Genomic DNA, 55,535 nt, shown 5'->3' on the forward strand with positions numbered 1-55,535 from the left:
CGCGGCCAGCGCGAGCGGCACGAGGACGACGAGCGACAGCGCGAGGGGGACGGCGTTGTCCCACGTGCGGGCGTTGAGCGAGCCGGTGATCCACACGTAGGCCGCGGCCGCGTCGTGGATCTCGGCGTTCGTGAGCAGCCAGTCGGTGAGCGCGGCCATGGCCGACCAGAGGGCGATGCCGATGAGCACCAGCCGGTAGCCGTCGATCCCGGCCCGCCACGTGAGGACGAACAGCAGCCCGCCGGTGAGCAGGGCGCCGGCCAGTGCGGCCACCGGAACCCCCAGCCCGCCGAGTGCGCCCCCGCTGAGCACGATGGCGGCGACCGCCCCGACCGACGCGCCCTGGGTGATGCCGAGGACGTCCGGGGAGGCCAGCGGATTGCGGGCGAAGGTCTGGAACAGCGCGCCGGCGATGCCGAGCGCGAGCCCGACGAGCAGTCCGACGACGATCCGCGGTGCCCGGAGCTCGAGGACGATGAACTCCTGCGCCTGCTCGCCGAGTCCGGCCAGGGTGCGCAGCACGTCGCCGATGGCGATCGGGAAGTCGCCCCGGCCCAGGCTCACCGCCGACAGCAGCACCAGGAGGGCGAGGGCCGCGAGCGGCACGACCAGCTGCCGCCACCGGACGATGCCGGAGACGGGTCCGAGCCGGACCGTCGTCCGCGCGGTCACAGGCCCGCGGTCCGGCGGCGGCGGACGAGCACGATGAAGAACGGGGCGCCGACCAGCGCCAGCACGATGCCGACCTGCAGCTCGCCCGGGCGGGCGACGATCCGGCCGAGGACGTCGGCGAGGAGGAGCAGGGCGGCCCCGAGCAGGCCCGAGCACGGGATCAGCCACCGGTGGTCGGGGCCGGTGATCGCGCGGACCGCGTGCGGGACGACGAGCCCGACGAAGGCGATCGGTCCCGCGGCGGCGGTCGCGGCCCCGCACAGCAGGGTGATCGCGCCGAGCCCCACGACGCGGGCCGGCCAGATCCGCTGACCCAGCCCGCGGGCGACGTCCTCACCGAGACCGAGCAGGTTCAGCGCGGGCGCGTTGGCGACCGCGAGCACGAGCCCGACGGCGATGAAGGGCCCCACCTGCCAGGAGACCTCGGCGCCACGGCCGGCGAGCGCCCCGACGACCCAGAACCGGAAGCTGTCGAGGGTCTGCTGGTCGCTCACCAGCACGGCGCGCACCAAGGCGTACAGCAGTGCGGAGAGGGCGGCCCCGGCGAGCGCGAGGGTGACGGGTGTCGCACCGCCGCGACCGGCCGAGCTGATCGCGTAGACGAGCACCGTGCCGGCCAGGGCGCCGGCGAAGGCGAACCAGACGTAGCCGGACGGCGTCCCGATCCCGAACCAGGCGATCGCCAGGACGACGGCGAGCGAGGCGCCGGCGGTGACCCCGAGCAGCCCGGGGTCACCGAGCGGGTTGCGGGTGTGCCCCTGCATGAGGGCGCCGGCGACGCCCAGGGCCAGTCCGACCAGCAGGCCGAGAGCCGTCCGCGGAACGCGCAGCTGGCGGACGATCACCGCTTCCTCGGTGCCCAGGTCGCCGTCTAACAGGGCGCGCCAGACCTCGCCGAGCCCGATCGAGCGGGTGCCCACGGCGATGCTGGCGAGCGCCGCGGCGAGGACGAGGGCGAGCAGGACCGCCAGCCAGACCAGCCGCCGGCTGCGCCTGTTCCGGGCGGGGACCCGGACCGCGGGTGCCTCGAGCGCGGCGGTCACGGGCAGCTCCGGAGGCAGCAGGCGGGAGATAAGGAAGGCTTACCTTACCTATCCCCGTCCGTGCTGGGACCTGCGCCGTCCGGTCAGGCGGGGAGGACCGCCTCGATCGCGGACCGCACCTCGGGGGCGTCGGGCAGCGTCATGGGCCGGAACCGGCCGACGACCTCGCCGGAGCCGTCGAGCAGGAACTTCTCGAAGTTCCACTGCACGTCGCCGGCCTCGCCCGCCGCATCCGGCGCCGCGGTGAGCCGCTGGTAGAGCGGGTGTGCGTCGCCGCCGTTCACCTCGACCTTGTCCGTCATCGGGAACGTGACGCCGTAGGTCGCGGAGCAGAACTCGGCGATATCCTCGGCACTGCCCGGCTCCTGGCCCTTGAACTGGTTGCACGGGACGCCGATCACGGTGAACCCCCGGTCGGCGTACTCCTTCTGCAGCGCCTCGAGCGCGCCGTACTGCGGGGTGAGCCCGCACTTGCTGGCGACGTTGACGACGAGGGCGGCGCGGCCACCGGTCAGTGCGCCGAGCGTGGTCGGCTCGCCGTCCAGCGTGGTCAGGGGCAGGTCCAGGAGATCGCTCATGCCTCGGGAGCGCTCGGCCGCGGGCGGTTCATTCCCTGTGGCCGGCCGTCGCCGTTTCCCTGTTCAGGCGGGAACCCGTGCTGGACCATGGCCGCGCTGCGGTCGGCAGCACGAGGGGGAGGAGCGGCAATGACGCACGCGGACGAGGAGACCGATCTGGCCGAGGCGGTCCGGAGAACGGCCGAGGCGCTCGACGTCGGAGTCGAGGAGGTCGACTGGATCACCCCCGAGCTCCTGCGCGAGCAGACCCAGGAGGCGGGGCCGGACCTGGCCGTGCCGGAGGAGGACGGCGGGGCGGACGTGCAGGGCGTCGTCCCGAACCGGATCACCTACATCAGCCACGTCGCGACCGGCTTCAACGGCACCGCGACGAGCTACACCTTCTACGCCAACTGCACGTGGACCGACCGCTACCTGCTGTGGAGCGACGCCATCGACCGCTTCGAGCGGGACGGCTGGTGCCGCACCCCCAACGGGTCCTACGCCAAGCGCTGGAAGATGTGGTGGCGCGCCTAGCCCTCACTCCAGGCCGCTGACGTCGTCCGGGACGTCGACGGCGTTCTGCCGCAGCGCCTCGATCGGCACGATCTCCAGCGCCCGGGCGTTCGTGGCCGCCAGGACGACGCCCGCCGCCGCGCCCGCCTGGTAGGCCTGCAGCCAGCGGACCGCGACGACGCACCAGCGGTCACCGGGCTTCAGGCCAGGGAAGCCGTACTCGGGCCGCGGGGTGGACAGGTCGTTGCCCAGGTCGCGCTGCAGCGTGAGGAAGTCGGCCGAGACGACGGCGCAGACGGTGTGCGAGCCGGCGTCCTCGGGTCCGCTGCTGCAGTGCCCGTCCCGGTAGAAGCCGGTCACCGGGTCCGAGCCGCAGGGCTCCAGCGGGCCGCCCAGCACGTTCCGCTCGTCCGGTGGATCGGGCTGCACGGGAGGCTCCTGCGCTGGTGGTCGGCGTGCCGTGGTCGGCGTCGGCACAGGATGGCATGGTGCGGACGTGATCGACGTTCCCGAGGAACTCTGGCGGCCGACCCCCGAGAGCATCCGCGCCACCCGGTTGGCCGAGTTCGCCACCTGGGTCGAGCAACGGCGCGACCTCTCCTTCGGCGACCCCACCAACTACGACCTGCTGTGGCGGTGGTCGGTCGACCATCTGGACCAGTTCTGGGGCGATCTCGCCACCTGGACCGGGGTGCTGCCCGACGTCCCCGACGACCGGGTGCTGACCGACCGGAGCATGCCCGGTGCCGTCTGGTTCCCCGGCACGACGATCAACTATGCCGAACAGGTGCTGCGCAACTCAGGCGACGAGCACCCGGCTCTCATCGCGGTGGCCGAGGACGCGGAACCGATCGAGATCTCCTGGGCGACGCTGGCCGGCCAGGTCGGCGCGTTCGCCGCGACGCTGCGCAGCCTGAGCGTCCAGCGCGGCGACCGGGTGGCCGGCTACCTGCCCAACGTGCCCGAGGCGGTGATCGCCTTCCTCGGTGCGGCGTCACTCGGTGCCGTCTGGTCCTCCTGTGCGCCCGACTTCGGCACCCGCGCCGTGCTCGACCGGTTCGCCCAGATCGAGCCCACCGTGCTGATCGCCGTCGACGGCTACCGGTTCAACGGCAAGGAGTACGACCGCCGGGACGTCGTCACCGAGCTGCGGGCCTCGCTCCCGACCGTGCGGACGACGATCGCCGTTCCACGCCTCTTTCCCGAGGAGGTGCCCGACGGCGCCCTCGCGTGGTCGGAGGCCGTCGCCGACGAGCAGACGCCGTCGTTCGAGGCGCTGCCGTTCGACCACCCGCTGTGGATCGTCTACTCCTCGGGCACGACCGGGCTGCCCAAGGGCATCGTGCACGGCCATGGCGGCGTCGTCCTGGAGCAGCGCAAGCAGATCGCCCTGCACATCGACGTCGGCGTCGGCGACCGGCTGTTCTGGTACGCCTCCACCGCCTGGATCATGTGGAACATCGCCACGTCGGGGCTGCTCACCGGCGCGACGCTGATCGTCTACGACGGCGCACCCGCCTACCCCTCGATCGACGCGCAGTTCGCGCTGGCCGCGCGCACCGGCATGACCTACCTGGGCACGAGTGCCGGCTATCTGAGTGCCTGCGAGAAGGCCGGCATCCGGCCGGGTGACACCCACGACCTCGCGGCGCTGCGCAGCATCGGCTCGACCGGCTCGCCGCTGCCCTCCGCGGCCTACTACTGGGTCTACGACGCCGTGAAGCCCGACGTGCTGCTCGGGTCGCTGTCGGGCGGCACCGACATCGCGACCGGCTTCATCGGCAGCTCGCCGCTGCTCCCGGTGACGGCGGGAGAGCTGCAGCGGCCGATGCTGGCCGTCGCGGCGGCGTCCTGGAACGAGGCCGGCGAGCCGGTCGTGGGCGAGCTGGGCGAACTGGTGGTCACCGAGCCGATGCCCTCGATGCCGCTGTACTTCTGGAACGACGCTCCTCCTGGCCCGCGCGGCAGCCGCTACCGGGAGGCGTACTTCGAGCCGTGGCGCGGGGTCTGGCGGCACGGCGACTGGCTGGAGATCACCGACCGCGGCACCTGCATCATCACCGGTCGGTCGGACTCCACGCTCAACCGCGGCGGGGTGCGCATGGGGACGGCCGACATCTACGCGGCCGTCGAGGCGATCCCCGCCGTCCTCGACTGCGTGGTCCTCGGGGTGGAGCAGCCCGACGGCGGCTACTGGATGCCGCTGTTCGTTCAGCTGGCGCCGGGCGAGGAGCTCACCGACGAGCTGATCGGCACGATCCGGACGGCGATCCGCGAGCAGGCCAGCCCGCGGCACGTGCCCGACGAGATCATCGCCGTCCCCGGCGTCCCCCACACCCGCACGGGCAAGCGCCTGGAGGTGCCGCTCAAGCGGCTGTTCCAGGGGGTCGACCCCGCCAAGGCGGTCAACGCCGGGGCCGTGGACGACGCCTCGCTGGTCGACCACTACATCGCCCTGGCCAAGGAGCGCGCTAGCTCCTGAACGGTCCGCGCAGCGCCGCCCACTGCAGCAGCATGATCGTCTTGGCGTCGGCGATCCGGCCGTCGTCGATCATGTCCAGGGCCTCATCGATGTCGAGCTCGACGATCTCGATGTCCTCGCCCTCGTCGGCGACTCCGCCGCGGTCGCCGGTGCGGTCGGCCGGGCTGTAGGGGGCGGCGAAGAAGTGCAGCCGCTCGGTCACCGAGCCCGGGCTCATCCACACGTCGAACACGTGCTCCACCGCACCGACGGTGACGCCGAGCTCCTCCTCCACCTCGCGGCGGACGGCGTCCTCCGGTGACTCGTCGTCCAGCAGGCCGGCGGCGGCCTCCAGCAGCATCCCGTCCGGATGGCCGTTGACGTAGGCGGGGAAGCGGAACTGGCGGCTGAGCAGGACCGTGCGCCGGGCGACGTCGTACAGCAGCAGCGTGGCGCCGTTGCCCCGGTCGTAGGTCTCGCGCTGCTCGGTGGTCCAGGTGCCGTCGGGACGGCGCCGCTCGAGCGTCGTCCGCCGGAGCACGTGCCAGCCACTCGCCAGGAGCTCGACATCGCGGACGACGACGTCGGGATTGCCGGTCAGGTCGCGGCCGACCTGGTCCAGCCCGGTGCGGCCGCGGGAGTCGGGCACGTCGATGCCAGGGACGCTCACGCATCGACCCTAGGTCGTGGCCTTGCTCACCTGGGCGGATGACCCTGGTGTGCGGAGGGCATGTCCAGCCACCAAGGTGTACGTGATCACGCTGCCGTCCGACCCTGATGCCACGCCGAGGAGAGAGCCGACGATGACGTCGAGCGACAACGAGATCTGGCAGCCCGAGCCTCCGGTGCTCCTCCCCCCGTGGCACACCCAGGAGCGGGAGGAGCTGCAGCAGCAGGCGCGCCGGTTCGCGATGGACGAGGTGCTGCCGGTCGCCAACGAGCTCGACCCGCAGAAGGGCGAGATCCCGGCGTCCCTGCTCAACCGGCTGGCCGAGCTCGGTTACTTCGGCATCACCGTCCCGGCCGAGCACGGCGGCCTCGGCCTCGGCGTCTTCGAGTACTGCATGGTCAGCGAGGAGCTGGCCCGCGCCTGGATGTCGACGGCCAGCATCCTGGCCCGTTCCCAGGGCCTCGGGACGGCGGTGCCCGAGGAGGCCAAGCGGAACGACCTGCTCGCCCGCAGCGCGCGCGGCGACTGGATCGGCGCGATCGCGCTGTCCGAGCCCGATGCCGGCTCCGACCTGGCCGGGGTCTCGACCCGCGCGGTGCTCGACGGCGACGAGTGGGTGGTCACCGGGCGCAAACGCTGGTGCGGCAACGCGAAGGCCGCCGACTTCATCCAGGTGCTGGTGCGCGAGCGGGACCCGGAGGAGGGCGAGTCCCGCTCGAAGGGCCTGGTCAACCTGCTGCTGGAGAAGAAGCGGGGCGAGTTCCCCGAGGGGTTGTCCGGCTATCCGATCGACAAGGTGGGGTATCACGGCTTCCTCACCTGGGACCTGACCTTCGACGGCGTCCGGATCCCCGCGGGCAACGTCATCGACGAGGCCGCGGCCAGCGACGAGGAGGGCGACGACGCCAAGCGGGCCGGCTTCGCCGAGGCGCAGAAGTTCCTCAACACCGCGCGGGTGCACACCGCTGCGCGCGCGGTCGGCCTCGCCCGGGCCGCCCTGGAGGACTCGATCGTCTACCTGCAGGAGCGCGAGCAGTTCGGCCACCCGATCGGCGACTTCCAGGCACTGCGGTTCAACGTCGCCGAGATGGCCGCGCAGATCGAGCAGTCCCGCGCCTTCTACCGGCAGGTGGCACACCTCCTCGACCTCGGCGTCCCCTGCGAGAAGGAGGCGTCGATGGTGAAGCTCGAGGCCACCGAGATGTCGGTGCGGGTGACCAACCAGGCCATGCAGCTGCACGGCGGGAACGGCTACACCACCGAGCGGCAGGTCGAGCGGCACTGGCGCGACGCCCGGCTGACCACGATCTTCGAGGGCACCAGCGAGATCCAGAAGCGGATCATCAGCGACCGCCTGCTGCCCCGGAGCCCGCTGACCTGACGGTTGTGCGCTGATCGTGGTGATGGCCGGCTCATCACCACGATCAGCGCACAGTGGTCCGAAGCCTCAGCCCAGGCGGATCGGCATGAGCATGCTGACGTCGCCGGCCCGGCCCGGGACCCGGATCGCCAGCGGTGCGATGGGGCCGTCGAGCTCGAGGACCAGCTGACCGGGGCCGCCGGCGTCGAGGGCCTCCAGCAGGAACTCCCGGTTCACCCCCATCTCGAGGACCCCCGCGGTCTCGGACGCGAAGCTCACCCCGCCGTCGCGCCCGAGGCTGAGAACGGACACCTCCTGCTCGCTCCCGGCCTCCTCCCCGCGGACGACGCGGGTGGCTGCGGCGGCCAGCTCCGCCCGGAGCGCGGCGGCATCGACGTCCACGCGGTGCGTGGCGCTGCCGCGCAGCAGCCGGCGGTAGTCCGGGAAGTCGTGGTCGAGCCGTCGGCCGCGCACGGTGTGGCCGCCGGTCTCGACGGTGAGGTCGTCGCCGGTGACGGTGATCGCGACCGGGCCGGCGTCGTCGCCGAGCACTGCGAGCAGCTCGTCCACGAGCGTCACCGGGACGATCGCGCTCACCGGCGGCCCACTGACCCCGGCACCGGCGAGCGTGGACACGGCCAGCCGGTAACGGTCACTGGCGGCCAGCCGGACGGCGTCGCCGTCCACGTCGAGGAGGACTCCCGTCAGCATGGGCAGTTCGGCGTCGGTGCTCACGGCGTAGCGGACGGCGCGCAGGGCGGTGCCCAGTTCCTCGGCGGTCGTGGTGATGCGGCTCGGGCTGGGGACGGCGGTCATCGGGCTCTCCTGGTCGAGTAGGGATCGGGTCGCGGAGAGCTCACGGCGGGCGTCGTCCAGGCCTTCCTCCAGGCGCGTCAGGTGCGCCTGGAGGATCCCGTCGACCACCGGGCGGTCCCGGCGGTGCTCGAGCACCCGGCAGATGTCGGCCAGCGGCATGCCGACGCGACGCAGCCGGGCGACGAGCCGCGCGGTGACGACCTGGTCGTCGGCGTACCAGCGGTAGTTGCTGTGCGGGTCCACCCGGGCCGGCACGAGCACGCCGGCGCCGTCGTAGAACCGCAGGGCGCTCACCGTCAGCCCGCACTCGCGGGCCATCTGACCGATCCCGCGCACGTGTTCCTCCACGTGCTCGACCGTCGGGCCTCGACCTGGTCGAGAGTCAACCCGGACGCGCCGACACTCCGCTCAGGCGACGCGCAGGACCCGCGCCTCCCACGGGCGCAGGGTGTCCCCGGCGTCCGGCAGGTTGCCCAGCACGAGCTCGGCACCCAGCGCCTGCGGCAGCAGCCCGGCCAGGGGATACGGCGTCCGGCTGACGTTGCAGACGACCAGCAGCACCTTGCCGTCGAGGGTGCGGGTGAAGGCGTACACGTGGTCGTGCTCGTGCAGCAGCATCGTGAAGTCGCCGAGGGCGACGACGTCGTTCTCGTGCCGCAGGGCGATCAGCCGCCGGTAGTGGGCGAGCACGGATCCCGGGTCGTCGCGCTGCGCGGCCGCGTTCCACTCGCCGTGGTCGGGGTTCACGGGCAGCCAGGGCGTCCCGAGGGTGAACCCGGCGTGCTCGGTGTCGTCCCACTGCACCGGTGTGCGGGCGTTGTCCCGGCTCATCCGGCGCAGCGCGGCGAGGACGGCCGTCGGGTCATGGCCCGCGACCATCTCCGAGGAGAAGTGGTTGACCGACTCGACGTCGGAGAAGTCGTCGACGGAGGTGAACGGATAATTCGCCATCCCGATCTCCTGGCCCTGGTAGACGTACGGCGTCCCGCGGTGCAAGTGCAGCAGCGTGGCCAGGCAGGTCGCGGAATCGCGGCGGAAGGCGGGGGAGTCGTCCCCGAACCGGGACACCGCGCGCGGCTGGTCGTGGTTGTCCCAGTAGAGGGAGTTCCAGCCGACGTCGGCGAGGCCCGCCTGCCACCGGCCGAGCGACGCCTTGAGGTCGCGCATCCGGAGCGGCCGGAGGTCCCACTTGGAGCTGCCCTGGTCGAGGCCGACGTGCTCGAACTGGAAGACCATGTCCACCTCGGCACGGGCCGGGTCGGTGAACAGCCGCGCCTGCTCCACGGTGACGCCCGGCATCTCCCCGACGGTCAGCAGGGCAGCGTCGCGCCCGGCGAACACCTCACGGTGCATCTCCTGCAGGAACTCGTGGATCCGGGGGCCGCACAGGTAGGACGCCGACCCGTCGCCGAGGGCGCTCCCGTGGATCGGCGGCCCGTCGTGCAGGTGGCCGTCCGGCGCGACGTCCTTGGAGATCATGTTGATGACGTCCATGCGGAAGCCGTCGACCCCGCGGTCGAGCCACCACCGCATCATGGCGTAGATCGCCTGCCGGACCTCGGTGTTCTCCCAGTTGAGATCGGGCTGCTTCCGGTCGAAAAGGTGCAGGTAGTACTCACCGCTCGCCTCGTCGTACTCCCAGGTGGGACCGGAGAAGAACGACTGCCAGTTGGTCGGCTCCGCGCTCGGGTCGCCGCCGGCGAACCCGCCGCGGGGTGGCCGCCACCAGTACCAGTCGCGCCTGGGGGACGCCGCGGACGACCGGGACTCCACGAACCACGGGTGCTCGTCGCTGGTGTGGTTGACGACGAGGTCCATCACCAGCCGCATCCCGCGCCGGTGCAGCTCGGCGATCAACTCGTCCAGCTGGGCCAGCGTGCCGAACAGCGGGTCGATGTCCTGGTAGTCGCTGATGTCGTAGCCGTTGTCGGCCTGCGGCGACGGGTACACCGGCGAGAGCCACAGGACGTCGACGCCCAGGTCGGCCAGGTGGTCCAGCCGCAGCAGGACGCCGCCCAGATCGCCGATGCCGTCGCCGTCGGAGTCCATGAAGGACCGGGGATAGACCTGGTAGACGACTGCGCGGGCCCACCAGGGCGCGTGCTGCGGGTCCATCAGGCGGGGAAGGTGTGGTGCACGGCCTCGACGTTGTTGCCGTCGGGATCGCGGACGAAGACCCCGTAGTAGCCCGGGTGGTACTCCGGCCAGATCCGCGGTTCGTGCAGGATCTCGGTGCCCGCTGCCTGCGCGGCCGCGAAGACGTCGTCGACGGCCCGCCGGGACGGGGCTGTCAGCGCGAGGTGCACCGGCCGATTGCCCGGGCCCTCCATCGGACCGAACCACAGCTTCGGGAACCCGTCCGGGCCGGCCAGCGCGACGACCGTGCCCTCGGGGTGGTCGAAGCGCCTGGCCTGGCGGATCCCGCACGCGGCGAACACCCGGACGTAGAACTCGGCCGCGGCGTCGACGTCCGCGCACTGCAGTGCCAGGTGGTCGAGCATGGACTGGACGCTAGTGCGGGGGACCGACACCGGCACCAGGCCGGTGCGCCCCCCGCGAAATCGGATGCGTCCTGTCCTACCCGTCACCCACCATGGGACGACGACTCCCGGAGGACACCCATGACCAGCCTGCCCAGGGCGCTGTCGCCCCTGCGGCACACCCAGTACCGCCTGCTCGTGGCGTCGATGGCGCTCTCGCTGCTGGGGGCCGGGCTCTGGGCGGTCGCGGTCGTCTGGCAGGTTGTGGCGCTGGACGGCGGGCCCGCGGCGCTGTCGCTGGTCGCCGCACTGGCCGCCGGCGGCATGCTCGCGACCACCCTGCTGGGTGGAGCGCTGGCCGACCGCATCCCGCAGCGGCGCATCCTGCTGGCGACCGAGTTGCTGCAGGGCACGACGATGGCCCTGATCGCCGCGCTGTCCCTCGCGGGCGCCCTCCAGTTGTGGCACCTGGCGGGGGCGGCCCTGGTCAGCGGGCTGGCGATGGGGCTCTACTACCCGGCGTACTCGGCGCTCGTGCCGGCACTCGTCCCCGAAGGTGAGCTGCTCGCGGTCAACGGCCTCGAGGGCATGGTCCGGCCGCTGCTGCAGAACGCGGCCGGACCGGCCGCGGCCGGGTTCCTGGTGGCCGCGCTGTCTCCCGGCGCGGCCCTCGCCGCCACGGCAGCGGCCTCGTTGCTGGCGGCGGCGTGCCTGTGGGGCCTGTCGACGACCCCCGTCCGCCGCGACCTGCCCGCGGACGGCGAGGAGACGACCGGCCTGCTCGCCGACGTCCGCGAAGGCTTCGTCTACATGGTGCGCACGCCGTGGCTGTTCGCGACGCTGCTGTTCGCGTCGCTGATGCTGCTGGTCTTCATCGGACCCCTCGAGGTCCTGGTCCCGTTCGCCATCAAGGACGCCGGGGGCGGGCCCACCCAGCACGGGTACGTGCTGGCCGCGTTCGGCGTCGGCGGTGCGGTCGGCTCGCTGGTGGTCGCCTCGTTCCGGCTGCCCCGGCGCTACCTCACGGTCATGAACCTGCTGTGGGGGCTGGGGTGCATCCCGCTGGTGGTGTTCGGCTTCCGGTCCGACCTCTGGGTGATGATCGCGGCCGGCGCCGTCATGGGCGCGACCTTCCAGGCGGGCATGGTCATCTGGGGAACGCTGCTCCAGCGCCGCGTCCCACCGGCCCTGCTCGGCCGGGTGTCCAGCCTCGACTTCTTCGTGTCGCTGAGCTTCATGCCCCTGTCGATGGCGCTCGCCGGCACGGTCAGCGAGGTCATCGGCCTGACCGCGACCTTCCTCGTCGCCGGTCTGGCACCGACCCTCATGGCCGTCGTGGCGATCGTGGCCGCTCACCTCCCGGCCGACGAGCTCGCCCACCCCCTCGACGTCCCGGCCGAGCCCACGCCGGAGGACGAGCAGCAGCTCGACCGCGTCTGAGGCGGCCCGGCGGGGTCCGGCCGCCGCTGCTTGGATGGACGGACGACGCCGGGATCGCCCCGGCGCGGGAGGGAGAACCGTGGCCGAGCTGAGCCGACCGGACGTCGAGCCCCCCACGGGGCCCGCGCCGGACGACCTCGTGATCGAGGACATCACCGTCGGCGACGGACCCGAGGCCACCCCCGGCAGCCTGGTCAGCGCGCACTACGTCGGCGTCACGCACGAGGGCGGCGAGCAGTTCGACGCGTCCTGGGACCGCGGCGACCCGCTGGAGTTCCGGCTGGGTGTCGGCATGGTCATCCAGGGCTGGGACGAGGGCATCACCGGCATGAAGGTCGGCGGCCGCCGCCGGCTCACGATCCCGTCGCACAAGGCCTACGGCGATCGCGGCGCGGGCGGCGTCATCAAGCCCGGGGCCACCCTGGTCTTCGTCGTCGACCTCGTCGGCGTGCGATGAGGTAGGGCGTCGTCCCTCAGCTAGCCGTTTCGGGCGGCACAGTGGCCGACTGAAGGCCAACGCCTGGGGGACGGCGCGCATGGCTCGCGCCGTCCCGGGGCACCGGGTCGTCCGTGACGGAACCGGCGGGGAAGACCGAAGAGTCGTCGGGCGGGGAGTCGACCGGCACGGTCGTCCTTGCCGGGATCGTGAACCTGACGATCGCCGTCGCGAAGCTCATCGGCGGCCTGATCAGCCATTCCTCCGCGATGCTGTCGGAGGCGGCCCACTCGCTGGCCGACACGGTCACCGAGGTGCTGCTGTTCATCGCGCTCAAGCGGGGCGACCGCGCGCCGGACGCCCGGCACCCGTTCGGCTACGGCCGCGAGACCTACTTCTGGGCGTTCCTCGCCGCCCTGGCGACGTTCGGCGTCGGGGCCGGCTTCTCGATCGTGCAGGGTGTGCAGACGATCCTGGGCGGCGAGGAGCAGGGCGACCCGCTGATCTCCTACATCGTCCTGGCGGTCTCCTTCGTACTCGAGGCCAGCTCGCTCAGGAAGGCGGTCCGGCAGGTCCGCGGCGCGGCGCGCAGATGGCGGGTGACCCCGGGCCAGTACCTGGCCGGGACGACGGACACCACGGTCAAGGCGGTCACCTTCGAGGACAGCGCGGCCCTCGTCGGGCTGGTCCTCGCGGCGCTGGGCCTGTTCCTGGAGCAGATGACGGGCGACCCGCTGTGGGACGGCCTCTCGGCCATGGTCATCGGCATCCTGCTCATCGTCGTGGCGACGGTGCTCGCCCGCGCGAACGTCTCGCTGCTGATCGGACAGTCGGTCTCGCCCCGGATCGAGGCCGAGCTCAAGAAGGAGATCGCCGCCCTCGACCACGTCGTCGACGTGCCGTTCCTGCTCACGTCGGTCATCGGCCCGGCCCAGTTGCTGGTCGCCGCGAAGGTGGACTTCGACGACGACGCGAGCGCCGGCGACATCGAGCGGATCTCCGACGAGGCGGAGCGCCGGCTGGTTGCCCGGCACGAGGGGGTCCGCTACGTCTTCCTCGACCCGACGGCCGGCGACGGGCAGGCGCGGGCCCAGGCCCACCGACCGAGAGGGAAGTGAGCGGCGGAATGCTTGAAGGCTCACCGAAGTTGGCTGGAGTCATGCAGGTAGAGGTCTGGTCCGACGTCGTGTGTCCCTGGTGCTACATCGGCAAGCGCCGCCTGGAGAGCGCCCTCGAGAAGTTCCCCCACCGCGACCAGGTCGAGGTCGTCTGGCGTTCTTTCCAGCTCGACCCGAGCGCTCCCGAAGGGACGACGCACCCGACGCTGCCGGCCCTCGCTGCCAAGTACGGCCGCGGCGTCGACGAGATGCGCCCGATGATGGAGCAGGTCGAGCAGGTCGCCGCCGAGGAGGGCCTGGAGTACCACCTGACCGGCGGCATCAGCGGCAACACGCTGCTCGCCCACCAGCTGCTGCACCTCGCCGCCGAGCACGGCCTGCGCAACCAGCTCAAGGAGCGGCTGCTGCACGCCTACTTCGAGGAGGGGCGCTCGGTCTTCGACGTCGACTCGCTGGTGCCCTTCGCCGCCGAGGTCGGGCTGGACGAGGCCGAGGTCCGCGAGGCGCTGGCCGACCGCCGCTACCTGGCCGCGGTCCGCGAGGACGGCGCCACCGCGCAGGCCCTCGGCGCGACCGGTGTCCCGTTCTTCGTCGTCGACCGCAAGTACGGCGCCGCGGGTGCCCAGCCGGCCGAGCTGCTGCTCCAGATCCTGGAGCGCGCCTGGGCCGAGGCCAACCCGCACCTGATCGAGCTTGCGAGGTCAGGCAGCAGCCCCAGCACCGTGCCCGCCGCCGAGGGCTGCACCGACGACAGCTGCGCCGTCTAGCCCAGGAGCCGTGGCACCGCCCGCAGCGCCTTCTCGGCGGCCGCGTCCAGATCGCGGACGACGTCGGTCGCCGACCGCTCGGTCGTGACCAGGCCGACCGACTCGCCCGCATACAGCGGCGCCTGGTCGAGGTCGTCGGTGCGCCTGGCCTCGACCACGCGGCGGCTGGCCTCCAGATCGCGGGCCAGTTCGTCCTCGCGGCCGTGCCAGGTCCGGCTGAACTCGTTGGTCAGTGCCCGGCCCGGCCACCGGTCCGGCCACGCCAGCCGCTGGGCGACGTCGAAGGCGCGGGTCAGCACCGTGTCGTCGCCGGCGGCCGCCTGCACCCGGGCCCGCGCCGCGGGGGAGTTCAGCGCCTCGGTGCAGGCGAGCAGCGGCGTCCCGATCCACACCCCGGCGGCACCGGCCGCGAGGACCGCGGCCATCCCGGCGCCCGTGGCGATGCCCCCGGCGGCGACCACTGGCCGGTCGGTCAGCGTGAGCACCTCCTGCAGCAGCGGCAGCGTGGCCCGCCGGCCGGTGTGCCCGCCGGCCTCCGTGCCCTGCGCCACCACGACGTCGACTCCCGCGTCGACGGCCCGGCCGACGTCGGCGGCCGTGTTCACCTGGGCGGCGACCGCGATCCCCGCGTCGTGCAGGGGGCCGACCCAGGGCCCGGGGTCGCCGAACGACACCGAGACGAGGCCGGGCTGCGCGGCGATGGTCGCCTCGAGCAGGTCGGGCCGGTCGTCGAGCACCCACGCCATGAGCCCGACGCCGAAGGGCACCTCGGCATCGGCGGGGATCGCGCACTGCTCGGTCAGGAACTCGGCGGTGGTCGCACCACTGACGCCGATCATCCCGAGACCGCCGCCCAGCGACACCGCCCGCGCCAGCGCGCCGCCGGACACGCCTGCCATCGGCGCGCCGATGATCGGCGTCGTCAGGTCGAACCAGCGGGTCAGCGGGGTCTTGATCACGGGTTCATCCTGCCCCAGTCGCCGGGGAACCGGGCCGTACGGACCGGTCCGTCACGCGGGCGGCGACTCCTGGAATGCGCCCCCGGTGACGTCGCCGTCGCCGGCGTGCTCGGCCTCCGTCTGCCCGGCGGTGAGCTCGTCCTCGCCGGTGACCGCGGGGTCGTCCTCGCCCGAGGCGAGGTCGGCGCCCTCGCCGTAGGCCCCGGGGTCGGCCTGGGTGGTGCGCGGGTCGTTGAGGGGGTCGGGCACATCGGGATCGGTGACGGTCATGCCCAGGTGCATGACCGGGTGGTGCCGTCGGAAACCCTGGTGCACGCGTAACCGATATGTTACGCATTGCCGGTGAACTCGCTCGCTGCTCTGGCCGACCCCACCCGACGGGGGCTGGTCGAGCTGCTTGCGGCAGGAGAGCAGGCCGCCGGGGAGCTCGCCGACCGTTTCCCGGTCAGCCGCCCGGCGATCAGCCGGCATCTGCGGGTGCTCCGCGAAGCGGGCCTGGTCCGAGCCCGCACCGACGGCAAGCGCCGCCTCTACGCGCTCGACCCGCGACCGCTGCGGGAGCTCGACGACTGGCTGGAGCCCTACCGCGACCTGTGGGCCCAGCGGCTGGACGCACTGGACACCGAGATCGCCCGCGGCCGGCGGGCACGAGCGAGCGGAGAACCGACATGACCGAAGACCTCGAGACCCGGCGCGGCGTCGTCACGACCGAGGACGACGGCCGGCAGCGGCTGGAGTTCCGGCGGTCCTGGCCCGACCCGATCGAGGACATCTGGGCGGCGCTCACCGAGCCCGAGCGCCTGGCCCGCTGGATCGGCGTCTACGAGGGCGAGCGAGGGGCGGGCGGTACCGGCACCTTCGCGATGACGCAGGAGGAGGGCGAGCACGCAGGCAGCCCCACCAGGATCGTCGAGTGCGATCCGCCGCGCCGCCTCGTGGTCGAGTGGGTCCAGGAGGACTCGGAGAACTGGCGGGTGGATCTCGACCTCTGGGCCGAGGAAGGCCGCACGGTGCTCCGCTTCGTCCAGCTTTTCCCGGCCGGCGCGGACGTCACCGACATGGCGCTGGGCTGGCACTGGTACCTGGACAAGCTCGGCGCCGAGGTCGACGACGGCGTGCCGCCCGCGGACTGGGACGCCTTCGTCGCGCAGGCCGGTCCCGCGTACGGGCGGTCGCCGTCCTGACCGTCAGTCGCCGGACCGCGCCCGGTGGCCGAGGACGCCCATGGCCGCGGCCAGGCAGACGCTGACGGCGACCAGCGGGGTCTCGACCGCGTCCCAGCCACCGGGGCGCAGGTGCGCCCGTCCGGACCGCTCGGACAGGTAGCCGGCCACGTTCAGCACGCCGAGCAGGCCCAGGGTCCGCCGAGCCAGGTCGTCCGGGCGCCGCGCGAGCCGCCGGACGGCCCAGAGCTCCGTGGCGAGCATGGAGACCGGCGCGCTGTAGGCCGTGCCGGAGAAGACGGCATCCTTCGCGATCGTCTCCGCCGAGCCCCGCATGAAACCGACGTCGTAGAAGCGCCTGCGGCGCACGGCCACCGCCAGGCCGGTCAGTTGCGCGGCCAGCTGAGCAGAGGCGACCGAGACGAGCACCCGCCGGGGCGTCATGACGTGCAGGGTAGGGCCGCCCGCCGCTCCCGCAGGGCTTCTCGCGCGTCCTCTCAGGCGGACTGCTCTACCTGCACGGGGTCGGGCCCGGTCCACGGGCCGAGCTTCTCGAGCAGTCGCTCGCGGGAGGCCAGCCGCGGACCGGCCTGCACCGGGTAGACGTCGTAGGAGGCAGACAGCTCCCGCGCCGCATGGACGGCGAAGTTGGGGTCGTCCTGCGCCTCGCGGGCGATCGCCACCAGGTCTGCGGACCCGTGGGCGACGATCGCCTCGGCCTGCCGCGCATCGACGATCAGGCCGACCGCGACCGTGGCGATCCCGGCGTCCTTCCGGACCCGTGCGGCGAAGGGCACCTGGTAGCCGTACCCGATCGGGTGCTCCCAGCCGCCACCCAGGCCACCGCCGGACGTGTGGACGGCGTCGACGCCGCGGGCCTTCAGCTCCCGGGCGAACGCGACCGTGTCCTCGACGGTGACGCCGTCCCGCGAGCCGTCGACGGAGGAGACCCGCACGAACAGCGGCCGGTCGGCCGGCCAGGCGGCGCGGACGGCGTCGACGACCTCGAGCGGGAAGCGCATCCGCCCCTCCAGCGAGCCGCCGTAGGAGTCCTCGCGCCGGTTGGACAGCGGAGAGAGGAACTGGTGCAGCAGGTACCCGTGGGCGGCGTGCAGCTCGACGACGTCGAAGCCGGCGGTCAGGGCACGCCGGGTCGCGGCGACGAACGCCTCGCGCACCTCGGCGAGCTCGGTCCCCGTCAGCGCGTGCGGCTCCGGCCATCCGGGACCGGCCGGGACGGCGCTCGCCGAGACGGTCGGCCAGGGCGCCTCGCCGGGGCGGGCGTCCGCCTGCGTCACTGGGCCGCTGCCGTCCCAGGGACGCAGGCTGCTCGCCTTCGCGCCCGCGTGGGCCAGCTGGATGCCGGCCGCGGCGCCCTCTGCGTGGAGGAGGTCGACCACCCGGGTCAGCCCGGGAACGTGCTCGTCGGACCACAGGCCGACGTCACCGTGGCTGATCCGCGCCTCGGGGGTCACCCCGGTCGCCTCGACGATCACCAGGCCGAAGCCGCCGAGGGCGAAGCGGCCCAGGTGGGCGAGGTGGTAGTCGCCGACGAGGCCGTCGGTCACCGAGTACTGGCACATCGGCGCGACGACGAGACGGTTCGGCAGGGTCAGGCCGCGGAGGGTCAGGGGTGTGAAGAGGGCGGGGGTGCTCACAGCAGGTGCAGAACGTCCGGCCCGCCGCGCCTCTTCCGGACCGTCGCCAGGGTCTTCCGACCTGAGGACCAGACGTCCTATACGTAATATCTCTCACGATTACAGACGTCTAGAACGTCGGTAACCTGACCGGACCCGGATTCGTTGCAACGATGCAACGGTCCGGGTCTCTCGCACCACCGCCGGTGCAGGTTCAGCCCCGGCCACCCAGAAGATGGAGACGCCGTGACTTCCGTGGCCACCACCGGTCTCGACAACGCCCCCACCACCCACGCCCGGCTCCTCGCCTGGGTGCAAGAGATGGCCGAGCTGACGACGCCGGACCAGGTGGTCTGGGTGGACGGCAGCGACGCGGAGTGGGAGCGGCTCACCGGGAAGCTGGTCGACGCCGGCACGTTCCGCCGGCTGGACGCGAAGCCCAACTCCTTTTGGTGCGCCTCCGACCCCCGCGACGTCGCCCGCGTCGAGGACCGCACCTACATCTGTTCGGTGGACGAGGCCGACGCCGGTCCCACGAACAACTGGATGGAACCGGCCGAGATGAAGTCGGTCATGACCGAGCTGTACCGGGGGTGCATGCGCGGCCGGACGATGTACGTCATCCCGTTCTGCATGGGTCCGGTCGAGGCCGAGAGCCCGATGTTCGGCGTCGAGCTCACCGACTCCGAGTACGTCGTCGTCTCGATGCGCGTCATGGCCCGCATCGGCACGCACGTCCTCGAGGCGATGGGGGAGGACCGGCCGTTCGTGCCGGCCATGCACTCCCTCGGTGCCCCGCTCGACGAGGGCCAGCAGGACGTGCCGTGGCCCTGTAGCGACACCAAGTACATCGTCCAGTTCCCCGAGGAGCGGATGATCTGGTCCTACGGCTCGGGCTACGGCGGCAACGCCCTGCTGGGCAAGAAGTGCTACTCGCTGCGGATCGCCTCGGTCATGGCCCGCGACGAGGGCTGGCTGGCCGAGCACATGCTGATCCTCAAGCTCACCAGCCCGCAGCAGAAGACCTACTACGTGGCCGCAGCCTTCCCATCGGCCTGCGGCAAGACCAACCTCGCGATGCTCGAGCCGACGATCCCGGGCTGGAAGGTCGAGACCCTCGGCGACGACATCGCCTGGATGCGCTTCGGTGAGGACGGCCGGCTCTACGCCCTCAACCCCGAGTACGGCCTGTTCGGCGTCGCCCCGGGCACGGGCTGGGACACCAACCCGAACGCCATGCGCACGATCGAGCAGGGCAACTCGGTCTTCACCAACGTCGCCCTGACCGACGACGGCGACATCTGGTGGGAGGGGATGACCGACGACGCCCCCGCCCACCTGACCGACTGGAAGGGCCGGGACTGGACGCCGGAGAGCGACGAGCCGTCCAGCCACCCGAACAGCCGTTTCTGCACCCCGATCACCCAGTGCCCCATCCTGGCGCCGGAGTACGACGACCCCAAGGGCGTGCCGATCTCGGCCATCCTCTTCGGCGGCCGCCGCAAGACCACGATCCCGCTGGTCAGCGAGGCGCGGGACTGGAACCACGGCGTGTTCATGGGCGCGACGCTCTCCTCGGAGACCACCGCCGCCGCGACCGGCGCCGTCGGCGTCGTCCGCCGCGACCCGTTCGCGATGCTGCCGTTCATCGGCTACAACGCCGGCGACTACTTCTCCCACTGGGTGGACACCGGCAAGCAGCACGACGCAGGAAAGCTGCCGCGGATCTTCTACGTCAACTGGTTCCGTCGCGACGACGACGGCGGCTTCCTCTGGCCAGGCTTCGGCGAGAACAGCCGGGTGCTCAAGTGGGTCGTGGAGCGCCTCGAGGGCACCGCGGCCGCCGTGGAGACCCCGGTCGGCCACGTGCCGACGGCGGACTCCCTCGACGTGTCGGGCCTGGACATGACTCCCGAGCAGGTGGAGAAGGCCCTCGCGGTGAACAAGGACGAGTGGCGCCAGGAGATCCCGCAGATCACCGAGTGGTTCGAGAAGTTCGGCGACAAGCTGCCCAGCACCATGTGGGACGAGCTGGAGATCCTGAAGAGCCGGCTCGCCTAGTACAAGGACCCCGTCCTCCCCACCCCTCGCACGCTCGGAGCGGTGCCCTGGACGGGCCGTACCGGGGCCCGGAACCGAAAGGTTCCGGGCCTCGTTCGTTCGTCCGGGCCGTCTCGCCCCGGGGCGGGCGCAGCGTCGGTCGGTTAGCGTGGCGATGCCCCTCAGCAGCAGACGGAGGCTTCCCCGCTCGTGGCAAATCCCTACCTGCAGGTGCTGCGCACCCCGCACGCCCTGCCGATGGTGCTGGCCGCGTTCATCGGACGGCTGCCGCTGTCGATGGTGGGTCTCGGCTGCGTGCTCCTCGTGGCATCGGAGACCGGCTCCTACGGCCTGGGTGGAGCCGTCGCCGCCGCCGGTGCGGTGACCACGGCCCTGGCCGGCCCGGTGATCGGCCGGCTGGCCGACAGCCGCGGCCAGCGCCGGGTCCTGCTGCCGGTGCTGCTGATCTTCGTGGTCTCCGGCGTGGCCTTCCTCTTCGCCGTGAAGCACGACTGGCCGCTGTGGACGGTGTTCCTCGCCGCGGGGGTGTCCGGCGCCTGCATCCCGCCGGTCTCCTCGATGATCCGGGTGCGCTGGACGCACCTGCTGCGGGGCAGCCGCAAGCTGCCGACCGCACTGGCGATGGAGTCGGTCGTCGACGAGTTCGTGTTCATCGTCGGACCCGTCCTCGTCACCTTTCTATCCACCACCGGCCACGCGACCTCGGGGGTCGTCACGGCCTTCACCCTCGCGACCGTCGGAAGCCTGCTCTTCGCCGCCCAGCACCGGACCGAGCCGCCGCCCGGTGGGCACGAGAGCCGCAACGGCCCCTCGGCGATGCGCACCTGCGGGCTGAGGATCCTCTTCGTGGTCGGCGCCTCGATCGGGGCGATCCTCGGCACGCTGGAGATCGCGCTCGTCGCCTTCGCCGACCAGGTGGGCGCCAAGTCGCTGTCCGGCGTCCTCATCGCGGGCCTGGCGGTCGGCTCGATGGCCAGCGGTATCGGCTGGGGGACCGTGCACTGGCGGATGCCGCTGCGTCACCGGCTCGCCGGGGTCCTGGTCCTGCTGACCGTCTGCAGCGTCCCGCTCCTGCTGGTGCACGACATCTGGGTGATGTTCCCGTTCGTCGTCCTCGCCGGCGTCGCGGTCTCGCCGTCCCTGATCAGCTCCTTCACCCTCGCCGAGGTGCTCGTGCCGCGGGCCGCGGTGACCGAGGCGTTCACCTGGATCGGGACGGCCCTGGGCCTCGGGGTGGCCATCGGCGCCTCGGTGGCCGGCAAGGTGGTCGACGTGCACGGAGCGAACGCCGCCTTCCTGGTCGCGACGGTCGCCGCGGCGGTCGCGGCGATCGCGGTGGGACTGGGCCAGCGGCTGCTGCACGTGCCGGCCGAGCACGCGACGGAACCGGCGCTGGCACGGTGACCGCCGTGGAGCCGCCGCCCGGCGCGAGCACGATCGAGGAGTTGCTGGCTCAGGTGCGCAGCCGGGACGGCGACGTGCCGGGGGCGGTGCTCGTCGACCGCAACGTGCTCTCGGCCCACCGGCCAGCCCGTGGCGGATCCCCGAGGTGACCGGCTACGACCTCGAGGTGATCGTGCTGTGCAACCAGGGATACAGCTCCAGCCTGGTCGCCGACACCCTGCGCACCCTGGGTCTGCACCGTGCCGTCGACGTCATCGGCGGCTTCGAGGCGTGGGTGGCACTGGGCCTGCCGACCACCGGGATCCGGCGGTCGCACCCCGCCGCCTGAGCCCGCCCGCGCCGCCCTGCGGGCCGTTCGCAGCCGTCACAGTGGCCTCAGGGGGTTGCGCACGTCACGTAGGGTCTGGCCCTGCCCGGAAGTCGCCCGGGTCACAAGGTCCCAGCTTCCCCCGCGGATCACGGCTCCCACGTCTGGATCTCGTCGTATGTCCACGCCTTCTTCCGCTCTTCCGCGATGGCGTCGTGCCGTCGTGCTGCTCGCCGCCGCCACGGTGGGGCCGCTCGGCCTGATGTCCGCGCCCGCGCAGGCGGCGGATCTGTCCGCGAGTGACGCCTTCTCCCGCACGCAGAGCGGTGGCTGGGGGCAGGCCGACACCGGCGGCGCCTGGTCGGTCAGCCCCGGTTCCCAGTTCGGGGTCGCGGCCGGCGCCGGCACGGTCTCGCTCACGACCGACGGTCAGACGCGGCAGGCGACCCTTCCCGGCACCGGCACGAACACCGACCTGACGACGACCCTCTCCGCGAGCCGGACGCCGACCGGCAGCGGCCTCTACGTCTCGGTGATCGGCCGGCGCGTGGCGAACGTCGGTCAGTACCAGGCGAAGGTCCGCCTGCTCGCCGGCGGGGCGGTGGCGGTGTCCCTGGGCCGCACCACCGCCGGGTGGGCCGAGTCCGCGCTCACCGGCGAGACCGTGGTGCCCGGCGTCCAGGCCGCCGAAGCCCGACAGATCCGGGTGCGCGTCCAGGTCACCGGCACGTCACCCACCACCCTGCGGGCCAAGGTCTGGCAGGCCACCGCGGCCGAGCCCGCAGCCTGGAACACGACCGTGACGGACGCGACTGCCGGCTGGCAGGCCGCCGGGGGCGTGGGGCTGTTCAGCTACCTGTCGCGCAGCTCGGCGCCGCTCACCCTCCGGGTGGACGAGCTGGCCGCGGGACCGGTCACCGGAGGCCTCGCCGCGCCCCAGCCCCCTGCGTCCCAGCCCCCTGCGCCGCAGGCACCTGCTCCGCAGGCCCCGGCTCCGCAGGCCCCGGCTCCGGAGCCCCCGGCCGCACCCGCGACCCCCGTCTCCTCGAACCGCTCGACCGGCGCAGCCGGATCGGCGACGGTCGGCAGCACCTCCTACGCCGTGCCGGCCGGGGCGTTCCACGTCTCTCCGTCCGGCAACGACTCGGCGTCCGGGAGCGCGTCCGCGCCCTGGCGCACCCTGGCCCGGGCGGTCGCTGCCGCCCCGGCCGGGTCCACCGTCGTCCTCCGGGGCGGCACGTACCACGAGAGCGTGACCGTCCCGACGGGGAAGCGGCTGACGATCCAGGCCTACCCGCGCGAGGCGGTCTGGCTCGACGGCAGCCGCGACGTGACCGGCTGGGCGGCCGACGGATCCGCCTGGCGGGCGAACGGCTGGACCGCCGAGTTCGACCACAGCCCCACGTACACCAAGGGGGCGCCCGACGGCACGGCCGCCAACTGGGGGTTCATCAACGCCGCCTACCCCATGGCCTCCTACCCCGATCAGCTCTGGATCGACGGCGCCGCGCAGCGCCAGGTGGGCTCACGCAACGCCGTCGTCCCGGGGACCTTCTTCGTGGACACCGCGGGTGACCGCCTCTACCTCGGCACGAACCCGTCCGGCCGCAACGTCCGGGCCAGCGACCTGAGCATCGGCCTCACCGTCCGGGGCGCCGGGAGCGTCGTCCGCGGGATCGGCGTCCAGCGCTACGCGACCCCCGTTCCCGACAAGGGCGCGGTGCGCCTGTCCGCGCCGGACGTCACGGTCGAGAACGTCGTGATCCGCGACAACGCCACCCAGGCCGTCCTGGTCGGCGGCGTGAACGAGGGCGTGCGCAACACCCTGCGCAACGTCACGATCGAGCGGAACGGGATGCTCGGCATCGAGGCGCCCTACGCCGACGGCCTCGTCCTCGACGCCGTGCGGGTCGTCGGCAACAACACCGAGCACTTCAACATGGCGCCGGTGGCGGGCGGGGTGAAGATCGGCCGGTCCCGGAACATCACCGTCACCGACAGCGTCTTCGCGGACAACCTCGGCACGGGGCTCTGGTTCGACGAGTCGGTCTACAACGTGACCGCCACGGGCAACGACATCCTCCGCAACGCGGGGAACGGCCTCTCGTTCGAGATCTCCAGCAAGGGCCTGATCGCCGACAACATCGTCGCCGGCAACGGCCAGGTGGGGTTGAAGATCAACAACGCCTCGAGCATGGACATCTGGAACAACACCGTGGTCGACAACGGCGGCCGCCCGATGTGGGTCGTGCAGGACCGGCGCCTGGCCAGCAACCTCTCGACGCCGGGCCACGACCCCCGCCAGAACCTGCCGGACCCGAGTGTCACCTGGCTGCTGGGCCCGGTGACGATCAGGAACAACGTCATCGGTGGCGGGGTGTCGTCCAACTGCCTGCTGTGCGTCCAGGACTCCGAGCTGTTCCGCAAGGCCACCGACATGGGGATCACGGCGAACGGGAACGCCTATCACCGCACGTCGGCGGGCAGCCCCCGGCTGATGGTCCACTGGCCGGTCGGCGCCCGGGACCCGAAGGTGTACGAGACCATCGGCGCCTTCCGCTCGGCCACGGGCCAGGAGGCGAACGGCGCCGAGTACACCGGTGCCCCGATCGTCGACGGCAGCTACCGGCTCACCTCGGCGGTGGCGGGCTCGGCCGTCGCGATCGCGCAGCCCGTGCCGGCGGCGATCGCCTCCCGCATGGGCTTCGCCTCCGGTGAGGAGCGGCTCGGCGCCCGGACGGGCTGACTCCCTGGCGCGGCCTGTCATGCTCGCCGCGTGTCCCGACCCCGCCCTGCCGCCGGTGGCGGGCGGCGGTTGGGCGTGGCGCCCGAACGGCTCGGGAAGTGGCTGGACGGGGTCGCCGACCGGCACGGCGCCTTCGTCGACGTCCGTCTGGCCGACGGCACGCTGCACGTGGTCTGCGCGGACACGACGAGCGTGAGCCTGCGGGCTCCGTTCGACTGGACGCCGGGTCCCGCGCTGCTGACGTCGTTCACAGCTGCCGCCCGGGAGCCCCACCGCGCCGCGGTCCTGCTCGTCCGCCGGGGGAGATGGGCGGTCGGGGTGTTCGACGGCGCCGGCCTCGTCGTGTCGAAGGTCGATGCCCGGCAGGTCCAGGGGCGGACGGCGGCCGGGGGCTGGTCGCAGCAGCGGTTCGCCCGGCGGCGCGGGCATCAGACCGACGCCGTCGTGGAGCACGCCGTCGAGACGGCCGTGCGGGTGCTGCTGCCGCACGCGGGCTCGGTGACCGGACTGTTCACCGGCGGCGACCGCGGACTCGTCGACGAGGTGCTCGCCGACCGCCGGCTCGCGCCGCTGGCCGCGCTGCGCCGGGAACCGCTCCTCGACGTGGGCGAGCCGACCAAGGCCGTACTGCTGGAGACGCCCACGCAGTTCCGCGCCGTCGACGTGACGATCGTGGAACCCGGCGACCGCCCGGCGTAACGTCCATCGACCGTGTCTTCCTCAGCCGCCCTTCCCCCCGAGACCCGAGTCCCCGATCCCGTTCTCTCCGCCGAGCGCGCCCACCTCGCCCGCGCGGCCGACTGCCTGACCGAGATGCGCACCGCGGCGTCCGCGGTCGTCGACGCCGGTGTCGACGCGTGGGCCTCCGAACGGCTGGGCGCCGCCCGCGCCGAACGGTTGCGCCACCTCGCTGCCGACCCCGGCGTCCCCGCGTTCTTCGGGCGTACCGACACCCTGCCCCTCGACGGCGTCGCCGAGACCTTCCACATCGGCCGCAGGCACGTCCGCGACGCCGCCGGCGACCCGGTGGTCATCGACTGGCGGGCGCCGATGAGCCGGCCGTTCTACCAGGCCAGCGCGCTCGACCCGCAGGGTCTGGTGCGCCGCCGCCGCTTCGGGTTCGCCGCCGGCGAGCTCACCGGCTACGAGGACGAGCCGCTCGTGGCCGGCTCTCGCGATGACGACGAGCAGGAGAGCCGGTTCCTGCGCGAGGAGATCGAGCGCCCCCGCAGCGGGCCCATGCGCGACATCGTCGCCACCATCCAGCCCGATCAGGACGACATCGTGCGGGCTCCGCTGGCCGAGTCGATCTGCGTGCAGGGCGCACCGGGCACCGGCAAGACGGCCGTCGGCCTGCACCGGGCGGCCTATCTCCTCTACACGCACGGCGGGCAGCTGTCCCGGTCCGGCGTCCTCGTGGTCGGCCCGAACCGGGCGTTCCTCCGCTACATCGAGGAGGTCCTGCCCACGCTCGGTGAGGTCGAGGTCGACCAGACGACGGTCGCGGGGCTGACCGCCCGCGTGCCGGTCCGCGCGATGGACCGCCCCGAGGTCGCCGTCCTCAAGGGCGACGCCCGGATGGCCGAGGTGCTGCGGCGGGCGCTGTGGGGGGAGATCGCCAAGCCTGCGGACTCGATCCAGGTACCGCTCGCGGGCAGGAAGTACCGGGTTCCGGTCGAGCGGCTCAAGCGCTACGTGGACGACGTCCGGCGGCGGGGCCGCGCCGACGACGACCAGCAGTTGCTGCACTACGCCGCGGGCCGCGAACGGCTGGCGATGCTGGTCGGGGAGGACGCCCGCCGGCAGAAGGAGGAGGCCGGGGGCAGCCCGAGCGACGCCGAGACCCGCAAGGCGGCCCGGAGCGCCGAGGCCCGCGCCTTCTGCGACGAGGTGTGGCCGGCCCGCGAGGCCGCCGGCCTGGTGCACGACCTCTGGAGCGATGCGGCTCGGCTGGCCCGCGCGGCCCGGGGAGTGCTGACCGATGACGAGCAGGAACTGCTGCGCTGGCCGGTCGCGCCGCGGTCGGTGCGTACTGCGCCCTGGACCGACGCCGACGCCGTCCTGGTCGATGAGGTGACCGGCCTGCTGGACCGCACCCCGGGCTACGGGCACGTCGTGCTCGACGAGGCCCAGGACCTCTCGCCGATGCAGTGCCGGGCCGTGGCCCGCCGGCTGGCGGCCGGGTCGCTGACCGTGCTGGGCGATCTCGCACAGGCGACGAGCCCGTGGTCGCCGTCGGACTGGCAGGAGACCCTGGCCGGACTCGGGCGGCCCGACACCGTCGTCCGTCCGCTCACCCGTGGCTACCGCGTGCCGGGGGAGGTGCTGGACTTCGCGAACCGGTTGCTCCCGCTGATCGCCCCCGGCCTGGCGGCAGCCACTGCGGTGCGCTCCGAGCCCGGCGCCCTGAGCGTGCGGTCGGTGGCGACTCTGGGACAGCCGCTGGTAGACGTGGTGACGGAACTGTGGGCGGTCCCCGGCTCCATCGGCATCGTGTGCGCCGACGCCGCCGTTCCCGAGGTGACCGGCCTGCTCGCGGCCGCGGGGATCGCCGCCGCGGCGCTCACCGACGACGGCGCGGAGGCCGCGGCGGTCGCCGTCGTCCCCGCCACTCTGGCCAAGGGGCTGGAGTTCGACGCGGTCGTGGTGGTGGACCCGGCGGCGATCGTGGCCGCCGAGCCGCGCGGGCTGCACCGGCTCTACGTCGTCCTCACCCGGGCCGTGAGCACCCTCGTCGTCCTGCACCGTGGAGACCTTCCGGCACCCCTGACGCTCTGACCTCGGGCTTCACTGCAGCCCGTTGCGTTGCGTCACGGGGCGGCTACGGACGGCGCGGGGGATTGTGACCCTCCGCGTTCTCTGTTGAGGTGATCCCCGATTCGGAGGGGAGGGCCCATGAGTTCGCTCGCGCGCAGCGTCCGCACGCTGTTCCTGCTGGCCCTCAGCATCGTGCTCTCCGGTGCCCTGCTCGCCGGGCTGCTCCTCCCCTGGGTCGGCGGGCCCGCCCTCGTCGCGCAGCAGTCGACCAGCCTGCTCGGTGACCCCCCGCTCGAGCTGACCGAGGACCCGCCGCCGGGCAACACGACGATGCTGGCCGCGAACGGCGAGGTGATCACCTCCTTCTATCAGGAGAACCGCGCCCCGGTCGCCAGCGAGCAGATCGCCGAGGTCATGAAGCAGGCGATGGTGGCCATCGAGGACGCCCGCTTCTACGAGCACGCCGGGCTCGACGTGCAGGGCACGCTGCGGGCAGTGGTCACCAACCTGGCCGCCGGCGGGGTGCAGGAAGGCGGCTCGACGCTCACCCAGCAGCTGGTCAAGCAGATCCTGCTGCAGACCGCGGACACCCCGGAGGAGCGGGTCGCCGCCGTCGAGCAGACGCTGGGCCGGAAGCTGCGCGAGGCGCGCCTGGCCCTCGCGCTCGAGGAGACCTACAGCAAGGACGAGCTGCTCACCCGCTACCTGAACATCGTCTACTACGGGCAGAACGCCTACGGGGTGCAGCCGGCGTCCCGAGCGTTCTTCGGGGTGGACGCCTCGGGCCTCAGCCTGACCCAGGCGGCCTTGCTGGCCGGCCTCGTGCAGAGCCCGTCGGAGGACGACCCGTTCACCGACCCCGAGGGCGCGACGATCCGGCGCAACCAGGTGCTCACGCGCATGGCGACGCAGGGCTACATCACGCCGGAGGCGAGGGACGCCGCGATCGCCGCGCCGCTGGGTCTCGCGCCCGGCCCCGCCCCGCGCCGCGGCTGCGTCGAGGCGAGCGTGGGTCCCTACGTCTGCGACTTCGTGCAGCGCTACCTGATCCAGACGCTCTCCCTGACGCAGGAGCAGCTCGAGCACGGCGGCTACACGATCCAGACGACGCTGGACCCCGAGCTGCAGCGCTCCGGCGACGCCGCCGTCCTGAACACCCTTCCCGTCGAGGACGAGCGGGCCGCCACGTTCTCCGCCGTCGAGCCGGGCACCGGTCATCTGCTCGCGCTGAGCGTCAACCGGATCTTCGGGTACGACCTGAGCGACGAGCGGCAGGAGTCCTTCAACCTCAACGTCGCCGCCAGCCGGGGCTCGGGCTCCACCTACAAGGTGTTCGTGGCCGCCGCCGCACTGGCCCGTGGTTTCTCGACGCAGTACACGCTCAACGCCCCCAGCCCGTACACCTCCCGCGTCTACCGGGAGGCCGGGGCTCCGTACCGGGTCGAGAACGCCGGCCGGTACCGGGCCTCGCTGGACCTGACGACGGCGCTCTACCAGTCGTCGAACACCTATTTCGTGGCGCTGGAGGACGCCCTCGGCAGCGTCGAGGAGCCGGTGCGCATGGCCGAGGCCATGGGGCTGTTCCAGTTCGACCAGACGGGACTGGCGCAGCAGATCATCGACGACAACCGCGGGTCCTTCACCCTCGGGCCGGATGCGACCAGCCCGCTCGCGCTGGCGAGCGCGTACTCCACGCTCGCCGCCGGCGGCATGCAGTGCGACGTCACCCCCGTGACCGCAGTGCTCGACCAGCACGGCGACCCGCTCACCGACAGCGGCGGCGCTCCGCTCGTGAAGGACGACCGGTGCACGCCCGAGGCCATCCCCGCCGGGGTCGCGAACACCCTCAACCAGATGCTGCGCAAGGACGTCGAGCCCGGGAACCCCGGCCAGACCGCGCCGGCCGCCTACGTCCGTGGACACCAGATCGCCGGCAAGACCGGCACGGCCCAGGGCAACGTCTCGGTGGCCTTCGTCGGCTACACCCCGGAGATCACCGCCAGCGCGATGGTCTTCAATCCCAAGCGGAACCAGAACGTCGGTGGCTTCGGCGGCGGCAAGGGCGCCGCCATCTGGCACGACGCGATGGCCCCGATCCTGGAGGCGCGGGGGAGCGGTGAGTTCCCGCCGGCCGATCCGGTCGTCGTCAACGGCAACACCCGGCCCGTCCCGGGCTGCGAGACGGTGAGTCAGTGCCGCAGCGTGCTGGGCGCGGCCGGGTTCCAGACCAGCGTCGTGCGCGTCGACAGCGACCAGGCCGACGGCGACCTCGTCGGCACCAGCCCGCCCCGCGGCAGCCGCGCGGTGCCGGGTCAGCTCGTGTCCATCCTGGTCAGCAACGGCGCGAACTACACCGAGCCGACCCCGGTGCCGGTGCCGACGCCCGGGCCACTTCCTCCGCCCACCCCGCCGGTGGACCCGCCCGCGTCGCCCGGCGTGCCCGACCTGCCCGGCGTCCCGGACCTACCGCCTGGAGGACCCCGCCCGCCGGGTCTCCCGGACTGGGTCCCCTGGCCGCCCACCTGACCTCCGGGCGAGCAGGTCGTCGAGCGCCTGGGTGAGCAGCCAGCCACCGATGACCACCAGGTGCAGGAGGAAGAGCCAGAACCCGACGGCGACGACGCCACCCACGACGGTGAGGCCACCGAACGGTGCGCCGAGGTCCAGCGGCAGCGAGAGAAAGAGCACGAAGCCCTGCAGGAAGCCCGACAGGCAGGCGGCCGTGAACGGTGCCCCGGCGGCGAGCGCCCGCCACCGCACCCGGCCCGACCCGACCACGCGGAAACCCCACGCGAGCGGGATCGTCAGGGCGGCGAGGACGGCGTAGAAGCCGATGGCGAGCCGGCCGAGGGTGGCTCCCGTGCCGCCGGTCTCGGCGAGGTCGGCCATCACCGGGACGGTGAGCAGCAACGGATAGAGCAGCACCGGTGTGAGGAGGAGGACGGGCAGGGCGGTCAGCCGGCCGCGCCAGCCGGTCAGGCCCTCGCGCCGCCGGCTGAAGCGGAGCAGGGCCCGCCGCAGGCCTTCGCCGTAGAGCGACATCGGCAGCAGGGCCAGCAGGCCCTCGAGCGGTGTCAGCCCGACCCCTGCCTCCACGAGCCGGGCGACAGCCGCCGGGGCGCCCAGCTCGGACGGGAGGAGCTCGCCCAGCCGGCTGGCGAGCTCCTCCACCCGCGCCGGCGAGGTGAGCCGTGCGGTGAGCCCGAAGGCGAGCACCAGCAGCGGAACGACGGCGATGCCCGCGTAGAAGGTCAGGCCCGCCGCGATCAGGGCGAGGTCCCGCCCCTCCAGCCGACGCCGCACGCCGGCCAGCAGGTCCCCGACGGCGGATCCCTGCGACTGCGCGGGAGCGGTCAGCGCGGGTCCAGCAGATGGGAGGCGGCCGCGTACCCGCCCAGACCGCTGACGGCGCCGCCGCGGACGGTCCCGCCGGAGGAGGCGGCCACGATCCGCGGGTGGTCGGTCACGACCCCCCAGCTACCCACCTCCTCGGCCGTCGATGCCATGGGCCAGGCCAGATCGCCGTGGAAGATGTGCCCGCCCGGCATGGCCAGCGCCGCCTCGACATCCAGGGGTGAGGCGGCCTGGAGGCAGGGGTCGCCGGCGGCGTCGCGCGCCAGGCAGTCCAGCAGCGGCTCCTCCAGGTGGGCGTCGAGCTGGGCCACTACGCGGCGGACCGCCTCCCGCCGGGTGCCGACCGGGTCGTCGCGGTAGAGCTCGGCGGGAGTGTGCAGGCCGAAGAGGGTCAGCGTGTGGTGCCCGGTCGCCCGCTCGACGGGCCCGAGGATCGCCGGATCGCTCAGCGAGTGGCAGTACACCTCGAACGGGATGACGTCGGGCAGCTGCCCGGCCGCGGCCTGGGCGAAGGCGGCGTCGATCGCCGCCGCCGACTCGTCCACGTGGAAGGTGCCGGCGAACGCGGTCGACGGGTCCGCGCCCGACCGCAGCCGCGGCAGCCGGGCGAGCACCATGTTGACCTTCAGCTGCGACCCGGAGGGCCGTGGACCGGCGTCCCCACCGGTCAGCCCGGCCAGCACGCTCGGCGCAGCGCCGCAGACGACGTGACCGGCATCGACGGCCCGCTCTGCACCGTCCTCGTCGGTCCAGTGCACGGTGACGCCGTCCGCGCGCGGGTCGAGGGCGGTCACCGTGGCGCGGGTGACCAGCTCCGCCCCACCCCGCCGGGCGGCCGCGGCCATGGCGCCGGTGACCGCACCCATGCCGCCGACGGGCACCCGCCAGCGGCCGGTGCCGTTGCCGATCAGGTGGTAGAGGAAGCAGCGCCCGGCGAGCCCGTCGGCCGCATGGACGTCGGCGAAGGTGCCGATCAGGCCGTCGGTGAGCGCGATGCCGCGTACGTCGTCGTCGGTGAGGTGGTCGGCCACGACGTCGGCGAGCGGCCGGTCCCGCAGGTCGTGCCAGAGCTCGGGGTCCCGCAGCCGCCCGGTCAGGTCGTTCGCGCTCAGGAGTGGCTCGGTGAGCGTGGGCGCCAGATCTTCGGCCAGCGTCGCCAGCCGGCCGTAGAAGCGCTGCCAGCCGGCGAACTCGTCGTCGGCACCGGTGAGCTGCCGGAAGGACGTGGCGGTGGCCGGCCCCTCGTCGCGCTCGACCAGCAGACCGGTCGACCGTCCGGCCCGCGTCGTCGCGGTGTAGGACGCGACTGCCCGCTCGATCAGCCGGATCTCCAGGCCGAGGTCGTCGACGATGCGGTCGGGCAGCAGGCTGACCAAGTAGGAGTACGCGGACAGCCGGACGTCGACGCCGTCGAAGACCTGCTGGCTGACCGCGGCGCCCCCGACCTGGGCGGCTCGTTCGAGGACCAGGACGGATCGCCCGGCGCGACCGAGATAGGCCGCGGCCACCAGGCCGTTGTGGCCGCCGCCGACCACCACCACGTCGTACCTGCTGCTCGTCACCGGCGGACGGTATCCGGGGGGTCCGCGAGGGTGGCCGCCTGGGTTCGCGGTATCAGCCCCCTCCGACAAGACGGGGCTGGTGTGACGGAAAAATCCGACAAATAACATCTCTGTCATTGTCACGGCCGGGTAACAGCCCTTACGGTCTGTGTGTCCGTCGGGGCGGTGAGTCACTATCGAAGTGACGACCCGGGGGACGCCGTCGAGCCGGTCATGGCGACCGGATCGGGGACCCACAGGCAGCACTGGGGTGTAGCGCGGACGACAACCAGCCGTCGCGCAGGGCGATCTCCCGCCCGAACCCGTCAGCTAACCCGGTAGGCGGCTTCTGGATGAGAAACGGAGCCGCTGCGTCATGGCGACCCCCCTTGGCCGCACGCCCGCCGACGCTTCCCGTCGACGGTCGTCGCGCCGCCCGGTCCTCGCCGGACGGGTCGTCCTCGCGCTCGCCGGCGTGATCGGTGTGCTGTTCTCGACGGTCCCCGCGCAGGCGGCTCCGGTCACCTCGGCCGAGGCCGCCGAGCTCGTCGCCGCCCGCGGCCACGAGCTCGAGGTGATCACCGAGCAGTTCAACGAGGCGCGCGAGGTCCTCATCGCGCAGCAGGGCGCGGCCCAGGCCGCCGCGGCGCAGCTCGAGCAGGCCACAGCCGCGCTCGCCGCCGCCCAGCAGTCCGTGCGCGGCATCGCCCGGTCCGCCTGGACCGGCGAGGGACTGGGCTCGTTCCAGGCGCTCATGACCAGCGACTCGGCCGACGACTTCGTCGACCGGATGTCCACGCTGCAGCTGGTGGCCGGCCACCAGAGCGGGATCCTCGAGGCCGCCGCCGGCGCCAACGTCGCTGCCGCCCAGGCGCAGGCCACCGCTCAGGACGCCGCCGCGCAGGCCCAGGCCAGCTACGACAGCGTGGCCGCCCAGCAGGCCGACCTCCAGAAGCAGGTCGACGAGTACCAGGCCATGTACGACCAGCTCAGCGCGGAGGAGCAGCGGGCCGCGGGCGATGCCTCGCACGGCGACCGGGCCAGCCGCTCGACCGATCGGGAGCCGGCCGCCGGCGGCCCGGTCGTGGCCAGCAGCGATGCGGCCCAGATCATCGTCGACACCGCTCTGGCACAGCGGGGGAAGCCCTATGTGTGGGCCGCCGCCGGGCCCGGGTCGTTCGACTGCTCCGGGTTGACGGCCTATGCCTTCCGTGCTGCCGGCATCGGCCTGCCGCACTCCAGCCGCCTCCAGGCGCAGATGGGACAGGGGGTCTCCCGTAGTGAGTTGCAGCCAGGCGACCTGGTGGCCTTCTACAGCCCGGTCAGCCACATCGGCATCTACATCGGCAACGGGCAGATGGTCCACGCGCCGACCTCGGGCGACGTCGTCAAGGTGAGCAGCATCGACACGATGGGAAGCATCACCGCGATGCGGCGGCTCGTCGCCTGAGCTGCTGGCCCGTACCGGGCTTGACGGCGATGCCCACTTTGAACACCTGCTCTGACTAGAGCAACGTTCTCCAGGGCGGCATGACGCAGGTCTGGAACTGGACGTGGCTGACGGCGGTGCAGATCCAGGCCCTGAGCGTGGCCGTCACGGTCGTCGTCTTCGGAGGCGCGGTCCTCGCGCTGGTCGCCATCGGTCACCCGTGGCTCGCAGCCGTCTTCGGGGCCGCGGCCGTGCTCAGTTCCGTGCTGTCGACCCCACCTCCGACCTGACCTGGAGCAGCAGCCCCCAGACGAAGGCCGCCCGCACCTCGCCCGGCAGGTGCACCTCCCAGCGGGTCGCCACTCCCGGGTCCACACTCGCCGCCCCGGGCAGACCGACGACGTCGTCCAGGACGTGCTCCCAGACCCTGAGGTCCGTGGCCGTCGCCGGGGGCACCGAGGACCCGGGCGCCCGCACCAGGTGCTCGTTGAGGACCGCGCCGCCGGGCCCACTCAGCACCTCCCAGTAGAGGTGCGGCCACAGCGGCAGCGGCCAGCGGCGGACCTCGACGTCGAAGTCGCCGAACCGCCGGTCCTCGACCTCGTCCGGCGGCCCGAGCACCGCCGTCCGCAGGCTCAGCCCCCGCGGAGCACGGGGGGAGTGCTGCAGCGCCTGCCACCTGGTGTGCGCGGCGTGCGCCTCCCGCCGCGACGCACCCAGGCGCGGCAGCGCGTCGACGACGAGGTCGGGCCGGAGGTCGGCCATCCGGCGCAGGAGCACCAGGCAGAACTCCCGCCGCGCCAGACCCCGCACCGTTCCGACCCTGCCACGATGTCGTCCTGTCAGGATCTCGGGGTGTTGATCAGCAAGGCCATCGCCGAGGGCATCGCGGACGGCTCGGTCACGGTCGCCTTCCGCCGCTGGGACCGCCCGCGCGTGCGGCCGGGGGGCACCCAGCGCACCGTCGCCGGCGTCGTCCGGTTCGACAGTGTCGAGGAGATCGACCCGGCCACCCTGACCGAGGACGACGCCGCGCGGGCCGGTGCCCGCTCGCTGGAGCAGCTCCTCCGGCTGCTGAGCCGCCGCGACGGCGCGCACGTCTACCGGATGGAGGTCTGCCTGGCCGGGGCCGATCCGCGGGTCGCCCTCCGCGAGCAGGCCGAGCTGTCCGAGGAGGACCGGCGGGCCGTCGACGAGCGGCTGGACCGCTGGGACGCCGCCCGGGGTGCGCCGTGGACCCGGGAGATCCTGCGGCTGATCGCCGACCGCCCGGGCGTCCGGGCACCCGACCTGGCGGCATCCCTCGGCCGGGAGACGCTCCCGTTCAAGCTCGACGTCCGGAAGCTGAAGGAGCTCGGGCTGACCCACAGCCTCCTGGTCGGCTACGAGCTCTCGCCGAGGGGCCGGGCGTACCTGCGCTGACCGGTCGGGGAGGATCGGGCGGTGACCCCCCGCACCGCCGCCGCCGCTTTCCGCATCGTCGCCGTCGCCGAGGCCCTGTCCTGGATCGGTCTGCTGGCCGGCATGTACGTGAAGTACGTCCCGGAGACCACGGAGCTGGGCGTCACGGTCTTCGGCCCGATCCACGGCGGGATCTTCGTGGCCTACGTCGTCGTCGCCCTGATGGCGAGCCGGGTGCTGCGGTGGTCGCCCCGGCTGACGGTGCTGGCCCTCGTGTGCTCCGTCCCGCCGCTGGCCACGGTCTGGTTCGAGCGGCTGGCCACGAGGAACGACCGGCTGCCGCCTCAGCGGGAGGTTCGGGCCGCCTGACCGGCGGAGACCCGAACGCCCTCGCTACGGTCGCGGTCATGCCGGAACCCGTCCTGCCGTCCACCGCCCGCACCCTCCTGGCGCGCACCGCCCGCGTGCAGCGCGAAGGCCGGGCGCCCAGCATGGTGGCCGGAGTCGTCCGCGACGGCGGCCTGGCCTGGTCGGTGGGCCGGGGCGACGTCGCCGAACCGCACACCGACGTCCAGTACCGGCTCGGCTCCATCAGCAAGACGATCACGGCGGTCGTCGTGATGCGGCTGCGCGACGAGGGGCTCGTCCATCTCGACGACACGCTGGACCGGCACCTGCCCGGGACACCCCTCGGCGACCGGACGATCGGCCAGCTGCTCTCCCACCTGGCCGGCGCCTCCGCCGAGAGCCCTGGCGGCTGGTGGGAGCGCACGCCCGGCGGTTCGCTCGACGACCTCGCCCTCGGTGGCGACGACGTCGTCCTGGGTGCGGCCCGGCGGTTTCATTACTCCAACCTCGGCTTCGGCCTGCTCGGCGAGCTGGTCGCCCGCAAGCGCGGGATCTCGTGGGACGACGCCGTCACCGCCGAGGTGCTGGCGCCGCTCGGCATGACCCGGACGACGCCGCGCCCGGTCGCCCCCGCGGCGCAGGGCCGGGCCGTGCACCCGTGGGCCGACGTCGTCCTGCCCGAGCCCGAGCACCACGCGGGCGTGATGGCCGCCGCCGGACAGCTGTGGGCGACGCTGACCGACCTCGGCCAGTTCGCCGCCTTCCTGCTCGGCGACACCGCGGACGTGCTGGGTCCCGCGACCCTCGAGGAGATGACGGTGCCGGCGGGCGTGGACTCCTCGGCCACGGGCTGGTCGGCCTACGGGCTCGGACTGCAGGTGCTGCGCGTGGACGGGCAGACCCTCGTGGGCCACGGCGGCTCGATGCCCGGCTTCCTCGCGGGGGTGTTCGTCGACCGGGACGAGCAGACCGGCGCGGTCACGCTGACCAACACGACCACCGGACCGGACATCGTCGTCTTCGGGCTGCTCGCGGACCTGCGCGCCGCGGAACCGCGGATCGTCGAGCCCTGGGTGCCCTCGTCGTCGCCCGTGCCGCTGGACCAGCTCGGCGTCTGGTTCTGGGGCCCCGCTCCCTACGTGCTGCGATCCGTCGGCGAGGACCTGTTGCACCTGGGCCCCATGCCGGGGCGGGCCGGGCGGGCCAGCCGCTTCGCGCGGGCGGACGACGGCACGTGGGTCGGGCTGGACGGCTACTTCGCCGGGGAGACGCTGCGGATCGCCGAGGACCACCTGGACCTCGACACGTTCATCTTCACGCGGACCCCCTACGACCCGGATGCCCCGGTGCCCGGCGGGGTGGACGAGCGCGGCTGGTCCTGATTCAGACCGACGGGTACAGCCCGGCGGTGTAGGACTCTCCGTAGTAGCGCTCGATGGCCGCGAGGTCCTCGTCGGCGCGCTCCTGCTGATGGGCGATGCGGGCGCGCGACGCAACGATGTCGGGCTGCCAGGTCTCCGGATCCCACAGCCCGGAGCGCAGGAACGCCTTCGCGCAGTGGAAGAAGACCTGCTCGATCTCGACCACCATCGCGAGCAGCGGCCGGTGCCCCTTCTCGACCATCCGGTCGAGCAGGTCGCCGTCCCGGACGAGCCGCGCCCGCCCGTTGATCCGCAGCGTGTCGCCCCGGCCGGGCAGCAGGTAGATCAGGCCCACGTGCGGGTTGGTGAGGATGTTGGCGAAGCCGTCGGCCCGCCGGTTGCCGGCGCGTTCGGGCAGCGCGATGGTCGCGTCGTCGAGGACGAGCGTGAACCCCGGCGGATCGCCCTTGGGGGAGACGTCGCAGGTGCCGTCCGCCGCGCTGGTGGCCACCAGGCAGAACGGGGACGCCGCCAGCCACTGCCGGTGGATGTCGTCGAGGGCGGTGCGCTCCTTGCCGGCGGCCGCCGCGGTCGGTTTCCCCAGGAGCTCGTGCAGCTCCGCCTCGGTCGTGATCTCGTCCACGACGGCAGTCTGCCTGCGGCCCCCTCAGGAACCGTCGAGGGCATCCAGGGTCGTCGCGACGACGGCGCCGTAGGCCAGGTGCGGCACGAGGTCGCTGAGCCAGTCGCTCCGCGACCAGGTACGGGGATCGGTGATCCCGAGCACGGTCATCGGCCCGTTGGTGGACACCAGCACGACCAAGGTGGTCACCAGGGTTCCGGCGCGGACGCCGGAGGCTCGCGCCAGCCCGAACAGACCCCCGACGCCGATGCCGGACACGAGGCCGGTCAGGGCGCCGAGCCCCTCCACGCGGTTCGCCCGCGTCTTCCCGTCCCCGGGGACGGGAACATGTGCCACCTCGGCCAGTTTCTCCAGCGTCCGCTCGGGGGTGGAGCTCGCGGGACGCCCGCGCACGGCCATGTCCAGATAGGTGACGACGTTCAGGGCCGTCGTCCCCGCGGCACCGGCGGCCGCTCCGCGGAGGATCCAGCCGACCGTGCTGGTGCCGCGCCTGCCTGTGCCGAACGTCCTGATCGAGGTCTTCGTGGCCATGCCGTCGGTCTACCCCCGCGAGCGAATCAGGGAAACGGCTGGGGGGCGCCAGGAGGGCGTCGAGTCCCTAGGCTCCCGTCGTGAATCTTCGGGAACGGGCGACGGGGCGGGTGGCCCGCCAATTGGGTCACCCGCGTGGCGTCCCCGGTCGGCTCCTGGGCCGGATGCTGAATCGGAGCAACGGTGCCGCCATACGCGCGGCTGTCTCGGCGGTGCCGGTTCGAAAGGGTGCGGTCCTCGCCGACATCGGCTTCGGCGGCGGCCTCGGCCTGGAGCTGCTCCTGGACCGGCTGGACCAGGCGGACGGGGCTGCCGGCGTGGTGCACGGCGTCGACGTGTCCCAGACGATGATCGCGGACGCCACCCGCCGCTTCTCCCGCCCGATCGCCGACGGCCGCCTCCGCCTCCACCGGGCACCGATCGAGAAGCTTCCCTTCGCCGACGGGGCGGTCGACGCCGCGCTGACCCTCAACACGATCTACTTCGTGCCGGATCTGCCCGCCGCGTTCATCGAGCTGCGCCGGGTGCTGCACCGGAACGGGCTCGTGGCCCTGGGGCTGGGGGACCCCGGCGCCATGGCACGGATGGCGGTCGCTCGGCAGGGATTCCGGTTGCGACCGGTCAGCGAGGTGATCGATGCACTGTCGCTCTCGGGTCTTGTCGTCGATCAGCACCGGCGAGTGGGGAAGGGCGACGGCGCGTTCCACCTGCTGATCGCCATCCCGGCCCCGCGGTAACTAGTCGCCGGGGTCAGTCCGCCAGCAGCGCACCGGCGAGCAGCACGGTCACGAGCGCCCGGCACACGGGCGGGACATCCACCGGCCCGCCTTCGTGGCTAGCCTCGGTGGGATGGACGACGTCGACGCCCGACTGGAGCGCACGATCGACGCGCTGCTGGACCGGCGGCGGGACGGCGCCTCGATCTGCCCGTCGGAGGCCGCCCGCGCGGTCGACCCCGAGGGCTGGCGCGAGCTCATGCCCGCGGCCCGGGACGCTGCGGGCCGTCTCGCCGCCGCCGGCACTGCCGAGGTGACCCAGGGCGGCGAGGTCGTCGACGTCGCCACTGCCCGCGGCCCGGTGCGGGTGCGCCGGCCGCGCTAGCCCTGGTCGGTGCCGGCGGCCCGCTCGAGCAGGGGGCTCAGCCGGTGCTCGATGAAGCGCCGCATCGTGAGCGCGGTGTCGATGCGCTGCACGCCCTGGATGGCCAGGAGCTGCTCGGTGATCCGCCAGAGGTCGTCGGCGTCCTTCGCCACGACCTCGACGAGGAGGTCGGCGACGCCCGACAGCCCGGTGACCTCGATGACCTCGGGGATGTCGGCGAGGGCTTCGCTGACCTCGGCCAGGCTGCGCTGCACGACGGTGACCGTGACGTAGGCGCCGAGCCGGTAACCCAGGGCCTCGGGCCGGACCCGCCGGTCCAGCGGCGCGAGGACGGCGTTGCTCTCCAGCCGGGCCAGCCGCGCCTGCACGGTGTTGCGGGCCAGCCCGAGCCGCTGCGACAGGGCCATCACGCTGGCGCGCGGGTCCTCGGCCAGGGCGAGCAGGAGTCGCGCGTCGGTGGCGTCGACCTCGGGCATGTTGCTCAGTCTGACATGCATGGACGTCCTACTAGTGATTGTTCTGCGCAATCATTCCGAGGGATCTTGCGCAGATCGGTTCCGGGGTGGTGTTGTCCATGCACGGGGGTGTCGTGTCACCATGTGTGAGTGGCGCCACACCCCGGGGCCACGACACGTCCAGAGCCCGCAGCGACACCGGTGACCCCGGCCGCGGCGGACGACGCGAGGAGAGTTCCGTGACGGCTTTGCGCCAGGCCACCGAGGTGGTCGATCCCGTACCCGGAGCCTCGTCTCCCCATCTGCCGCAGCAGCCCGACCTGATCCAGCTGCTCACGCCCGAGGGTGAGCGCGTCGAGCACCCCGAGTACTCCCTCGACATCAGCGACGACGAGCTGCGCGGGCTCTACCGCGACCTCGCGCTGGTCCGCCGCTGGGACGTCGAGGCGACGGCGCTGCAGCGCCAGGGCGAGCTGGGCATCTGGGCGTCGCTGCTGGGCCAGGAGGCCGCACAGATCGGCGCCGGCCGCGCGATGGCCGTCGACGACATGGCGTTCCCGACCTACCGCGAGCACGGGGTGGCCTGGGCCCGCGGCGTCGACCCGTTGCACGTGATGAGCCTGTTCCGCGGCTCCGACAACGGCGGCTGGAACCCGGTCGAGCGGGGCTTCAACCTGTACACGATCGTCATCGGCTCGCAGTGCCTGCACGCGACCGGCTACGCGATGGGTGTGCAGCGCGACGGGGCCGAGAGCGCCGTGCTGGCCTTCCTCGGCGACGGTGCGACCAGCCAGGGCGAGGTCAACGAAGCGATGATCTTCGCCGCGAGCTTCGCAGCACCCGTCGTCTTCTTCTGCCAGAACAACCAGTACGCCATCAGCGTCCCCATCGAGCGCCAGGCGCGGGTGCCGCTGTTCCAGCGCGCCGCCGGCTTCGGGTTCCCCGGGGTCCGGGTCGACGGCAACGACGTCCTCGCCGTGCTGGCCGTGACCCGGGCGGCCCTCGCGGCCGCTCGTGAGGGCCAGGGCCCGACCTTCATCGAGGCGTTCACCTACCGGATGGGCGCGCACACCACCTCCGACGACCCCACCCGCTACCGGCTGGCCAGCGAGCTGGAGGAGTGGAAGCTGCGCGACCCGATCGCCCGGCTCAAGGCCTACCTGGCGCGCACCGGCATCGCCGACCACGCGTTCTTCGACAGCGTGGACGCCGAGGGCGACGAGCTCGCCGCCCGCATCCGCAGCGGCACGCTGGAGATGGCCGATCCGCCGGCGACGAGCATGTTCGACCACGTCTACGCCGAGCAGACACCGCCGCTGGCCGCCCAGCGGGCCGAGTTCGTCGAGTACCACGCGTCGTTCGAGGGGGGCGACCACTGATGGGCATCGAGACGCTGACCATCGGCAAGGCCCTCAACCTCGGCCTGCGCCGGGCCATGGAGGACGACGCCAAGGTCATGCTCATGGGCGAGGACATCGGCAAGCTGGGCGGCGTCTTCCGGATCACCGACGGCCTGCAGAAGGACTTCGGCGAGGACCGCGTCGTCGACACGCCGCTGGCCGAGGCCGGCATCCTCGGCACCGCCGTCGGGCTCGCCATGCGCGGATACCGGCCGGTGTGCGAGATCCAGTTCGACGGGTTCGTCTTCCCCGCCTACAACCAGATCGTCACGCAGGTCGCCAAGATCCACGCCCGCTCCAAGGGTGCGCTGCGCATGCCGATCGTCATCCGCATCCCGTTCGGCGGCGGCATCGGGGCCGTGGAGCACCACAGCGAGAGCCCCGAGGCCTACTTCGCACACACGCCGGGCCTGAAGGTCGTCGCCGTCAGCAACCCGGTCGACGCCTACTGGGGCATCCAGCAGGCGATCGCCCACCCCGACCCGATCGTCTTCCTGGAGCCCAAGCGGCGGTACTGGGAGAAGGCGGAGGTCGACACCGACGCGACGCCCGACCCGCTGTTCCGCTCCCGCGTCGTCCGCGGTGGCGACGACGTCACGGTGCTGGCCTACGGCCCGATGGTGAAGACCGCCCTGCAGGCCGCCGAGGCCGCCGAGGAGGAGGGCCGCTCGCTGGAGGTCGTCGACCTGCGCACCGTCTCCCCGCTCGACCTCGACCCGGTGTACGAGTCCGTCCGCCGGACCGGGCGCTGCGTGGTCGTCCACGAGGCGGCCGTGACCCTCGGCCTCGGCGCGGAGATCGCCGCCCGCGTGACCGAGAACTGCTTCCACTCCCTCGAGGCCCCGGTGCTGCGCGTCGGCGGCTACGACACTCCCTACCCGCCGTCGAAGCTGGAAGAGGAGTACCTGCCCGACCTGGACCGGGTGCTCGACGCCGTCGACCGCTCCCTGGGGTTCTGAGCATGGCCACGAAGCAGTTCAAGCTGCCCGACGTCGGTGAGGGCCTCACCGAGGGCGAGATCCTGCAGTGGCTGGTCGCCGTCGGCGACACGGTCACCGTCAACCAGCCGATCTGCGAGGTGGAGACCGCCAAGGCCGCGGTCGAGCTGCCCTCGCCGTTCGCCGGCACGGTCACCGAGCTGCTCTTCGACGCCGGCACGATGGTCGACGTCGGCACGCCGATCATCACCATCGATGTGGGGGGCGCGGCCCCGGCCGCACCGGCCGCGGACGAGCCCGCCGCCGGCCTGATCGGCGGCGCCGCGCCCGGCGGCCGGACCGCCGTCCTGGTCGGGTACGGGCCGCGCAACACCGAGGCCAAGCGTCGTCCCCGGCGCAGCGGTGAGGCCGTCGCCGCTCGGGCGACCGCGCCGCAGATCGTGCTGCCCGAGGCCGACTACGGCTCGGGCACCGACCGTCCGCCGCTGCTGGCGACCGCGCCCGACGCGGACATCAAGCCGGTGCGGCACGGCGGGCTCGAGGTCGGCCGGCAGGCGGAGGCGCACGCCCTGGCCGGCGACGCCGCCCCGGCGTCCGAGGTCGAGCACGGCCACCGGCGGCCCCGGCCGCTGGCCAAGCCGCCGGTGCGCAAGTACGCCAAGGACCTGGGCGTGGACCTCACCACCGTCGCCGGCACGGGCAGCGGTGGCGTCATCACGCGCGCCGACGTCGACGCCGCGGCCGCCGGTGAGCCGACTTCCGCCCCGGCCTTCTCGGCCATGAAGGCCCCTTCGGCGGGCGGGGAGCAGCGGATCCCGATCAAGGGCGTCCGCAAGCACACGGCCGCCGCGATGGTGGCCAGCGCCTTCACCGCGCCGCACGTCACGGAGTTCCTGACGATCGACGTGACCCGGATGATGAAGCTCCGTCAGCGCCTGGCGCTGCGGCCGGAGCTGGCCGGCGTCAAGGTCAGCCCGCTGCTGTTCGTGGCCCGCGCGCTGCTGCTCGCCGTCCGCCGGCATCCGATGATCAACAGCAGCTGGGACGAGGCGGCCCAGGAGATCGTGGTCAAGGACTACGTGAACCTCGGCATCGCCGCGGCCACGCCCCGCGGGCTGATCGTCCCGAACATCAAGGACGCCGGCCGGATGTCGCTCGCCGAGCTGGCCGGTGCCCTGGGCGACCTGACGGCGACCGCCCGCGAGGGGAAGACCTCCCCGGCGGACATGTCCGGCGGCACGTTCACGATCACCAACGTGGGCGTCTTCGGGGTCGACACCGGCACCCCGATCCTCAACCCCGGGGAGTCGGCGATCCTGTGCTTCGGGGCCATCCGGGAGGCGCCGTGGGTGCACAAGGGTCGTGTGGTCCCCCGGCAGGTGACGCAGCTGTCGCTGTCGTTCGACCACCGGATCGTCGACGGGGAGCTCGGTTCGCGGTTCCTCGCCGACGTGGGTGCGATGCTGCACGACCCCGGGGTGGCGCTGGCATTCTGAACCAGGCCTTCTGGGAAAGGACCCCCTGCCCCCCACCACTCGCAGGCTCGTGCTGGGCCCCTGCAGGAGGGCCTGAGAGGATCCCCGCTGTGGACCGTCGTCGTGCCGCCCTCTACGCACTGGTGGCGTTCGCCGTCGCCACCGCGGTGGCGATCGTGATCAGCGGGTCGCGGCCGCACACGGCGCAGGGTCTCGCGCCGTGGGTCGTCCAGGGGATCGGCTACGCGTTCGCCCTCGCGGCAGCCGTGGAGCTCCTGGTCCCGGCCGCCCATCCGGCCGGGGCCGACCGGAAGCTGGGCGGCGCGCTCCTGGCGGCGCTGGCCGCACTGGTCCTGCTGGACGTGTTCGCGTTCGCCGACTCCGGCGGCGGGGCGAACATCGGAGCGGGCTTCCTCCGGCTGGTCTGCCTGGTCGTGATCGTGGCGGTCGCCGCGCGTCTCCTGGTGAGCACGTTGCGGGTCGGCGGCCGCCGACCGGGGGCCTGACGTGACCGATCTCGACCGGCTGCTGGACTTCGCGGCGCGTTCCCGGCTGCCTGGCGGTGGGTTCGGCTACCTGGGCGACGACGGCCGGGTGCTCCCGGACCGTCCGGTGGAGACCTGGATCGTCGCGCGGATGACGCACGTGTTCGGGCTGGCGTACCTGCTCGGCCGACCGGGCGCGGACGAACTGGTCCGGCACGGCGTCGTCGCCCTCACCGACGGGCCGCTGCGCGACCGGGAGCACGGCGGCTGGCGGGCGAGCACCCGGGACGACACCAAGGCTGCCTACGTGCACGCCTTCGTCGTCCTCGCGGGCTCCACGTCGGCGGCCGCCGGCGTCGAGGGCGGCCGCGAACTGCTCGACGAGGCACTGGCCACCTGGCAGGCCCGGTTCTGGGACGACGACGAGGGCCTGGCCGTCGAGGAGTGGGACCGGGCGTGGACGACCTGCGCGGACTACCGCGGGATCAACGCCAACATGCACGGCGTCGAGGCGATGCTGGCCGCCGCGGACGCCGTAGCCGAGGAGACGACCGCCGCGCGCCTCCGTGGGCAGGCCCTGCGCAGCACCGAGCGCGTCGTCCACGGCTGGGCGCGGAGCCGGGACTGGCGGCTGCCGGAGCACTTCACCCCCGGCTGGGAGCCGCTGCCCGACTACAACCGCGACCGGCCGGCGGACCCCTTCCGCCCGTACGGCGTGACCATCGGGCACCAGTTCGAGTGGGCGCGGCTGGCGCTGCACCTGCGCGCGGTGACGACCGATCCGCCCGGCTGGCTGCTCGACGACGCCGTCGCCCTGTTCGACGCCGCTGCGACGAGAGGCTGGGCCGCGGACGGGCACGACGGGTTCCCGTACACGCTCGACTGGGACGACCGGCCGGTCGTCGGGGCCCGGATGCACTGGGTCCTCTGCGAGGCGGTCGCCGCGGCGACGGTCCTGGCCGCGGTGACGGGGGAGCGGGCCTACGGCGACCTCGCGCGGCGCTGGCGGGACCACGGCGAGGCCCTGTTCGCCGACCCGGCCACGGGGAGCTGGCACCACGAGCTCACGCCGGCGGGCGAGGTAGCGAGCGGCACCTGGGCCGGACAGCCCGACGCCTACCACCTGGCCCAGATGCTGCTGTTCGACGGACGTCCGGTCCGCGGGAGCATCGCCGCCGCCCTCCCCTGACGTTTCAGCGCGTGGTCTCGACCAGGGCCTCACGGGCGTCGCCGCCCGAGGTCTGCAGGACCAGGACCGGGCCCACACCGGGGGCGTAGAACTTCAGCTCCGCGAGCTCGGGGTGCAGCGGATTGACGTCCCTGGTGAGCAGCGCGCCGGTGTACCTGCCGGTCGGCGACTCCACCTGTTCCGAGACCGACAGCACCACTGCCTCGTCCTCCGCCTCGCCGGCCAGGTACTCCTGGCGGTAGCCGAGACCGGGTTCGGGATTCCCCGGGACGGCGATTCCGGGCTGGGCGCCGTCGACCCCGGCCTCCCACGACCCTTCGGTCGACACGACCTGGCCGTTCTCGTACTCGGCGGTCTGCTCTCCGAGGTACCAGACGTTGCCGTCGCGGTCCTGGGCGTACCAATCGAGGGTGTCCTCGACCGGGGTTCCGTCTTCGGTGACCAGGTCGTGCACGACGCGGGCCTCGATCCCGGCCGACACGGTGTACGTCTCGTCGAGCACGGTGACCTCCACCCGCTGGACGGAGCCTGTGCCGTCGGTCTCCTCGAACACCCAGCGGTCGCCGACGTCCATCGGCCAGAAGGGATTGGTGATGTCGACGGAGAAGTCGGCCGGGTCGAGTTCGACTGCCTCGCTGCCCTGGGGAAGGCTCCCCGGCCGGACCTGATCGAGCTCCGGTCGGCCTGGGGACCCGGCGCAGGCGTTCAGGGTCACGACGCCCACCGCGGCCAGGGCGAGGACCCGGCCGCGGGGCGCGTCAGCCGTTCCCCTCATCGGAATTCTCGACATCGGCGGAGCTGCCGACGACGGCGAAGTTCTCGTCGAGCTGGACGTCGACCTGGGAGCCGTCGTCGCGGGTGACCTCGACCTCGTAGTAGCTCTCCTCGTCGCCCACCTCGGTGCCGGTGACCCGCCCACCTCCGGTCTCCTCGAGCGCCGCTGCGCCTGCCCTCTGCAGTGCATCCCCGGTGATCGAGGTGTCGGGGCCTTCCGTCGAGTCGTCGCCACCGGCGGCCGCCGCGATCCCGGCCCCACCGGCCACGACCGCTGCGAACGCCGAAGCGGCGAGGATCTTCCGTGCCGTGCTCCTGGTCATGTCCTGACTCCTGTCGACCGTGCGGATGTGCTGACGGATCGATCGTGGGGGACCCTCCTGAACCCAGGCTGACCGATTCAGCCCAGAGTCAGCTGGGGCCGACGATCATGGTGCGCGGAGGAGTCGGCATGAAACTGCTGGTCGTGGAGGACGACGCCAAGATCGCCGCTGCCCTCCGCCGGGGGCTGACCGCCGAGGGCTTCCAGGTGGAGACCGCCGACGACGGGCTCGTGGGGCTGTGGCGGGCCCGCGAGGGGGCCTACGACCTCATCGTGCTCGACATCATGCTGCCGGGCCGCAACGGCTACCGGGTCTGCGCCGACCTGCGTCAGGACGGCGACACGACCCCGATCCTCATGCTCACCGCGAAGGACGGCGAGTACGACGAGGCCGAGGCCCTGGACACCGGCGCGGACGACTACCTGCGCAAGCCGTTCTCCTTTCCTGTCCTGGTATCGCGGGTGCACGCCCTGCTGCGGCGGGCCGCACTGGGGGAGCCGCCGCCGCTCACCGCGGGGGACGTCGTCCTGGACCTGCGTGCCCGTCGCGTCCGGCGCGGAGCGGTGGAGGTGCCGCTCACCGCCCGCGAGTTCGACCTGCTCGTCCACCTGGTCCGCCGCGCGGGGCAAGTCGTCTCCAAGCGCCAGATCCTCGACGGGGTCTGGGACGACGACTTCGCCGGCGACCCCAACGTGGTGGAGGTCTACGTGGCGCGGCTGCGGCGCAAGCTCGACCAGCCCCCGGGGGCGTGCACCATCGAGACCGTCCGGGGTGCCGGGTACCGCATCCCGCGCCCGTGAGCCGCGCCCGCCGGCCGGCCACCCTGCGCGCGCGGGTGGCCGCGCTCGCCGCTCTGGCGGTGCTCGGTGTGCTGACCGTGGCCGGCACGAGCCTGGTGCTCGCCCAGCGGGCGATGCTCACGGAGAGCCTCGACGAGAGCCTCGCCCAGCAGTCCGACGCGGTGGCCCGCGCCCTGCGTGCGGGGCGCTCGCCGACGCTCGACGACCTGCGGTCCGACGATGCGATCGTCGAGGTCCGCGGACCCGGCGGCGCGGTGGTGACCTCGCTCCCCGCCGCGGCTCCGCGGCTCCCGGCGGGAGCCTCCGGGGTGCGGACGGTCGATCTGGCGACCGGTCCCGCCCGGCTGCTCGCCCGCCCGGTCGGCGCGGACACCGTGGTGGTCGCCGCGAGCCTCGACGATGTCGAGGAGAGCGTCGCCGCGCTCGTCCGCGGGCTGGCCGTCGGGGTCCCCCTCAGCGCCGCCGTCCTCGCCGGAATCGTCTGGTGGGCCGTCGGCCGCGCGCTGGCTCCAGTCGAGGACATCCGGACGCGGGTGGACGCGATCTCGGCGAGCCGGCTGGATCGTCGGGTGCCGGAGCCGACCACGGCGGAAGAGATGGCCCGGCTCGCCCGGACGATGAACGCGATGCTGGCCCGGTTGCAGCACGCGGCGGACCGGCAGCGGGCCTTCGTCGCGGACGCCTCCCACGAGCTGCGCAGCCCCCTGGCCCGGATGCGCGCGGAGATGGAGGTCGACCTCGCCCATCCCGAGACCGCGGACCCGGCCGCCACCGCCGCCAGCGTCCTGGCCGAGACGGTGACGCTGCAACGGCTGGTGGACGACCTGCTGCTGCTGGCCCGGGGGGACGCCGGGGCGCTGGAGCCCGGGCGTCGGGAGCCGGTCGATCTCGACGAGGTGGTGCAGGCGCGGGTCGCCGCGTTCCGTTCCACCGGCGAGCACCGGATCGACGTGAGCGGGGTGCAGCCGGTCCAGGTGGCCGGTGATCCCAGCCAGCTGCAGCGGGTGATCGCCAACCTGCTCGACAACGCCGTCCGGCACGCCAGGAACCGCATCGTCGTGACGCTGGACGAGGGCGCGGACGGCGCAGAGCTCACCGTCGCCGACGACGGGCCGGGCGTTCCGCCGCCGGACCAGGGCCGGATCTTCGAGCGCTTCACCCGGCTCGACGACGCCCGCTCCGCCCGGGACGGCGGTGCCGGGCTCGGCCTCGCGATCGCCCGGGGCATCGCCGAGCGGCACGGCGGCACGCTGACCGTCGACGGGCCGCCCGGCGCGCGGTTCCTGCTGCGGCTGCCGAGCGGACGGCCCTGACCCGACCTACCGTGCGACGGTGACCTCGCTGCTCCCGCTGGCCGACGCCCGCTTCGTCTCGCTGACCACGTTCCGCCGCTCGGGCGAGCCGGTGTCCACCCCGGTGTGGGTGGGGCGGGACGGGGGATCGCTCGTCGTCCTGACGCCGGCCGACAGCGGGAAGGTGAAGCGGCTGCGCCACGATCCCCGGGTCGAGATCCGGCCCTGCGGGCGCTTCGGAGCGGTCGCCGACCGCGTCGAGCCGGTCGCCGGCACCGCGGAGCTGCGGGAGGACCCGGACGACGTCGAGCGCGCCCGGGCCACGATCCGGCGGACGTACCCGCTCGAGTCCCGGCTCGTCCTGGGGATCGAGCGGCTCGTGGAGCGGCTGCGCCGTCGGCCGCGGACGGAGCGGCTCGCGCTGCTCATCACCTGATGGACCCCATTGCTCGTACAGGTGTCCGACGCCGCCTCCCGGGTAGGGGGAGAGCCAGATCCCATCGAGAACGAGGAGGTCCGCCATGGCCAGCGTGCAGGAGTCCGTCGACGTCGACGTCCCCATCAAGGTCGCCTACGACCAGTGGACGCAGTTCGAGTCCTTCCCCCAGTTCATGGGCGGGGTGGAGCGCATCACGCAGCTCGACGACACCCACACCCACTGGGTCACCAAGATCGGCGGGGTCGAGCGGGAGTTCGACGCGGAGATCACCGAGCAGCACCCCGAGGAGCGCATCGCCTGGACGAGTACCACCGGTGAGGCCAAGCACGCCGGGGTGGTCACCTTCCACCGCCTGGACGACGCCAAGACCCGGGTGATGATCCAGATCGACTGGGAGCCCGAGGGTCTGGTCGAGAAGGCCGGTGCAGCGATCGGCGTCGACGACCACCAGGTCAAGGCCGACGCGAAGCGCTTCAAGGAGTTCATCGAGTCCCGCGGCACCGAAACCGGCGCCTGGCGCGGCGAGGTCGAGCGACCGAGCTAGTCGGAGACGACGACGGCGCCCGCCCCCGTGACGGGGGCGGGCGCCGCGTCGTGTCGCTCAGTCGGCGTCGAGGTCCTGGGCCACCATGCCGGCGATCTGGTCGAGCACTGTCTGGTCGTCACTGGTGACGACGACCTCGGCGCCCTGCTTGGCGCCGAGCGTCATGATCATCAGTGGCGAGCCGGCGTCGATCGGGGCGCCCCCAGGGGTGTTGAGGGTGACCGGGACGCCGGCCTTCCCGACGGCCTCGGCGATCAGCGCGGCCGGCCGGGCGTGCAGCCCGACGCGGGATCCGACGGTGACGGTCTGACTGGGCATCTGTCCTCTTTCTCGCGACGGTGCGGTGGACTGTCTGCAGCCTGCCCGGTCAGGCGCGAACCGGCTGGTCGGCGTGCACCGGGGCGTGTGCATGCTGCAGATCGACAGCGTCCTCCGGGGCGTCCTCGGCGTCCGTGCGGCCGAGGCTCTTGGCGACCGTGACGGCGAGTGCGCCGACGACCGTCCCCGCGATCAGCGCGACGATGAACATCAGGATCCCGGTCATCGCGAAGAGCACGAAGATGCCGCCGTGCGGAGCGCGCAGCTCGACACCGGACGCGGCCACGATCGCGCCGGTGGTCGCCCCGCCGAGCATCATCGAGGGGATGACCCGCAGCGGGTCGGCCGCCGCGAACGGGATCGCGCCTTCGGAGATGAACGAGGCCCCCAGCAGCCAGGCGGCCTTCCCGTTGTCCCGCTCGACCGGGGTGTAGAGCCTCGGGCGGATCGCCGTGCTCAGCGCCATGGCCAGCGGCGGCACCATGCCGGCCGCCATGACGGTCGCCATGATGATGAGCGAGCCCGAGCTGGCGTCGGCAGTGAGGCCGGTGGTGGCGAAGACGTAGGCGGCCTTGTTGACCGGACCGCCGAGGTCGAAGCACATCATCAGGCCGAGGATGATCCCGAGCAGGAGAGCAGACGTGCCGGTCAGGCCGCTGAGGAAGTCGCCCAGACCGTCGAGGGCGGCCGCCAGTGGCCTGCCGAGGACGGCGACCATCAGACCGCTGGAGATCAGCGTCGCGAGCAGCGGGATGATCACCACGGGCTGAAGTCCGCGAACGCCGGCTGGGAGCTTCCACCGGCTGATCCATCGTGCGGCGAGGCCGGCGATGATGCCGCCGATCAGACCGCCGATGAACCCGGCACCCACCACACCGGAGACCGCGCCGACGACGAAGCCCGGGACGATGCCGGGACGGTCGGCGATCGCGAACGCGATGTAGCCGGCGAGGGCGGGCACCAGGAAACCGAACGCGGCACCGCCGATCGTGAAGAAGATCGCCCCGAGATAGCCCAGGAACCCGTCGTTGAGGCCCTCGATCCCGCCGGCGTTCGGCAGGTTGAAGAACGTGTTGTTCAGGACCCAGTTCGTCGCGTAGCTCATTGCCCCGTCGGTCGATGGGTCCGGCTGCTTGATCTGGTAGCCGGCGAACAGGAAGCCCAGCGCGATGAGCAGACCGCCGGCCGCGACGAACGGGATCATGTAGCTGACGCCGGTGAGCAGCCATCGGCGGATCTCGGAGGCGCCGCGGGCGCCGCCGGCGGACGACGGTGCAGCTGCCGCGTCCGCGTCGGACGAGCCGGGGACCCGGCGGCCGTTGGGGTCGTCCGCGGCAGCCAGCGCCTCGCGGATCATCACGTCGGGCTCGTTGATGGCCCGCTTCGTGCCGCTCTGCACGAGCGGCTTACCGGCGAACCGGCCCTGGTCCCGCACGCCGACGTCCACGGCGAAGATCACCGCGTCGGCGGCCCGGACGACCGCCGGGTCCAGCGGCGTCGCGCCCGAGGAACCCTGCGTCTCGACGTGGATGTCGACACCGGCCGCCTTGCCCGCTGCCGCGAGCTTGTCGGCGGCCATGTAGGTGTGCGCGATGCCGGTCGGGCAGGCGCTGACGACGACGATGCTCTTGCGGGCCGTGGCGCCCTGGGCGGCGGGTGCCTGGGCGGCGGGAACGGCGACGGTGGGAGCGGGTGCGGGCTCCGCCGGGGCGACGACGTCCTGGACGAGCGTCACGATCTCCTCGGGGGAGCTCGCCGACCGCAGGGATGCGACGAACTCCGGCCGGACCAGGGCGCGGGCCAGCGCGGTGAGCAGCGTGAGGTGGTCGGCGTCGCCCTCGGCCGGTGCGGCGATGAGGAACACGAGGTCCGCCGGGCCGTCCGGCGCCCCGAAGTCCACCTTCGGGTCCAGGCGGGCGAAGCCGAGGGAGGCCTGCGTGACCGCCGCGGAGCGGCAGTGCGGGATCGCGAGGCCACCGGGGAGGCCGGTCGGGGCCTGGGCCTCGCGCGCCATGGCGTCGGCGTGCAGGCCGTCGGCGCTGGTCGCCCGGCCGGCGGCGGTGACCAGGTCGGCCAGCCGGCGCACGACCGTGCTCTTGTCGGCGCCCAGGTCGGCGTCGAGCGCCACCAGGTCGGGGGTGATCAGTGCGGTCATGGAGAACCTCTCCGGAGGTCAGCGGACGTCCCGGCCGGCGGCCGGGACAGGGGCGGAGCTGGTGCCGGGAGGTCCGGCGGTGACCCGTACAGCGGCGACGTCCACCTGGGCCGGGGTGGGGACGGCGGATCCGGGGAGCGACGCGCTGGCCGCTCCGTACGCGACGGCGGTGCGCAGTCGCTCGGCCGGCGGGGCACCGGCCAGGTCGGCGAGCAGGTAGCCGGCGAGGCTGCAGTCACCTGCCCCGACGGTGCTGCGGACGGTGATCGGCGGGGACATGGCCGACCACACCCCGCCGTCCGCCCGCGACAGCAGTGCGCCGTCACCGCCGAGGGTCAGCAGCACCTCGTCGACGCCGCGCTCGTGCAGGTTGCGCACCGCGGCCAGCATCGCCGCCGGGTCGCGCAGCACCTCCTCCTCCGAGAGCGCGGCGAGCTGGGCGAGCTCCTCGGCGTTCGGCTTGAGCAGGTGCGGCGCCGCCTCGGGGCCGGCCGCCAGCAGGGCGAGCAGTGGAGCCTCGCTCGTGTCCACGGCCACCCGGACTCCGGTGTCACGGAGCGAGACGACCAACTGGGCGTACCAGTCGACCGGCGTCGACGGCGGCAGGGAACCGGAGAGGACCACCCACTGCGCGGCCGCGGCGTGCCCGTGCAGGACGCCGGTCAGCGCGGCCCGGGTGGCGTCGCTCAGGGCGGCGCCGGGCTCGTTCAGCTTCGTCGTCGTGCCCACGGCGTCGACGAGGGTGTAGTTGGTGCGCACCGGGCTCTGCACCGGCACGGTCGCCAGCTCCAGGCCCAGTGCCCGCAGCGCCGTGACGATCGGGTCGGAGGCGGCGGCCGGGAGCACCGAGACGACGTCGCCGCCGGCGGCCGCGACGGCGCGGGCGACGTTGACGCCCTTGCCGCCCGGTTCGGTGGCGCTGCCGGCCAGCCGCACGATCCCGCCCGCGACCAGCGGCCCCGGCAGGTCGAGGGTCCGGTCGAGGCTGGGGTTGGCGGTCAGGGTGACCACGCGGCCGGTCATGCCAGCACGACCTCGACGCCGGCCTTCTCGAGCTCTGCGACCACGGCGGTGTCGGCCTCGGCGTCGGTGACCAGTACGTCGACGTCCTCCGCCGCGGCGAAGCGCACCAGGTGCTCGCGGTCGAGCTTGCTGCTGTCGGCCAGCACGACGACCCGCTGGCCGGCCCGCACCATCGCCCGCTTGACCGAGGCCTCGGCGTCGTCCGGCGTGGTGAATCCGTGGTCGGGGCTGATCCCGTTGGCACCGAGGAAGGCGACGTCGACCCGGAGCTCGGCCAGCGCGCGGACCGTCGTCTCCCCGACGGCGCACTGCGTCACCCCGCGTACCCGCCCGCCGAGCACGTGCAGGGTGACGCCGGGCGCGCCCGAGAGGCGGGCGGCGATCGGCACCGAGGAGGTGACGGCCAGCAGGCGGCGGTCCGCGGGCAGCAGTTCGGCGAGCGCGGCGGTCGTGGTGCCGCCGTCGAGGACGATGCTGCCGTCGGCGCCGGGGAGGAGGTCGAGCGCGGCCTCGGCGATGGCCCGCTTGGCCTCGCTCCGCGTCCCGTGCCGCTCGGCCAGCCCGGGCTCCACGAGGGTGAGCGCGCCGGCGGGAACGGCCCCGCCGTGCACCCGGCGCAGCATTCCCGCGCGCTCGAGGACGGCGAGGTCGCGGCGGACGGTCTCGGTGGTGACGCCGAACTCCTCGGCGACGGCGGTCACGGCCAGCCGGCCCCGCTCGGCGACGAGGCCGGCGATGGCCTGCTGCCGCTCTTCGGGATAGAGCACGCTCGCCTCCGGAGTGCCGTTGCTCGTGCCCGAATGCTTGGCATCGGGTTTGTGTCTGTGTTGTTTTACGTCCGATCCGTTGACAAGTCAACAGATATTCGTGACGCTGGTCACCAGAGGTCGCCGCCTCCCCCACCTGTCGCGTCAGTGAGGTCCCCGATGTCGATGTCCGCGTCCGATCTCGTCTCTCCCGCAGTGCCGTCCGGACCGCTCGTCCTGGTCGGGACCCCGGTCGTCCCCGGGGTGGCGCTCGGGCCCGTCGTCCGCCCGTCGGCCGGTGTGCGGCTGCCCGAGGCCGAGCAGCCCGAGCTCCCGGAGGAGGCCCGGGCTGCCGAGAAGGTGTTGTTCCGCGCGGCCGCGGAGCTCGTCGCCGCGCGGCTGGCGGCCCGGGCCTCGGCTGCGACGGGCGTCAGCGCGGAGGTGCTGTCGACGACGGCCGGGATGGCGCGGGACCGGGCACTGTGGGGGGCGGCCGAGCAGCGCATCGACCTCGGCGTGCCGGCCGCGTCGGCGACCGTCCAGGCCGCCCAGCAGTTCGTGGACATGTTCACCACGCTCGGCGGGCTGATGGCCGAGCGGGTGCCCGACGTCCGCGACGTCCGGGACCGGATCGTCGCCGAGCTCACCGGCCAGGGCGAGCCGGGCATCCCCAGCCCCGAGGTGCCGTCGGTGCTGCTCGCCGACGACCTGGCTCCCGCGGACACGGCGGGGCTGGACCCCGCACGCGTGATCGGCCTGGCGACGCGTCTGGGCGGCACGACCAGCCACACGGCGATCATCGCCCGCCAGCTCGGCCTGCCCTGCGTCGTGGCGATGGAGGGGCTCGAGGACGTCCGCGCGGGCGTTCCCGTGCTGCTCGACGGGGACGCCGGCACGCTGACCGTCACGCCGGACCCGGCCGAGGCGCGACTGCGGGTCGAGGCCGCCCGGGTCGCGGCGGAGGTGCTCGCCGGGTACTCGGGCCCGGCGCGGACCCGCGACGGTCACGCCGTCCCGGTGCTGGCCAATGTCCAGGACGGCCCCGGCGCGCTCGCGGCGGTGGCCGCGCACGCCGAGGGTGTCGGCCTGCTGCGGACCGAGCTGGCGTTCCTCGGCCGGGCCCAGGAGCCCACGGTCGAGGAGCAGGCGGCGGGCTACGCGGAGGTGTTCGAGGCGTTCGCCGGCCGCAAGGTCGTGCTCCGCACGCTGGATGCGGGCTCGGACAAGCCGCTCGCCTTCGCCACGCCACCGGACGAGGCCAACCCGGCCCTCGGCGTCCGTGGCCTGCGGATCGCCCGCCGCGACCCGGGGCTGCTGGAGCGCCAGCTGGACGCCGTCGCGGAGGCGGCCCGCCGATCTAGTGAGACGCCCTGGGTGATGGCGCCCATGGTGGCGACCGTTCCGGAGGCGGCCGCGTTCGCCGCGGCCGTCCGTGCCCGAGGGCTCGTGCCCGGCGTGATGGTCGAGGTCCCCTCGGCCGCGCTGCACGCCGAGCGGCTGCTCGAGCACGTCGACTTCCTGTCGATCGGCACCAACGACCTGTCCCAGTACACGCTCGCCGCGGACCGCCTCTCGGCCGATCTCGCCGATCTCACCGACCCCTGGCAGCCGGCGTTGCTGACGCTGGTCGCGATGACGGCGGAGGCCGGCCGGCGCACCGGCAAGCCCGTCGGCGTGTGTGGCGAGGCGGCCGCCGACCCGCTGCTGGCGTGCGTGCTCGTCGGCCTCGGGATCACCTCGCTGTCGTGTGCCGCGTCGGCGGTCGCCGGGGTGGGTGCCCGGCTGGCGACGGTCGACCTCGACACCTGCCGCCGGGCCGCCGAGGCCGCCCTCGCGCAGGACGACCCGGCAGCGGCGCGGGCCGCCGTCCGGGAGGTCATCGCGGCCGACGCGTGACCACTCTCACCCGTCTGGGTGAGGGAAACACGGCTCAGCTTAAGGTTTGCCTGCGATTCGTCGGAATACAGTGGTGTCTGCCTGCATTATCAAGGGTGTAGGCGAACAACCTCGATGAAAGGCACAACGATGAGCTCCGTGACGTCCAACTGGCGCCAGCGTCGGCAGGCCGCGCGTACCCGGCGGGCGATCGACCGCGCCGTC

Annotated in this window: 59 protein-coding genes and 1 riboswitch (2 of these 60 only partly in view); of the genes, 35 read left to right on the plus strand and 24 right to left on the minus strand. The window is 73.2% G+C overall.

Annotated elements, in window-relative coordinates; translation table 11 throughout:
- The 3 genes from E4P38_RS16375 to E4P38_RS16385 all read right to left on the minus strand — a co-directional run.
- Positions 1–672, minus strand: partial view of an iron chelate uptake ABC transporter family permease subunit gene (locus E4P38_RS16375; protein ID WP_135133013.1) — the 5' portion only. It extends 366 nt beyond the left edge of the window; 672 of the gene's 1,038 nt are visible here — the first part of the coding sequence; its start codon is at positions 670–672; its stop codon lies off the left edge, out of view.
- Positions 669–1,715 (minus strand): iron ABC transporter permease, encoded by a 1,047-nt coding sequence (locus E4P38_RS16380; RefSeq protein WP_245161078.1) that lies wholly within the window; start codon positions 1,713–1,715, stop codon positions 669–671. The genes E4P38_RS16375 and E4P38_RS16380 overlap by 4 nt, the downstream gene beginning before the upstream one ends.
- Before the next feature lie 83 nt (positions 1,716–1,798).
- Positions 1,799–2,293: a glutathione peroxidase gene (locus tag E4P38_RS16385; RefSeq protein WP_135133015.1), complete on the minus strand. Its 495-nt coding sequence runs from the start codon at positions 2,291–2,293 to the stop codon at positions 1,799–1,801.
- A gap of 129 nt (positions 2,294–2,422) precedes the next feature.
- Here E4P38_RS16385 and E4P38_RS16390 point away from each other — a divergent pair, with 129 nt between their 5' ends.
- Complete coding sequence (locus E4P38_RS16390) at positions 2,423–2,809, plus strand: hypothetical protein (protein WP_135133016.1); 387 nt, start codon at positions 2,423–2,425, stop codon at positions 2,807–2,809.
- 3 nt (positions 2,810–2,812) lie between these two features.
- Here E4P38_RS16390 and E4P38_RS16395 read toward each other — a convergent pair whose 3' ends face one another.
- The gene (locus tag E4P38_RS16395) at positions 2,813–3,217 is read right to left on the minus strand and encodes a DUF2237 domain-containing protein (protein ID WP_245161079.1); all 405 of its coding nucleotides are present in this window, start codon (positions 3,215–3,217) and stop codon (positions 2,813–2,815) included.
- Positions 3,218–3,284: 67 nt separating this feature from the next.
- Between E4P38_RS16395 and E4P38_RS16400 the strand changes: the two genes are divergently transcribed.
- Positions 3,285–5,270, plus strand: a complete 1,986-nt coding sequence (locus tag E4P38_RS16400; RefSeq protein WP_135133018.1) for an acetoacetate--CoA ligase — start codon at positions 3,285–3,287, stop codon at positions 5,268–5,270.
- Here E4P38_RS16400 and E4P38_RS16405 read toward each other — a convergent pair.
- Positions 5,260–5,919: an NUDIX domain-containing protein gene (locus E4P38_RS16405; protein WP_209309147.1), complete on the minus strand. Its 660-nt coding sequence runs from the start codon at positions 5,917–5,919 to the stop codon at positions 5,260–5,262. The genes E4P38_RS16400 and E4P38_RS16405 overlap by 11 nt on opposite strands.
- Positions 5,920–6,052: 133 nt before the next feature.
- On the opposite strand from E4P38_RS16405, the gene E4P38_RS16410 reads away from it, so the two are divergent.
- Complete coding sequence (locus E4P38_RS16410) at positions 6,053–7,300, plus strand: acyl-CoA dehydrogenase family protein (protein WP_135133019.1); 1,248 nt, start codon at positions 6,053–6,055, stop codon at positions 7,298–7,300.
- Positions 7,301–7,366: 66 nt separating this feature from the next.
- On the opposite strand, the gene E4P38_RS16415 is transcribed toward E4P38_RS16410, so the two are convergent.
- The 3 genes from E4P38_RS16415 to E4P38_RS16425 are packed head-to-tail and all read right to left on the minus strand — an operon-like array spanning position 7,367 to position 10,596.
- Positions 7,367–8,443, minus strand: a complete 1,077-nt coding sequence (locus E4P38_RS16415) for a MerR family transcriptional regulator (protein WP_209309148.1) — start codon at positions 8,441–8,443, stop codon at positions 7,367–7,369.
- Between the two features lie 60 nt (positions 8,444–8,503).
- Entirely contained in the window at positions 8,504–10,210 is a 1,707-nt protein-coding gene (locus tag E4P38_RS16420) for an alpha-glucosidase (protein WP_135133020.1), read from the minus strand.
- Positions 10,210–10,596, minus strand: coding sequence for a VOC family protein (locus tag E4P38_RS16425; protein WP_135133021.1), 387 nt, complete (start codon positions 10,594–10,596; stop codon positions 10,210–10,212). The genes E4P38_RS16420 and E4P38_RS16425 overlap by 1 nt, the downstream gene beginning before the upstream one ends.
- Positions 10,597–10,716: 120 nt before the next feature.
- Here E4P38_RS16425 and E4P38_RS16430 point away from each other — a divergent pair, with 120 nt between their 5' ends.
- The 4 genes from E4P38_RS16430 (at position 10,717) to E4P38_RS16445 (ending at position 14,336) form a co-directional block, all read left to right on the plus strand.
- Entirely contained in the window at positions 10,717–12,015 is a 1,299-nt protein-coding gene (locus E4P38_RS16430; RefSeq protein WP_135133022.1) for an MFS transporter, read from the plus strand.
- Between the two features lie 79 nt (positions 12,016–12,094).
- Entirely contained in the window at positions 12,095–12,472 is a 378-nt protein-coding gene (locus E4P38_RS16435; RefSeq protein ID WP_135133023.1) for an FKBP-type peptidyl-prolyl cis-trans isomerase, read from the plus strand.
- Positions 12,473–12,585: 113 nt separating this feature from the next.
- On the plus strand, positions 12,586–13,569 hold the full coding sequence (locus E4P38_RS16440) for a cation diffusion facilitator family transporter (RefSeq protein WP_135133024.1): 984 nt from the start codon (positions 12,586–12,588) through the stop codon (positions 13,567–13,569).
- A gap of 41 nt (positions 13,570–13,610) precedes the next feature.
- Positions 13,611–14,336, plus strand: coding sequence for a DsbA family oxidoreductase (locus E4P38_RS16445; protein ID WP_135133025.1), 726 nt, complete (start codon positions 13,611–13,613; stop codon positions 14,334–14,336).
- Here E4P38_RS16445 and E4P38_RS16450 read toward each other — a convergent pair.
- Positions 14,333–15,295 (minus strand): nitronate monooxygenase, encoded by a 963-nt coding sequence (locus tag E4P38_RS16450; RefSeq protein ID WP_135133026.1) that lies wholly within the window; start codon positions 15,293–15,295, stop codon positions 14,333–14,335. The two genes, E4P38_RS16445 and E4P38_RS16450, sit on opposite strands and share 4 nt — an antisense overlap.
- Positions 15,296–15,346: 51 nt before the next feature.
- Positions 15,347–15,610, minus strand: coding sequence for a hypothetical protein (locus E4P38_RS16455; protein ID WP_245161080.1), 264 nt, complete (start codon positions 15,608–15,610; stop codon positions 15,347–15,349).
- 27 nt (positions 15,611–15,637) lie between these two features.
- Here E4P38_RS16455 and E4P38_RS16460 point away from each other — a divergent pair, with 27 nt between their 5' ends.
- Together E4P38_RS16460 and E4P38_RS16465 are read left to right on the plus strand one after the other, a co-directional pair.
- Positions 15,638–15,967, plus strand: a complete 330-nt coding sequence (locus tag E4P38_RS16460; RefSeq protein ID WP_135133027.1) for a metalloregulator ArsR/SmtB family transcription factor — start codon at positions 15,638–15,640, stop codon at positions 15,965–15,967.
- Positions 15,964–16,479, plus strand: a complete 516-nt coding sequence (locus tag E4P38_RS16465) for an SRPBCC domain-containing protein (RefSeq protein WP_135133028.1) — start codon at positions 15,964–15,966, stop codon at positions 16,477–16,479. Before E4P38_RS16460 ends, E4P38_RS16465 begins: the two co-directional genes overlap by 4 nt.
- A gap of 3 nt (positions 16,480–16,482) precedes the next feature.
- Here E4P38_RS16465 and E4P38_RS16470 read toward each other — a convergent pair whose 3' ends face one another.
- Together E4P38_RS16470 and E4P38_RS16475 are read right to left on the minus strand one after the other, a co-directional pair.
- Positions 16,483–16,902, minus strand: a complete 420-nt coding sequence (locus tag E4P38_RS16470; protein WP_135133029.1) for a hypothetical protein — start codon at positions 16,900–16,902, stop codon at positions 16,483–16,485.
- Between the two features lie 53 nt (positions 16,903–16,955).
- Positions 16,956–18,116 carry an NADH:flavin oxidoreductase/NADH oxidase gene (locus E4P38_RS16475; RefSeq protein ID WP_135133030.1) on the minus strand — a complete coding sequence of 387 codons (1,161 nt, stop codon included), beginning with the start codon at positions 18,114–18,116 and terminating at the stop codon, positions 16,956–16,958.
- A 225-nt stretch (positions 18,117–18,341) separates the two neighbouring features.
- Here E4P38_RS16475 and E4P38_RS16480 point away from each other — a divergent pair, with 225 nt between their 5' ends.
- From E4P38_RS16480 to E4P38_RS16510, 8 genes are all read left to right on the plus strand, one after another.
- Entirely contained in the window at positions 18,342–20,156 is a 1,815-nt protein-coding gene (locus E4P38_RS16480) for a phosphoenolpyruvate carboxykinase (GTP) (protein ID WP_135133031.1), read from the plus strand.
- Positions 20,157–20,345: 189 nt separating this feature from the next.
- A complete protein-coding gene (locus tag E4P38_RS16485; RefSeq protein WP_135133032.1) occupies positions 20,346–21,560 on the plus strand; it encodes an MFS transporter in 1,215 nt (404 codons plus the stop codon).
- A complete protein-coding gene (locus E4P38_RS22980) occupies positions 21,557–21,709 on the plus strand; it encodes a hypothetical protein (RefSeq protein ID WP_167760597.1) in 153 nt (50 codons plus the stop codon). Before E4P38_RS16485 ends, E4P38_RS22980 begins: the two co-directional genes overlap by 4 nt.
- On the plus strand, positions 21,706–21,888 hold the full coding sequence (locus E4P38_RS16490; protein ID WP_135133033.1) for a rhodanese-like domain-containing protein: 183 nt from the start codon (positions 21,706–21,708) through the stop codon (positions 21,886–21,888). The genes E4P38_RS22980 and E4P38_RS16490 overlap by 4 nt, the downstream gene beginning before the upstream one ends.
- Before the next feature lie 202 nt (positions 21,889–22,090).
- Entirely contained in the window at positions 22,091–24,613 is a 2,523-nt protein-coding gene (locus E4P38_RS16495; RefSeq protein ID WP_135133034.1) for a right-handed parallel beta-helix repeat-containing protein, read from the plus strand.
- Positions 24,614–24,643: 30 nt separating this feature from the next.
- Positions 24,644–25,312, plus strand: coding sequence for an acVLRF1 family peptidyl-tRNA hydrolase (locus tag E4P38_RS16500; protein ID WP_135133035.1), 669 nt, complete (start codon positions 24,644–24,646; stop codon positions 25,310–25,312).
- Between the two features lie 12 nt (positions 25,313–25,324).
- Positions 25,325–27,391: an AAA family ATPase gene (locus E4P38_RS16505; RefSeq protein ID WP_245161081.1), complete on the plus strand. Its 2,067-nt coding sequence runs from the start codon at positions 25,325–25,327 to the stop codon at positions 27,389–27,391.
- A 117-nt stretch (positions 27,392–27,508) separates the two neighbouring features.
- On the plus strand, positions 27,509–29,896 hold the full coding sequence (locus tag E4P38_RS16510; protein WP_135133036.1) for a transglycosylase domain-containing protein: 2,388 nt from the start codon (positions 27,509–27,511) through the stop codon (positions 29,894–29,896).
- Here the strand turns inward: E4P38_RS16510 and E4P38_RS16515 are convergent.
- Both E4P38_RS16515 and E4P38_RS16520 read right to left on the minus strand, forming a co-directional pair.
- Positions 29,834–30,673 (minus strand): YhjD/YihY/BrkB family envelope integrity protein, encoded by an 840-nt coding sequence (locus tag E4P38_RS16515; protein ID WP_245161082.1) that lies wholly within the window; start codon positions 30,671–30,673, stop codon positions 29,834–29,836. The two genes, E4P38_RS16510 and E4P38_RS16515, sit on opposite strands and share 63 nt — an antisense overlap.
- A gap of 50 nt (positions 30,674–30,723) precedes the next feature.
- Positions 30,724–32,286, minus strand: a complete 1,563-nt coding sequence (locus E4P38_RS16520; RefSeq protein WP_135133038.1) for an NAD(P)/FAD-dependent oxidoreductase — start codon at positions 32,284–32,286, stop codon at positions 30,724–30,726.
- Between the two features lie 190 nt (positions 32,287–32,476).
- Positions 32,477–32,626, plus strand: a riboswitch (cyclic di-AMP (ydaO/yuaA leader).
- A gap of 15 nt (positions 32,627–32,641) precedes the next feature.
- Between E4P38_RS16520 and E4P38_RS16525 the strand changes: the two genes are divergently transcribed.
- Together E4P38_RS16525 and E4P38_RS16530 are read left to right on the plus strand one after the other, a co-directional pair.
- On the plus strand, positions 32,642–33,715 hold the full coding sequence (locus E4P38_RS16525) for a C40 family peptidase (protein WP_135133039.1): 1,074 nt from the start codon (positions 32,642–32,644) through the stop codon (positions 33,713–33,715).
- Positions 33,716–33,795: 80 nt separating this feature from the next.
- Positions 33,796–33,984, plus strand: coding sequence for a hypothetical protein (locus E4P38_RS16530; RefSeq protein ID WP_135133040.1), 189 nt, complete (start codon positions 33,796–33,798; stop codon positions 33,982–33,984).
- Here the strand turns inward: E4P38_RS16530 and E4P38_RS16535 are convergent.
- Positions 33,950–34,507 (minus strand): hypothetical protein, encoded by a 558-nt coding sequence (locus E4P38_RS16535; protein ID WP_135133041.1) that lies wholly within the window; start codon positions 34,505–34,507, stop codon positions 33,950–33,952. The two genes, E4P38_RS16530 and E4P38_RS16535, sit on opposite strands and share 35 nt — an antisense overlap.
- A 42-nt stretch (positions 34,508–34,549) precedes the next feature.
- Here E4P38_RS16535 and E4P38_RS16540 point away from each other — a divergent pair, with 42 nt between their 5' ends.
- The 3 genes from E4P38_RS16540 to E4P38_RS16550 are packed head-to-tail and all read left to right on the plus strand — an operon-like array spanning position 34,550 to position 36,825.
- The gene (locus E4P38_RS16540) at positions 34,550–35,116 is read left to right on the plus strand and encodes a hypothetical protein (RefSeq protein WP_135133042.1); all 567 of its coding nucleotides are present in this window, start codon (positions 34,550–34,552) and stop codon (positions 35,114–35,116) included.
- A gap of 21 nt (positions 35,117–35,137) precedes the next feature.
- Positions 35,138–35,464 carry a DUF3817 domain-containing protein gene (locus E4P38_RS16545; RefSeq protein WP_135133043.1) on the plus strand — a complete coding sequence of 109 codons (327 nt, stop codon included), beginning with the start codon at positions 35,138–35,140 and terminating at the stop codon, positions 35,462–35,464.
- A gap of 38 nt (positions 35,465–35,502) precedes the next feature.
- On the plus strand, positions 35,503–36,825 hold the full coding sequence (locus E4P38_RS16550; RefSeq protein ID WP_135133044.1) for a serine hydrolase domain-containing protein: 1,323 nt from the start codon (positions 35,503–35,505) through the stop codon (positions 36,823–36,825).
- A gap of 1 nt (position 36,826) precedes the next feature.
- Here the strand turns inward: E4P38_RS16550 and E4P38_RS16555 are convergent, their stop codons facing one another.
- Both E4P38_RS16555 and E4P38_RS16560 read right to left on the minus strand, forming a co-directional pair.
- Positions 36,827–37,447: a pyridoxamine 5'-phosphate oxidase family protein gene (locus E4P38_RS16555; protein ID WP_135133045.1), complete on the minus strand. Its 621-nt coding sequence runs from the start codon at positions 37,445–37,447 to the stop codon at positions 36,827–36,829.
- 24 nt (positions 37,448–37,471) lie between these two features.
- Positions 37,472–37,978: a hypothetical protein gene (locus tag E4P38_RS16560; protein ID WP_209309149.1), complete on the minus strand. Its 507-nt coding sequence runs from the start codon at positions 37,976–37,978 to the stop codon at positions 37,472–37,474.
- A 212-nt stretch (positions 37,979–38,190) separates the two neighbouring features.
- Between E4P38_RS16560 and E4P38_RS16565 the strand changes: the two genes are divergently transcribed.
- Positions 38,191–38,715 carry a class I SAM-dependent methyltransferase gene (locus E4P38_RS16565; protein WP_245161083.1) on the plus strand — a complete coding sequence of 175 codons (525 nt, stop codon included), beginning with the start codon at positions 38,191–38,193 and terminating at the stop codon, positions 38,713–38,715.
- Positions 38,716–38,827: 112 nt separating this feature from the next.
- Positions 38,828–39,079, plus strand: a complete 252-nt coding sequence (locus E4P38_RS16570; RefSeq protein ID WP_135133047.1) for a DUF3253 domain-containing protein — start codon at positions 38,828–38,830, stop codon at positions 39,077–39,079.
- Here the strand turns inward: E4P38_RS16570 and E4P38_RS16575 are convergent.
- On the minus strand, positions 39,076–39,555 hold the full coding sequence (locus E4P38_RS16575; protein ID WP_135133048.1) for an Lrp/AsnC family transcriptional regulator: 480 nt from the start codon (positions 39,553–39,555) through the stop codon (positions 39,076–39,078). The genes E4P38_RS16570 and E4P38_RS16575 overlap by 4 nt on opposite strands.
- A 218-nt stretch (positions 39,556–39,773) precedes the next feature.
- Between E4P38_RS16575 and pdhA the strand changes: the two genes are divergently transcribed.
- From pdhA to E4P38_RS16600, 5 genes are all read left to right on the plus strand, one after another.
- Positions 39,774–40,913 (plus strand): pyruvate dehydrogenase (acetyl-transferring) E1 component subunit alpha, encoded by a 1,140-nt coding sequence (gene pdhA / locus E4P38_RS16580; RefSeq protein ID WP_135133049.1) that lies wholly within the window; start codon positions 39,774–39,776, stop codon positions 40,911–40,913.
- Positions 40,913–41,893 carry an alpha-ketoacid dehydrogenase subunit beta gene (locus E4P38_RS16585; protein ID WP_135133050.1) on the plus strand — a complete coding sequence of 327 codons (981 nt, stop codon included), beginning with the start codon at positions 40,913–40,915 and terminating at the stop codon, positions 41,891–41,893. Before pdhA ends, E4P38_RS16585 begins: the two co-directional genes overlap by 1 nt.
- A gap of 2 nt (positions 41,894–41,895) precedes the next feature.
- Positions 41,896–43,368 (plus strand): dihydrolipoamide acetyltransferase family protein, encoded by a 1,473-nt coding sequence (locus E4P38_RS16590; RefSeq protein ID WP_135133051.1) that lies wholly within the window; start codon positions 41,896–41,898, stop codon positions 43,366–43,368.
- Positions 43,369–43,457: 89 nt separating this feature from the next.
- Positions 43,458–43,853, plus strand: coding sequence for a hypothetical protein (locus tag E4P38_RS16595; protein WP_135133052.1), 396 nt, complete (start codon positions 43,458–43,460; stop codon positions 43,851–43,853).
- A gap of 1 nt (position 43,854) precedes the next feature.
- Positions 43,855–45,021, plus strand: a complete 1,167-nt coding sequence (locus E4P38_RS16600; RefSeq protein ID WP_135133053.1) for an AGE family epimerase/isomerase — start codon at positions 43,855–43,857, stop codon at positions 45,019–45,021.
- Positions 45,022–45,025: 4 nt separating this feature from the next.
- On the opposite strand, the gene E4P38_RS16605 is transcribed toward E4P38_RS16600, so the two are convergent.
- The gene (locus tag E4P38_RS16605) at positions 45,026–45,796 is read right to left on the minus strand and encodes a hypothetical protein (protein ID WP_135133054.1); all 771 of its coding nucleotides are present in this window, start codon (positions 45,794–45,796) and stop codon (positions 45,026–45,028) included.
- Complete coding sequence (locus tag E4P38_RS16610) at positions 45,780–46,118, minus strand: PepSY domain-containing protein (RefSeq protein ID WP_135133055.1); 339 nt, start codon at positions 46,116–46,118, stop codon at positions 45,780–45,782. Before E4P38_RS16610 ends, E4P38_RS16605 begins: the two co-directional genes overlap by 17 nt.
- A gap of 128 nt (positions 46,119–46,246) precedes the next feature.
- On the opposite strand from E4P38_RS16610, the gene E4P38_RS16615 reads away from it, so the two are divergent.
- The 4 genes from E4P38_RS16615 (at position 46,247) to E4P38_RS16630 (ending at position 49,193) form a co-directional block, all read left to right on the plus strand.
- The gene (locus E4P38_RS16615) at positions 46,247–46,918 is read left to right on the plus strand and encodes a response regulator transcription factor (protein ID WP_135133056.1); all 672 of its coding nucleotides are present in this window, start codon (positions 46,247–46,249) and stop codon (positions 46,916–46,918) included.
- Positions 46,915–48,231 carry an ATP-binding protein gene (locus E4P38_RS16620; protein ID WP_135133057.1) on the plus strand — a complete coding sequence of 439 codons (1,317 nt, stop codon included), beginning with the start codon at positions 46,915–46,917 and terminating at the stop codon, positions 48,229–48,231. The genes E4P38_RS16615 and E4P38_RS16620 overlap by 4 nt, the downstream gene beginning before the upstream one ends.
- A 19-nt stretch (positions 48,232–48,250) precedes the next feature.
- Complete coding sequence (locus E4P38_RS16625) at positions 48,251–48,646, plus strand: PPOX class F420-dependent oxidoreductase (RefSeq protein ID WP_135133058.1); 396 nt, start codon at positions 48,251–48,253, stop codon at positions 48,644–48,646.
- A gap of 85 nt (positions 48,647–48,731) precedes the next feature.
- On the plus strand, positions 48,732–49,193 hold the full coding sequence (locus tag E4P38_RS16630; RefSeq protein ID WP_135133059.1) for an SRPBCC family protein: 462 nt from the start codon (positions 48,732–48,734) through the stop codon (positions 49,191–49,193).
- Positions 49,194–49,250: 57 nt separating this feature from the next.
- Here the strand turns inward: E4P38_RS16630 and E4P38_RS16635 are convergent, their stop codons facing one another.
- The 4 genes from E4P38_RS16635 to E4P38_RS16650 are packed head-to-tail and all read right to left on the minus strand — an operon-like array spanning position 49,251 to position 53,456.
- Entirely contained in the window at positions 49,251–49,511 is a 261-nt protein-coding gene (locus tag E4P38_RS16635) for an HPr family phosphocarrier protein (RefSeq protein WP_135133060.1), read from the minus strand.
- 49 nt (positions 49,512–49,560) lie between these two features.
- Complete coding sequence (locus E4P38_RS16640; RefSeq protein WP_135133061.1) at positions 49,561–51,666, minus strand: fructose-specific PTS transporter subunit EIIC; 2,106 nt, start codon at positions 51,664–51,666, stop codon at positions 49,561–49,563.
- Between the two features lie 18 nt (positions 51,667–51,684).
- A complete protein-coding gene (locus E4P38_RS16645) occupies positions 51,685–52,689 on the minus strand; it encodes a hexose kinase (RefSeq protein ID WP_135133062.1) in 1,005 nt (334 codons plus the stop codon).
- Positions 52,686–53,456 (minus strand): DeoR/GlpR family DNA-binding transcription regulator, encoded by a 771-nt coding sequence (locus E4P38_RS16650; protein ID WP_135133063.1) that lies wholly within the window; start codon positions 53,454–53,456, stop codon positions 52,686–52,688. Before E4P38_RS16650 ends, E4P38_RS16645 begins: the two co-directional genes overlap by 4 nt.
- A gap of 165 nt (positions 53,457–53,621) precedes the next feature.
- On the opposite strand from E4P38_RS16650, the gene E4P38_RS16655 reads away from it, so the two are divergent.
- Positions 53,622–55,331: a putative PEP-binding protein gene (locus E4P38_RS16655; RefSeq protein ID WP_135133064.1), complete on the plus strand. Its 1,710-nt coding sequence runs from the start codon at positions 53,622–53,624 to the stop codon at positions 55,329–55,331.
- A 138-nt stretch (positions 55,332–55,469) separates the two neighbouring features.
- On the plus strand, positions 55,470–55,535 hold the 5' end (the start) of the coding sequence (locus E4P38_RS22985) for a hypothetical protein (RefSeq protein WP_167760593.1). Its footprint extends 72 nt past the window's final position; the window shows 66 of its 138 coding nt (coding positions 1–66); the start codon lies at positions 55,470–55,472; its stop codon lies off the right edge, out of view.

The organism is Blastococcus sp. CT_GayMR16 (genome assembly GCF_004570875.1).
Lineage (GTDB): Bacteria > Actinomycetota > Actinomycetes > Mycobacteriales > Geodermatophilaceae > Blastococcus_B.

What these genes read in the sequence shown, in the direction of transcription:
- E4P38_RS16385 (WP_135133015.1), bottom strand. Translation starts at nt 2,293, where the DNA reads ATGAGCGATCTCCTGGACCTGCCCCTGACCACGCTGGACGGCGAGCCG.
- E4P38_RS16390 (WP_135133016.1), top strand. Translation starts at nt 2,423, where the DNA reads ATGACGCACGCGGACGAGGAGACCGATCTGGCCGAGGCGGTCCGGAGA.
- E4P38_RS16410 (WP_135133019.1), top strand. Translation starts at nt 6,053, where the DNA reads ATGACGTCGAGCGACAACGAGATCTGGCAGCCCGAGCCTCCGGTGCTC.
- E4P38_RS16420 (WP_135133020.1), bottom strand. Translation starts at nt 10,210, where the DNA reads ATGGACCCGCAGCACGCGCCCTGGTGGGCCCGCGCAGTCGTCTACCAG.
- E4P38_RS16425 (WP_135133021.1), bottom strand. Translation starts at nt 10,596, where the DNA reads ATGCTCGACCACCTGGCACTGCAGTGCGCGGACGTCGACGCCGCGGCC.
- E4P38_RS16430 (WP_135133022.1), top strand. Translation starts at nt 10,717, where the DNA reads ATGACCAGCCTGCCCAGGGCGCTGTCGCCCCTGCGGCACACCCAGTAC.
- E4P38_RS16445 (WP_135133025.1), top strand. Translation starts at nt 13,611, where the DNA reads ATGCAGGTAGAGGTCTGGTCCGACGTCGTGTGTCCCTGGTGCTACATC.
- E4P38_RS16465 (WP_135133028.1), top strand. Translation starts at nt 15,964, where the DNA reads ATGACCGAAGACCTCGAGACCCGGCGCGGCGTCGTCACGACCGAGGAC.
- E4P38_RS16470 (WP_135133029.1), bottom strand. Translation starts at nt 16,902, where the DNA reads ATGACGCCCCGGCGGGTGCTCGTCTCGGTCGCCTCTGCTCAGCTGGCC.
- E4P38_RS16510 (WP_135133036.1), top strand. Translation starts at nt 27,509, where the DNA reads ATGAGTTCGCTCGCGCGCAGCGTCCGCACGCTGTTCCTGCTGGCCCTC.
- E4P38_RS16525 (WP_135133039.1), top strand. Translation starts at nt 32,642, where the DNA reads ATGGCGACCCCCCTTGGCCGCACGCCCGCCGACGCTTCCCGTCGACGG.
- E4P38_RS16530 (WP_135133040.1), top strand. Translation starts at nt 33,796, where the DNA reads ATGACGCAGGTCTGGAACTGGACGTGGCTGACGGCGGTGCAGATCCAG.
- E4P38_RS16550 (WP_135133044.1), top strand. Translation starts at nt 35,503, where the DNA reads ATGCCGGAACCCGTCCTGCCGTCCACCGCCCGCACCCTCCTGGCGCGC.
- E4P38_RS16560 (WP_209309149.1), bottom strand. Translation starts at nt 37,978, where the DNA reads ATGGCCACGAAGACCTCGATCAGGACGTTCGGCACAGGCAGGCGCGGC.
- E4P38_RS16570 (WP_135133047.1), top strand. Translation starts at nt 38,828, where the DNA reads ATGGACGACGTCGACGCCCGACTGGAGCGCACGATCGACGCGCTGCTG.
- E4P38_RS16575 (WP_135133048.1), bottom strand. Translation starts at nt 39,555, where the DNA reads ATGCCCGAGGTCGACGCCACCGACGCGCGACTCCTGCTCGCCCTGGCC.
- E4P38_RS16585 (WP_135133050.1), top strand. Translation starts at nt 40,913, where the DNA reads ATGGGCATCGAGACGCTGACCATCGGCAAGGCCCTCAACCTCGGCCTG.
- E4P38_RS16590 (WP_135133051.1), top strand. Translation starts at nt 41,896, where the DNA reads ATGGCCACGAAGCAGTTCAAGCTGCCCGACGTCGGTGAGGGCCTCACC.
- E4P38_RS16605 (WP_135133054.1), bottom strand. Translation starts at nt 45,796, where the DNA reads ATGAGGGGAACGGCTGACGCGCCCCGCGGCCGGGTCCTCGCCCTGGCC.
- E4P38_RS16610 (WP_135133055.1), bottom strand. Translation starts at nt 46,118, where the DNA reads ATGACCAGGAGCACGGCACGGAAGATCCTCGCCGCTTCGGCGTTCGCA.
- E4P38_RS16615 (WP_135133056.1), top strand. Translation starts at nt 46,247, where the DNA reads ATGAAACTGCTGGTCGTGGAGGACGACGCCAAGATCGCCGCTGCCCTC.
- E4P38_RS16630 (WP_135133059.1), top strand. Translation starts at nt 48,732, where the DNA reads ATGGCCAGCGTGCAGGAGTCCGTCGACGTCGACGTCCCCATCAAGGTC.
- E4P38_RS16635 (WP_135133060.1), bottom strand. Translation starts at nt 49,511, where the DNA reads ATGCCCAGTCAGACCGTCACCGTCGGATCCCGCGTCGGGCTGCACGCC.
- E4P38_RS16640 (WP_135133061.1), bottom strand. Translation starts at nt 51,666, where the DNA reads ATGACCGCACTGATCACCCCCGACCTGGTGGCGCTCGACGCCGACCTG.
- E4P38_RS16645 (WP_135133062.1), bottom strand. Translation starts at nt 52,689, where the DNA reads ATGACCGGCCGCGTGGTCACCCTGACCGCCAACCCCAGCCTCGACCGG.
- E4P38_RS16655 (WP_135133064.1), top strand. Translation starts at nt 53,622, where the DNA reads ATGTCCGCGTCCGATCTCGTCTCTCCCGCAGTGCCGTCCGGACCGCTC.